The sequence below is a fragment of the Enterobacter sp. DC1 genome (genome assembly GCF_000568075.1).
GTDB classification, from domain to species: domain Bacteria; phylum Pseudomonadota; class Gammaproteobacteria; order Enterobacterales; family Enterobacteriaceae; genus Enterobacter; species Enterobacter asburiae.
This window is the reverse complement of record NZ_AZUA01000002.1, coordinates 806242-863252: the sequence shown is the minus strand read 5'-3', so window position 1 is coordinate 863252 and position 57011 is coordinate 806242. Positions and strand designations below refer to the sequence as shown.

Here is a 57011-nt window from a genome sequence, read left to right as displayed (position 1 = left end):
CTTCGCGAAGCCGAGACAAAACGACGCGCGTCGCTGAGGTGCTCAAGATAAAGCAGGATCGCACTGGTTTTGCCGTCGCGTGCCAGAAAATCCAGCAGCTCATCAACGTCGATATCCAGGCTGTCGCCCAGGGCAATGAAGTAGGAGAATCCCATTTCACGCTGCTGCGCCCAGTCGAGGATGGTGTTCGATACCGCAGCCGACTGCGAGATAAACGCCAGTTTGCCTTTGCGGATCGGAACCGGGGAGAAACTGGCATTCAGCCCCTGCCAGGGGGCGAGCAGGCCCAGACTGTTTGGCCCGAGAATGCGCATTTGATAGCGGCTGGCGCAGGCCAGAAGCTCGGCTTTCTGTTCAGGCGGAGACGAGAGAATTATGCAGGTTTTACACCCTTTCTTGCCGAGTGATTCCAGCAGTTCCGGGTTGCGCTTCGCGTTCGTACAGAGTACGGCAAGATCCGGCACGAAAGGCAGGCTTTGCACATCAGGCCAGGCAAGCACACCCTGAACGGCCTTATAAGACGGCGTGACGGGCATGACGGGGCCATTAAATCCCCCGGCCAGCAGATTGCGCATCATCAGATAGCCAGCACGATCCGGTTTCATTGATGCGCCGATAACGGCAATGGATTTAGGACGAAGTAGCGCTTCTAACCCTCGCTGGCTCATGCAGGCCTCCTGTGAATGCAAGCGACCTGATGATTTTAAACGCTTTCTGGCTCGGGCGCTGTGACGCTGCCCTTATGAACGGTTTTTCCCGCCAGATAGCGCTCCCGGAAGCATGAGAAATGGTTGCCCAGGGCACCAGCCGCAGCCGTATCTCCCGCTAAATCCAGAAGCGCAATCGCCACTTCCGCCGTGCAATATTGCCCGTCAGCATGCGCTTCACGCAGGCGATAGGCGGAGACGCGGGAAAGATCGATAGAAATCACCGGCAGCGCGTCGAGATAGGGGCTTTTGCGAAACATTTTTCGCGCTTCGGTCCAGGTACCGTCCAGCATGATAAACAGCGGTGGTTTACCGGATGGCGGCGTTGAAAGCACCTGGCGCTCCGCACCTGCATAAGACGCGGGGAAAACGACCATAGGCTGATAGTCGGGGCTAGTCACTAAATCGAGCAGGGCCTGAGGCGGCTCCGTACGGGACCACTGAAACGCGGCGGTATCCGGCAGAATATCGGCGATAAGACGCCCCGTATTGCTGGGTTTCATCGGCTCGGTATCGAACATGACCAGACAAAAACGGCTCTCCGCCGTACTCGGAGCCAGCGTCTCGCACAGACAAACCTTCAGCGGCAGCAGGCAGCGCTGACAGCGGCGAATACGGTTGCCTCGGGCGAGGAACGGTCGGGTAGCGCGCGCAAGGCGTTCGGCGCGTAATTTAAGAACGGCGTTATCAGTCATGGGCGAAATGCAGGAAAAACGCTATTTTCGCAGAGGCGGGAGCGGGGCACAAGACGTGCCCCGAGAATGTTACAGCGACTCGTTTAACCAGCTTTCAAAAGGCGCTTTTGGAACCGCGCCGTTGAGCATATCGATCACCTCGCCATTTTTGAAAATCATAATGGTCGGGATGCTGCGAATACGAAAACGTGCGCTCAGTTCGGGTTCGGCTTCGGTATTGACCTTAACGAACCGCATTTTTCCGCTGCGCTCTTCGGCTACATCTTCGAAGATCGGCGCGAAGCTACGGCATGGGCCGCACCATGGCGCCCAGAAATCGATCACGACAGGAAGATCGTCCTTGAGGAGTTTGTCCAGCGTAGCACCCGTCGCGTTAATGACATCGCCATCAAATAATTCATGGCCACAACGTCCGCATTTCGCACCATCTTCCATCCGATCGTCCGGAATGCGATTAAGAGCCTGACAGTTGGCACATACGGTATTCATAACTAACCTCTGATAGAGCCGTGGGACAGCGGCAGAACGCCGATAATGTTTCTAATATGTTACATATTATCAATGAGCCTGTTTGAAACAACAATGCGTTTTATTCAATGAGAACAATAGTCACAGGCTTTTGTACGAAATTATGGCTATGCGCTGGCACATCGGGTAATCTGCGCGCTTCGCGCAGCGCTGGTGGAGAAAAGCATGAACGACGAAATGAAAAACAAAAGCGGCAAGGTCAAAGTGATGTATGTCCGCAGTGATGATGACTCTGATAAACGCACCCAAAATCCGCGTACCGGAAAAGGTGGCGGGCGTCCGGCGTCTTCTCGTGCAGACGGTGGCCGTCGCCCCGCCCGCGATGACAGAAATAACCGCGGTGATGACCGCAAACGTGACGATCGCAAACGCGATGACCGTCCGCGTTCCGACCGCCCACGCAGTGACCGTCCACGCGACGATCGTCCGCGTGATGACTTCTCACGCGATAACGCCTCCCCGTGGCGCACCGTTTCTCGCGCCCCTGGCGATGAGACGCCGGAAAAAGCCGATCACGGCGGTATCAGCGGTAAAAGCTTTATCGACCCGGAAGTGCTGCGCCGTCAGCGTGCGGAAGAGACCCGCGTGTATGGCGAGAACGCCTGCCAGGCGCTGTTCCTGAGCCGTCCTGAGTGTATCGTTCGTGCCTGGTTTATCCAGAGCGTGACCCCGCGCTTTAAAGATGCGCTGCGCTGGATGGCCGCGAACCGTAAAGCCTACCACGTCGTGGATGATGCCGAGCTGACCAAAGCGTCCGGCACTGAACACCACGGCGGCGTCTGCTTCCTGATCAAAAAGCGTAACGGCACGACCGTGCAGCAGTGGGTCAGCCAGGCGGATGCCGATGACTGCGTGCTGGCGCTGGAAGATGTGGGCAACCCGCACAATCTGGGCGCAATGATGCGCAGCTGCGCGCACTTTGGCGTGAAAGGCGTGCTGTTGCAGGATGCCGCGCTGCTGGAATCCGGCGCCGCGATCCGTACTGCGGAAGGCGGAGCCGAGCACGTACAGCCAATCACCGGCGACAGCGTTCTGGATGCCCTTGAGCAGTTCCGTAAAGCGGGCTATTCCATCGTGACTACCTCGAGCCATGCCGGTACGCCGCTGTTTAAAGCGACGCTGCCGCGCAAAATGGTGTTGGTATTAGGTCAGGAACGTGATGGTCTGTCTGACGCGGCGCTCTCCAGTGCGGATCTGAGCGTCTCTATCGACGGAACAGGCAATGTGGAAAGTCTGAACGTATCCGTTGCGACCGGCGTACTGCTGGCCGAATGGTGGCGCCAGAACAAGGCATAAGCCTCTTAATGTGCCGGGCCTGGCCCGGCACATTCAAATCCTACTCGCTCTCTGCCGGTAATACAGGCATCCAGTCAATTGGCGTTTCGCCACGTTTTTCCAGCCATTCATTCGCCAGAACAAAATGATTACTGCCAAAGAAACCGCGATGCGCAGACAGCGGTGACGGGTGCGGTGCTTTCAGCACGTGATGACGCTGACGATCGATAATCGCCCCTTTCTTCTGCGCGTGAGAACCCCAGAGTAAAAACACGACCCCTTCACGATGCTCGTTGATAAGGCTGATGACTTTATCGGTAAAGGTTTCCCACCCAAGGCTGGCGTGCGAGTGCGCCTGGCCCGCCCGTACGGTAAGCACCGTATTCAGTAACAGCACGCCCTGGCGCGCCCAGCTTTCCAGGTAGCCGTGGTTTGGCCGGGTAAAACCGGGCACAGTTGCTTCAAGCTCTTTATACATGTTGAGCAGAGAAGGGGGGATAGCCACGCCCGGACGGACGGAAAACGCCAGCCCATGCGCCTGCCCGGGGCCGTGATAGGGATCCTGGCCCAGGATAACCACTTTTACATCGCTCAGTTCGGTGTAGCGAAAGGCGTTGAACACGTCTTTTTGCGGCGGGTAAATTGTCTGTCCGGACTGACGCTCAGCGGCAACGGTGCTGAGAGTATTGATAAAATAAGGCTGCTGCTTTTCTTCTGCCAGCACGTCATGCCAGGTTAAAGGTGTCGTCATCTCGCTCTCCTGCGAATCTCAATCTCTGACTAGCTTACCTGTTTCACCCCGGTGAGCAAAATTACACGCTGAAATACGTGCTAAGTGGCTAAATTTATTTTGAAAAGATGCAGGGTAAGTTGAATTGGTAAGGCTGTGAAATTGATCTAAAACAATAAATTCAAACCACACTCTTTATGTGGTTGGTGTTTTTGTTGATTTAAATCAATAAATCACCGGGGTGTGAATGATATATATACACACAAGAAACAATGGTTTTACCAATTGGCCGCGAGAGGCCGACATCAGTTAATGTAGCCTAGGGAGGCAACACATGATTACAGGTATCCAGATTACTAAAGCTGCAAATGACGATCTGCTCAATTCTTTCTGGCTGCTGGACAGCGAGAAAAACGAAGCCCGCTGTGTCGTTGCGAAAGCGGGTTTTGCTGAAGATGAAATCGTGCCGGTGAGCAAACTGGGCGAAATCGAGTACCGTGAAATTCCAATGGAAGTGAAACCGGAAGTGCGCGTGGAAGGTGGTCAGCACCTGAACGTAAACGTACTGCGCCGCGAAACGCTGATGGATGCGGTTGAACACCCTGAAAAATACCCGCAGCTGACTATCCGCGTGTCCGGCTATGCGGTTCGCTTTAACTCACTGACTCCAGAACAGCAGCGCGACGTTATCGCCCGTACCTTTACTGAAAGCCTGTAACGGCTTCAGCAGGGGGGGAATAAAAAAGCCGGGGAAATCCCCGGCTTTTTTTTACTCTTCAGTTTTCGTCTCTGGTGCGGCAGAGCTTGGCTTACGGCGCTTACCAATATTTTTGGTATCGCGGTGGCGCTGCTTCACGCGCGGTTTCTCTTTTTCTTTCTCTTTTCTCTCAGCACGTTTCGCGAGCGCTTTCTTGGACGGTTTACCCGTCATCTTTTCACTCGGCGCGCGCGTGGTCGGGCGGAGTTCGTCAATAACGCGCGCTTTCAGCGGCTCATCAACATAGCGGCCAATTTTCTGCAGCAGCAGGTAGTCATGCGCTTCGACCAGTGAAATCGCAATCCCTTTGCGGCCCGCGCGGCCGGTACGACCAATGCGGTGTAGGTAGGTATCTCCGCTGCGCGGCATATCGAAGTTAATGACGTGGCTGACGTCCGGGATGTCGATCCCACGTGCGGCAACGTCAGTCGCAACCAGCACGTTAACGCGGCCGTCGGTCAGGCGCTTGATGCCTTCGGTACGCTTGATCTGCGCCATCTCGCCTTCAAGATAGCAGTTGTTGATCCCGGCGTTACGCAGCATCTCAGCCAGCTCGTGCACGCGCTCGCGCTTGCGCACAAACACGATTGTGCGCAGAGCATCTTCCTGTTTGAGCAGGTGTTTCAGCAATTCGACCTTGTGCTCAAGATTATCCGCGCGGTAGTACCACTGGTGGATCTTCTTACGCTCACGGGTGGACGGCGTCGCCGAGACTTCCACCGGATCTTCCAGCAGACGCTCTGCGAAGTCTTTGATCGCTTCCCCTTCGAGGGTGGCAGAGAACAGCATCGTCTGGTTACGCCAGCGCGTTTCCCCTGCAATGTGCTCGATATCCTGTGCGAAGCCCATGTCCAGCATGCGGTCGGCTTCGTCGAGGATCAGCGTTTCAACCGCACGGCAGTCGAAGTTCTCTTCTTTAATGTACTGCAGCAGGCGGCCCGTCGTCGCAACGACGATGTCCTGGTTTTCGCTGAACACTTCGGCGTGGTTCATATACGCAACGCCGCCGGTGATGGTGGCGATATCCAGATGAGTATTTGCCGCGAGTTCACGCGCGTGATCGGCAACCTGCATTGCCAGTTCGCGCGTAGGCGTCAGGATTAAAATACGCGGCGGGCCAGATTTTTTACGCGGAAAGTCGAGCAGATGCTGCAACACAGGCAGCAAATAGGCTGCTGTCTTCCCCGTGCCGGTTGGCGCAGAACCGAGCACATCGCGGCCCTCAAGCGCAGGCGGAATGGCCGCTGCCTGAATGGCGGTCGGGCGTGTAAAGCCTTTGCTCTCAAGTGCATTGAGCAGGCTTTCATCGAGTTCAAGTTCGGAAAAAGTCGTTACAGTCATGTTCTACCTCTGTGTGGGGCGCTGATTATAGACGTTACGGCTGTAATCTTCATCTGTTTGTATGGATATCGCTTTTCGGCCACTTCGCTTTCCCCTATGCTACTCCAGTTTCACTTAGAAGGTTGCCCTGACATGTCTCAACTCAAAGCGCAGCTGCGCCGCGATGGTTTTACGTTTAAACAATTTTTTGTCGCTCACGATCGCTGTGCCATGAAGGTCGGTACAGACGGTATTTTACTGGGAGCGTGGGCGCCTGTCGCAGGCGTTAAGCGTATTCTTGATATCGGTACCGGCAGCGGGCTGGTGGCGCTAATGCTGGCGCAGCGTACGGAAGAACATGTCATCATTGATGCCGTCGAACTGGACGCGCAGGCCGCAGAGCAGGCGAGTGACAATATGGCCGAATCCCCCTGGGCAGCCCGAATGAAAGTGGAATGCGCAGATGTGCTCGCCTGGGCACCTGAACAAACCGCGCGTTACGATCTGATCGTCAGCAATCCTCCCTACTACGAACCCGGCGTTGAGTGCGGGACACCCGAGCGTGAACAGGCGCGTTATACCGGCTCCCTCGATCATAAAGCGCTGCTCACCAGTGCGGCAGAACTCATCTCCGAAGAAGGTTTTTTCTGTGTGGTCCTGCCTGAGAGTACCGGCAACACGTTCATCGGTATCGCGCAGGAGATCGGCTGGACGTTACGTCTGCGTACCGATATTTCGGATACGGAAGGACGACTGCCGCACCGCGTGCTGCTGGCGCTCTCGCCAAAAGAGGGTGAATGCTTTAATGATCGAATGGTGATCCGTGGGCCAGACCAGCGTTATTCCGAAGATTACACTGCTCTGACCCAGGCGTTTTATCTGTTTATGTAAACCTGCGGGGCGAGTATCGACGGGCCGGACTCAGCAAGCTGATCCGGGTAGTCGAGGGTATAGTGCAGACCGCGGCTCTCTTTACGCATCATCGCGCAGCGAACAATCAGCTCGGCCACCTGCACCAGATTGCGCAGCTCCAGCAGGTTATTGGATACGCGGAAATTGGCATAGTACTCATCAATTTCCTGCTGCAGCATGGTGATGCGGCGCAAGGCGCGTTCCAGGCGTTTCGTGGTGCGCACAATCCCCACGTAGTCCCACATAAACAGCCGTAGCTCATGCCAGTTGTGCTGGATCACGACCAGCTCGTCCGGATTATCCACCCGGCTTTCATCCCAGGCTGGCAGATGATCTTTCTCGCGGGCGTAAGGCATGCGCTTTGTGATGTCTTCCGCCGCCGACCAGCCGTACACCAGACACTCAAGCAGCGAATTGGAGGCCATACGGTTCGCGCCGTGAAGTCCGGTATAGCTGACCTCACCGATAGCATACAGACCATCCACATCGGTACGTCCATGATCGTCAACCATTACGCCACCGCAGGTATAGTGGGCCGCTGGCACAATGGGCACCGGATCGCGCGTTAAATCAATGCCAAGGTTGAGCAGCTTCTCGTAAATCATCGGGAAATGCTGGCGAATGAACTCTGCTGGCTTATGGCTGATATCAAGATACATGCAGTCCACGCCAAGACGCTTCATTTCATGATCGATGGCGCGGGCAACGATATCGCGCGGGGCCAGTTCACCCCGGGCGTCAAAGTCGGGCATAAAGCGCGAGCCGTCAGGGCGTTTCAGATAGGCGCCTTCACCGCGCAGGGCTTCCGTCAGCAGGAAGTTGCGCGCCTGGGGATGGAACAGGGCGGTGGGGTGAAACTGATTAAACTCGAGGTTCGCCACCCGGCAGCCAGCGCGCCAGGCCATAGCGATACCGTCGCCGGAGGCAATGTCCGGGTTCGTGGTGTACTGATACACCTTGGAGGCGCCGCCCGTCGCCAGTACCACAGCCTTCGCCTGACAGGTCTCCACCTTCTCTTTATTACGGTTCCAGACCCAGGCGCCCACCACGCGGCGCGTACCGGGTAGGCCAATCTTGTCAGAGATAATCAGGTCAACGGCATTGCTTCGCTCGAGAACCCGAATATTAGGGTGGTTCAGCGCTTTGCTGACCAGCGTGGTTTCCACTTCCTTTCCGGTGGCATCCGCTGCGTGCAGGATGCGGCGGTGACTATGGCCGCCTTCGCGAGTCAGGTGGTAGCTCTCTTCACCGTTGGGTTGAACCTGAGTATCGAACAAGACGCCCTGGTCGATGAGCCACTGAACGCAGTGACGGGCATTGCTGGCGACAAACTCTGCGGCATGTGCATCCACGATCCCAGCCCCGGCAATGAGCGTATCTTCGACGTGGGAAGCAATGCTGTCTGTCTCATCAAACACGGCGGCAATGCCGCCCTGAGCATAAAACGTGGAACCTTCACTTATCGGTCCTTTACTCAGAACGATAACGTTTTGATGCTCGGCCAAGCGCAGCGCCAGAGAGAGACCGGCAGCGCCGCTGCCGATGATCAGTACATCACAATGGAGTTCAGATGTTGTGTTCATGATTGTTGTTTAATTTACTAAACAGTGTTGGGTCAGAATAGCACCTGAATGCGATTTATCGCACGTATTTTTTTAGAGGCTGTCGCAATGACTAAACGCGTAAGCGGAGGTAAACGGAGGGTAAATGAGTGAAATTATTTTGCGAAGCAGATCGTTAGCGTCAGATTTTGTGGTGAAATAAAGCCTGTGTTGCGTTACTCTTCTGGCGGGAAAAAGATGTTTCTTGTCAGAAAGTGGTGCGTATCGTGAACAGACTTATAATGAGAGAAAATGAACAGTCTGCGGCGCGATGAACAAAAACAAAGGCGTTACGGAACTTATTGAAGATCAGACACTCTAAATGGTGCTTGCTCAAAGTGCGGTATTTTTAGAGTGGCGTTTCGATAACGCGTGGAATTTAGGTTTGGGGAGACATTACCTCGGATGAGCGAGCAGTTAACGGACCAGGTCCTGGTTGAACGGGTCCAGAAGGGAGATCAGAAAGCCTTTAACCTACTGGTGGTCCGCTACCAGCATAAGGTGGCGAGCCTGGTTTCCCGCTATGTACCGTCAGGCGATGTGCCTGATGTGGTGCAAGAGTCTTTTATTAAGGCCTATCGCGCGCTGGATTCTTTCCGGGGAGATAGTGCTTTTTATACCTGGCTGTACCGTATTGCGGTCAATACGGCAAAGAATTATCTGGTCGCTCAGGGCCGTCGTCCTCCTTCAAGTGATGTGGACGCAATCGACGCCGAAAACTTCGAAAGTGGCGGCGCGTTGAAAGAAATTTCGAACCCTGAGAACTTAATGTTGTCAGAAGAACTGAGACAAATCGTTTTTCGCACGATCGAGTCGCTCCCGGAAGATTTACGTATGGCAATTACGTTACGGGAGCTGGATGGTCTGAGCTATGAAGAGATAGCCGCTATCATGGATTGTCCGGTCGGCACGGTACGTTCACGAATTTTCCGTGCGCGAGAAGCTATTGATAATAAAGTTCAACCGCTTATCAGGCGTTGACGATAGCGGGATACTGGAAAAGGTATTAGGCATGCAGAAAGAAAAACTTTCCGCTTTAATGGATGGTGAAACGGTGGATAGTGAGCTGCTCAACGAGCTGTCTCATTCACCCGAAATGCAAGAGACCTGGGAGAGTTACCATCTCATCCGTGACACCCTTCGCGGTGACACCGGCGAGGTTCTCCATTTCGATATCTCAGCCCGCGTCATGGCGGCAATTGAGAATGAGCCTGTTCATCAGACCACTCCGCTGATTCCTGAAGCTCAACCCGCGCCTCACCAGTGGCAGAAAATGCCGTTCTGGCAAAAGGTGCGTCCGTGGGCCAGCCAGCTTACCCAAATGGGTGTGGCTGCATGCGTATCGCTTGCAGTTATTGTTGGCGTCCAGCACTATAATACTCAGTCTGAAACTAATCAGCAGCCAGAAGCGCCAGTGTTTAACACACTGCCGATGATGGGCAAAGCCAGCCCGGTAAGCCTGGGCGTACCGGCTGATGCATCCGCCAGCGGCGGCCAGCAACAGCAGGTTCAGGAGCAGCGCCGTCGCATTAATGCGATGTTGCAGGATTACGAGTTGCAGCGTCGTCTGCACTCCGAACAGCTTCAGTTTGAGCAGGCGCAGACACAGCAAGCTGCTGTGCAGGTGCCCGGAAACCAAACTTTAGGAACGCAATCGCAGTAATGAAGCAACTTTGGTTCGCCATGTCTCTGATGGCGGGTAGCCTGTTCTTCTCTGCCAACGCCTCGGCTGATGTTTCATCCGGGGCGTTGTTGCAGCAAATGAATCTGGCTAGCCAGTCACTCAATTACGAGTTGGCATTTATCAGCATCAATAAGCAGGGCGTCGAGTCGTTACGCTATCGTCATGCCCGTCTTGATAATCAGCCGCTCGCCCAGCTTCTACAGATGGATGGTCCGCGTCGGGAAGTTGTCCAGCGTGGCAACGAAATCAGCTATTTCGAGCCAGGCCTGGAACCTTTCACGCTGAATGGCGACTATATCGTTGATTCTCTACCGTCACTCATTTACACCGACTTCAAACGGCTTGCCCCTTACTACGATTTTATTTCGGTAGGGCGTACCCGCATCGCGGACAGACTGTGCGAGGTAATTCGCGTTGTTGCCCGGGACGGAACGCGCTACAGCTATATCGTCTGGATTGATGCCGAAACCAAACTCCCTATGCGTGTTGACCTGCTCGACCGTGACGGTGAAACGCTGGAACAGTTCCGGGTTATCTCCTTCAGTGTGAACAATCAGGTTGGCAACAGCATGCAGAATCTGGCTAAGGCCAGCCTGCCGCCGCTGCTTTCTGTTCCTGCCGGGGATTCCGTTAATTTCAACTGGGTACCTGCCTGGATCCCGCAAGGATTTAGCGAAGTGTCCAGCAGCCGTCGCCAGCTGCCAACGATTGAAACGCCGGTAGAATCGCGCCTCTATTCGGATGGTTTGTTCAGCTTCTCGGTGAATATTAATCGCGCAACGGCAAACAGCGCCGAACAAATGCTGCGTACAGGGCGCCGTACGGTGAGTACAACGGTACGCGATAACGCAGAGATCACCATTGTGGGAGAACTCCCTCCGCAGACGGCGAAGCGCATCTCCGACAGCATTAAATTCAGGGCTGCACAATGATCAAAGAGTGGGCGACGGTTGTCTCCTGGCAGAACGGCATTGCGCTGGTGAGCTGCGATGTTAAAGCCTCATGTAATAGCTGCGCATCCCGCGCCGGCTGCGGCAGCCGTGTGCTGAATAAGCTTGGGCCACAGACATCGCACACGATTTCTGTGCCAAGCGAACAGCCGCTGATGGCGGGGCAGAAGGTGGAACTGGGCATCGCGGAAGGCAGCCTGCTCAGCTCCGCTATGCTGGTGTATCTCTCTCCGCTGGTCGGCCTGTTTATCATGGGCGGCCTGTTTCAGATGCTGTTTGGTACCGATGCGGCCGCTATGTGCGGTGCCGCATTGGGTGGCGTAGGGGGGTTCTGGCTTGCCAAAGGGCTCTCTCCGAGGCTCGCCGCGCGCGAGGAGTGGCAGCCTGTCATTCTCAGCGTTGGGCTGGCGCCAGACCAGCTTCGTGTTGAAACGCTCTCTTCTGAGGCCCGGTGATCCATCGGGCTTTATCATTTTTTAAACCCTAAAACAGAAAACGGCCTTTCTTCACGCTATACCTGCTTCTAAGTGCATTTCCAGGTAGCGAGGATGTAGTGTAGAATGCTGCGTTTTCGCACTGAAAAACGTCAGGCTAAGAACAGCGGCCTCCAGGAATTCGTAAGGCATAATTATTTAACTATATGAAGAACATACGTAACTTTTCGATCATTGCTCACATTGACCACGGTAAGTCGACGCTGTCTGACCGTATTATCCAGATTTGCGGTGGCCTGTCTGATCGTGAAATGGAAGCCCAGGTTCTGGACTCCATGGACCTGGAACGCGAACGCGGTATCACCATTAAAGCGCAAAGCGTTACGCTTGATTACAAAGCGGCTGATGGTGAAACCTATCAACTGAACTTTATCGACACCCCAGGCCACGTTGACTTCTCCTATGAGGTTTCACGCTCGCTCGCGGCCTGTGAAGGTGCGCTGCTGGTGGTGGATGCCGGGCAGGGCGTTGAAGCCCAGACCCTGGCAAACTGCTACACCGCGATGGAAATGGATCTCGAAGTTGTGCCGGTTCTGAACAAGATCGACCTGCCAGCCGCCGACCCTGAACGCGTAGCGGAAGAGATTGAAGATATTGTCGGCATTGACGCGACCGATGCCGTGCGCTGCTCCGCGAAAACCGGTGTGGGCGTGACCGACGTGCTGGAACGCCTGGTACGTGACATTCCGGCCCCGGAAGGCGATCCGGATGGCCCGCTGCAGGCGCTGATTATCGACTCCTGGTTCGATAACTATCTGGGCGTTGTCTCTCTGGTGCGTATTAAAAACGGCACCATGCGCAAAGGCGACAAAATCAAGGTAATGAGTACCGGACAGGTCTACAACGCCGACCGTCTGGGCATCTTCACGCCAAAACAGGTTGACCGTACCGAGCTGAGATGCGGCGAGGTAGGCTGGCTGGTCTGCGCCATTAAAGACATCCTCGGCGCGCCGGTGGGCGATACCCTGACTGGTGCCCGTAACCCGGCAGATAAAGCGCTGCCAGGCTTTAAAAAGGTGAAACCGCAGGTTTACGCGGGTCTGTTCCCGGTCAGCTCTGATGACTACGAAAACTTCCGTGACGCGCTCGGTAAACTGAGCCTGAACGATGCTTCACTGTTCTACGAGCCAGAAAGCTCAACGGCGCTAGGCTTCGGCTTCCGCTGTGGCTTCCTCGGTCTGCTGCACATGGAGATCATTCAGGAACGTCTGGAGCGTGAATACGATCTGGATCTGATCACCACGGCGCCGACCGTAGTCTATGAAGTTGAAACCACCTCGAAAGAAGTGATCTACGTCGACAGCCCGTCCAAGCTGCCGCCGCTGAACAACATTCAGGAGCTGCGTGAGCCTATCGCAGAGTGTCACATGCTGCTGCCGCAGGAATTCCTCGGTAACGTTATTACGCTGTGTATTGAGAAGCGTGGCGTGCAGACCAACATGGTTTACCACGGTAACCAGGTGGCGCTGACCTATGAAATCCCGATGGCGGAAGTAGTACTCGACTTCTTCGACCGTCTGAAGTCGACCTCCCGTGGCTATGCGTCACTGGATTACAACTTCAAACGCTTCCAGGCCTCCAACATGGTGCGTGTGGACGTGCTGATCAACGGCGAGCGTGTGGATGCGCTGGCGCTGATCACCCACAACGACAATGCGCCGTACCGTGGCCGCGAGCTGGTTGAGAAGATGAAAGATCTGATCCCGCGTCAGCAGTTCGATATCGCGATTCAGGCGGCGATTGGCAACCACATTATCGCGCGTTCAACCGTGAAACAGCTGCGTAAAAACGTTCTGGCGAAGTGCTATGGCGGTGACGTCAGCCGTAAGAAAAAGCTGCTGCAGAAGCAGAAAGAAGGTAAGAAGCGTATGAAGCAGGTCGGTAACGTCGAGCTGCCGCAGGAAGCATTCCTTGCCATCCTTCATGTTGGTAAAGACGGCAAATAACCCTAAGGAGTTGGCATGGCGAACATGTTTGCCCTGATCCTGGTCATTGCTACCCTGGTGACAGGTCTGCTGTGGTGTCTGGATAAGTTTATCTTCGCCCCAAAACGTCGTGAACGTCAGGCTGCCGCACAGGCAGCCACTGGCGATGGGATTGACGCGAAAACCCTGAAGAAAGTCGGCCCGAAACCGGGCTGGCTGGAAACGGGCGCCTCGGTATTTCCGGTGCTGGCAATTGTGCTGGTGGTACGTTCGTTTATTTACGAGCCGTTCCAAATCCCATCAGGTTCAATGATGCCGACGCTGCTGATTGGTGATTTTATTCTGGTAGAGAAGTTTGCCTACGGCATTAAAGATCCTATCTACCAAAAAACGCTGATCGAAACCGGTCATCCGAAACGTGGCGACATCGTGGTGTTTAAATATCCGGAAGATCCGCGCCTGGACTATATCAAGCGTGCGGTAGGTTTGCCGGGTGATAAAGTCACTTACGATCCGGTTGCGAAAGAAGTCACCGTTCAGCCGGGCTGCAGCTCCGGTACCGCATGTGAAAACGCGCTGCCAATCACATACTCAAACGTTGAGCCAAGTGATTTTGTGCAGACCTTTGCCCGTCGTAACGGCGGCGAAGCGACCAGCGGATTCTTCCAGGTACCGAAAGGTGAAACCAAAGAGGACGGCATCCGTCTGGTTGAGCGCAAAGAGACGCTGGGCGATGTGACGCACCGAATCCTCACCGTGCCAATCGCGCAGGATCAGCTGGGTATGTACTATCGCCAGCCTGGCCAGCAGCTGGCGAGCTGGATTGTACCGCCAGGACATTACTTCATGATGGGTGACAACCGCGATAACTCTGCGGACAGCCGTTACTGGGGCTTTGTGCCGGAAGCGAATCTGGTCGGTAAAGCCACCGCCATCTGGATGAGTTTTGAGAAGCAGGAAGGTGAATGGCCGACCGGTGTACGCCTGGATCGTATCGGCGGAATCCATTAATTCTCACTAAATGAACGCGTAGCCGCTTTAATTAGCGGCTACGTGAATTATTTCCACGATAAATCTCTTCGAACTAACGACATCCCCTGTCGTTGTGTATAGAATATTCCCCCGAAGTTTAAGGTTGGCCCTGCAAGGGTGCCACGGCACACGAAACCGCGTTGGTTTTCTCAGGTCGGTTTCGTGTGCTGCATTTTTGACGCATTCATTTATTGGTATCGCATGAACCCCATCGTAATTAATCGGCTTCAACGGAAGCTGGGCTACACTTTTCATCATCAGGAGTTGTTGCAACAGGCATTAACCCACCGCAGTGCCAGCAGCAAACATAATGAGCGTCTCGAGTTTTTAGGCGACTCTATTTTAAGTTTCGTGATTGCGAATGCGCTTTATCACCGTTTCCCGCGCGTGGATGAAGGGGATATGAGCCGCATGCGTGCCACGCTGGTTAGGGGTAATACCCTTGCGGAAATCGCGCGCGAGTTTGAACTGGGCGAATGTCTGCGTCTTGGACCGGGCGAACTGAAAAGCGGCGGCTTCCGTCGTGAATCTATTCTTGCCGATACGGTCGAAGCATTAATTGGTGGTGTGTTCCTGGACAGCGATATCCAGACCGTAGAAAAGCTGATCCTGAACTGGTATCAGACCCGTCTGGACGAAATTAGCCCGGGCGATAAACAAAAAGATCCGAAAACGCGTCTGCAGGAATATTTGCAGGGTCGTCATCTGCCGCTGCCGTCTTATCTGGTGGTGCAGGTACGTGGCGAAGCGCACGATCAGGAATTTACCATCCATTGCCAGGTCAGTGGCCTGAGTGAACCGGTGGTGGGCACAGGTTCAAGCCGTCGTAAGGCTGAACAGGCTGCCGCCGAACAGGCGTTAAAAATGCTGGAGCTGGAATGAGCGAAGAGAAAACCTATTGCGGATTTATTGCCATCGTCGGACGTCCGAACGTTGGCAAATCCACCCTGCTGAATAATCTGCTCGGGCAGAAGATTTCAATCACCTCGCGTAAGGCGCAGACCACGCGTCACCGCATCGTCGGCATCCATACTGAAGGCGCGTATCAGGCGATCTACGTCGATACCCCAGGCCTGCACATGGAAGAGAAGCGCGCCATCAACCGTCTGATGAACAAGGCGGCGAGCAGTTCGATCGGCGACGTAGAGCTGGTGATTTTCGTTGTGGAAGGCACCCGCTGGACGCCGGACGACGAGATGGTGCTGAACAAGCTGCGTGACGGCAAAACGCCGGTCATCCTCGCGGTCAACAAAGTTGATAACGTGCAGGAAAAGGCCGACCTGCTGCCGCATCTGCAGTGGCTTGGTAGCCAGATGAACTTCCTTGATATCGTTCCGCTGTCTGCTGAGACCGGCCTGAACGTGGATACCATCGCGGGCATCGTGCGTAAGCATTTGCCGGAAGCGATTCATCACTTCCCGGAAGACTACATCACCGATCGCTCTCAGCGCTTCATGGCGTCTGAAATCATCCGTGAAAAGCTGATGCGTTTCCTGGGCGCTGAACTGCCGTACTCTGTGACGGTGGAGATCGAGCGTTTCCAGACCAACGAACGCGGCGGCTACGACATCAACGGCCTGATCCTCGTTGAGCGCGAAGGGCAGAAGAAGATGGTGATCGGCAACAAAGGGGCCAAGATCAAAACCATCGGTATCGAAGCCCGTAAGGACATGATGGAGATGTTCGAAGCGCCGGTTCACCTCGAACTGTGGGTGAAAGTGAAATCTGGCTGGGCCGATGATGAGCGTGCTCTGCGCAGCCTCGGTTACGGCGAAGACCAGTAACTTAAGACGACGAGCATATGGATGGATGGCAGCGCGCCTTTGTCCTGCACAGTCGTCCCTGGAGCGAAACCAGCCTCATGCTGGACGTCTTCACGGAAGAGTCGGGTCGCGTGCGCCTTGTTGCGAAAGGCGCACGTTCCAAACGTTCTAATCTGAAAGGCGCACTACAGCCTTTCACGCCGCTGCTGGTACGCTTTGGTGGGCGAGGGGAAGTCAAAACCCTGCGCAGCGCCGAAGCCGTCTCCCTGGCGCTTCCTCTTTCCGGCATCACGCTCTACAGCGGTCTGTATGTCAACGAACTCATCTCACGGGTTCTTGAACATGAGACTCGCTTCTCTGAACTTTTCTTCGATTATCTGCACTGTATCCAGGCGCTGGCTGGCGCAACCGGCACGCCCGAACCCGTCTTGCGCCGTTTCGAACTGGCGCTGCTGGGCCACCTCGGGTACGGCGTAGATTTTCTGCACTGCGCGGGCAGTGGGGACGAGATAGAAGACACCATGACCTACCGCTACCGCGAAGAAAAAGGCTTCATTGCCAGTATCGTGATAGACAACAGCACCTTTACCGGGCGCCAGCTCCGGGCGCTGTATGAGCGCGAGTTTCCCGATCTGGACACCCTGCGCGCAGCAAAACGCTTTACCCGGATTGCCCTCAAGCCGTATCTTGGCGGCAAGCCCTTAAAGAGCCGCGAATTATTCAGGCAGTTTGTGCCGAAACGTTAACGTTTTACCCCTCACCCCAGCCCTCTCCCGGAGGGAGAGGGGGAAGAGAAATGAACCAAAATACCGAGGATTGTCATGGCTGAATTACTGTTAGGCGTCAACATCGACCACATCGCCACGCTGCGTAATGCGCGCGGCACGGCGTATCCCGATCCGGTTCAGGCGGCGTTTATCGCTGAACAGGCTGGCGCCGACGGCATTACCGTTCACCTGCGTGAAGACCGTCGCCACATTACTGACCGCGACGTGCGCATTCTGCGTCAGACGCTGGACACCCGTATGAATCTGGAGATGGCGGTCACCGAAGAGATGCTGGCGATTGCCTGCGAGACCCAGCCGCATTTCTGCTGCCTGGTGCCGGAAAAACGCCAGGAAGTGACCACCGAAGGCGGTCTGGACGTGGCCGGGCAGCTCGACAAAATGCGCGATGCCTGCAAGCGCCTGGCGGATGCCGGTATCCTGGTTTCTCTGTTTATCGACGCCGATTTTGCACAGATTAAAGCGGCGGCCGACGTGGGCGCGCCGTATATCGAAATCCACACCGGCTGCTATGCCGATGCCAAAAATGATGCCGAACAGGCCAAAGAGCTGGAGCGTATTGCCAAAGCGGCCACGTATGCTTCAAGCCTGGGACTGAAGGTTAACGCCGGTCACGGCCTGACCTACCACAACGTGAAGGCCATTGCCGCTCTGCCGGAAATGCACGAGCTGAACATCGGCCACGCCATCATTGGCCGTGCGGTGATGAGCGGCCTGAAAGAGGCGGTTTCAGAAATGAAACGCCTGATGCAGGAAGCGCGTCAGTAATGGCCATTCTGGGCTTAGGCACCGATATCGTTGAAATAGCCCGCATTGAAGCGGTGATCGCCCGTAGCGGCGATCGCCTCGCAAGACGCGTGCTGAGCGATAACGAGTGGGCCATCTGGGAAGCGCATCAGCAGCCGGTGCGCTTTCTGGCAAAGCGCTTTGCGGTAAAAGAGGCGGCGGCCAAAGCCTTCGGGACCGGCATTCGTAACGGCCTGGCGTTTAACCAGTTCGAAGTGTTTAACGATGAGCTCGGTAAGCCAAGCCTGCGTTTATGGGGCGAGGCGCAAAAGATGGCAGAGAAGCTGGGGGTGAACCACATGCATGTGACGATCGCGGATGAACGCCACTATGCCAGCGCGACGGTGATCATCGAAAGCTAAAGCTTGTCCGCGTGGTGCATCAGGACAAACTTATCCCATAGCTGCTCTTCGCTCTCGACGTGGGCCGGATCCTTCAGGATGGTATTCGGGATCGGGCACACTTTCTGACAGGTCGGCGTTTCATAGTGGCCGATGCATTCCGTGCAGCGGTCGCTGTTAATCTCATAAATGCTGTCGCCCATCGAAATCGCCTGGTTTGGGCATTCGGGCTCGCACATATCGCAATTAATGCATTTTTTGGTAATTAACAGCGCCATCAGGAAATTCTCAGAAACAACACAAACTGGGCGGGCATTATACGCGTCAAACCAGTTTCTTTACCAGTTCTTCGCTGTGACGAATGCGCTCGGGTGCGCGCTCCAGATCCTGCTGCACCAGCGCCATAAACAGCAGGTCCGTCAGCATCATCTGCGCACTGGTGGATGAGATAGCCGCGCTGCGCGTGGCCTGCTCTTCGGCAATGGTATATAAACAGCGCGTTGCCCGCTGCTGCAGGGCATTCGGGGTAAAACCGGTGATCGCCAGAATTTTACCGCCGACGCGCAGGGCTTCATCGGTAGCCATATTGATTTCACGGCGCTCGCCGGAGTAGGAGATGGCCAGCAGCAGATCGTCAGGATCCATTGCCTGTACGGTCGCCAGCAGGGCGTGCATATCCTGCTCGACGATGGCGTTAAGCCCAATTTTCGTCAGCTTCCAGCCAAAGTTACGCGCCACAAGTCCGGACGCGCCGATACCGGTCAGGATGATGCGCCGCGCGCCGCGCAGCATCGCCACGCTCTCCAGCAGCTTCTCTTCGGTGTTCACATCGAGTGTCGCATGCATGGCCGCCACGTTCTCTTTGATCAGCTTTTCGCCGACCAGCCGCATCGGGTCATCGCCGCGGATCTGATTATGCACCGGCATGGATTGCGGGTTGGGGTTGCTCACCAGCGCTTCGCTGATCGCCAGCTTGAGGGCGGGGAACCCCTTAAAGCCAATCTTCTGCGCAAATTTCACCACGCTGGACTGGCTCACGCCGGCTTCACTCGCCAGCTGCTGCGAGCTGAGGTGGCGCGCGCGATCGGGTTGAGAAAGCAGAAAATCCGCCAGCTTCTTGTCGCTTTGGGCAAAGCCTGCATAGCGCTGGCGAATGCGAATTAAACAGTTCATACGGTCTCCTGGCGAAAATGTGATTATCTGCGCAAATACGAATTTTGCTCGCCTGAATGAATTTTATATTCCATTATAGTGTGATTATTATGAATTAAAAATTCTTGAGGTACAAAAATGAATCTTGGCTCACTTGTTTCTGAAACGCGTAACCCGCAAACCATGGATCTGGATGCGCTCTCCACCCTGGAGCTGGTTAACCGCTTTAATCAACAGGATACGCTGGTCGCGCAGGCAGTGAAAGAGACATTACCCGAGGTGGCGAAAGCTGTCGATGCGGCGGCGGAAGCCCTCAAGGCTGGCGGCCGTATTATCTACATGGGGGCTGGCACCAGCGGGCGTCTTGGGGTGCTGGATGCGTCAGAATGTCCGCCAACCTTTGGGGTTCCGCATGGTCTGGTCGTTGGGTTGATTGCCGGTGGACCCGGCGCGCTGCTAAAAGCCGTTGAAGGGGCGGAAGATAATAAACAGCTGGGTGAGGATGATCTGAAGGGTCTGAATCTGACCGCGAAGGATCTGGTGGTCGGGCTGGCGGCATCCGGGCGCACCCCGTACGTCATTGGCGGCCTGGAATACGCCAACCAGACCGGCTGCACGACGGTGGCCATCTCCTGTAATCCGGGTTCCCCGATTGCGCAGGTGGCCGCTATCGCTATCTCTCCGGTTGTCGGGCCGGAAGCGCTCACCGGCTCCACGCGCCTGAAATCCGGGACCGCGCAAAAGCTGGTGCTCAATATGATCTCCACCGGCGCGATGGTGAAGTTCGGCAAGGTGTATCAGAACCTGATGGTGGATATGCAGGCCACCAACGTCAAGCTGGTGGACAGAGCCTGCCGCATGGTGATGGAGGCGACAGGCGCAGGCCGTGAAGAGGCAGAAGCGGTACTCAAGCAGACCGATCACGATGTTAAACCGGCCATTTTGATGATCTTAAGCGGGCTGGATGCGGCGACCGCGAGAGCCAAACTCGCTGCGCATAACGGCTTCTTACGGGCGGCATTAGAAAACTAACAGAGGCGTCTATGGACAAAACAGCAGCGCTCGCCAGCGATATCCTGCAGGGGATTGGTGGGGAAAAAAATATTCAGCGTCTCGAAAACTGCATGACGCGCGTGCGCGTCGAGGTGCATAACGACGACCAGCTTGACGTGCCGCGCCTGAAGCAACTCTCCGGCGTCAGCGGCTACGTGAAGCAGGGACAGCAGCACCAGCTGATCGTCGGGCCGGGGAAAGCGGCGCAGGTTGTCGATGCCATGCGCGCGCTGATGGGCGTTAGCGCGAGCGCGTCGATTGACGATGCGGAGCGCACCAAAGCGCAGGCAAAGGCCAAATACAAAGCCCCCATGAGCGATGCGCTGCGTCAGCTGGCAAACGTCTTCATTCCGCTGATCCCGGCGTTTATTGCCTCAGGCCTGATCACCGGGATCATCAATATCCTCAAGCGACCGGATATTGTGGGGGATTTCGCCACGCAGTATCCGAACCTGCTGGGGATTCTCGGGATCTTCGGCAGCGCTGTTTTCGCCATCATGAACATTCTGGTTGGGGTGAATACCGCGAAGGTGTTTGGCGGATCGCTGGCGATGGGCGGGGTCATGGCGGGCATCTTGTCCAGCCCGCAGCTGGCGCAGATAACGCTGTTTGGCGAGGCGCTCCAGCCCGGGCGCGGCGGGGTGATCGCCGTGCTGCTGGTGGTCATCCTGATGAGCTGGATCGAGAAAAGGCTGCGCGCGGTTCTGCCTGGCTCGATCGAGCTGATCCTCAACCCGCTGTTGACCACGCTGATTACCGGTAGCGTAGCGATTGTGGCCCTCCAGCCGCTAGGCGGGTGGATCTCTGAAGCCATCGCTCACGGAGCGTCTCTGGCTATTGACCGCGGCGGGCTGCTGGTTGGCGCTGTGCTTTCTGGTACCTTCCTGCCGCTGGTGCTGACGGGGCTACATCAGGGGCTGGTTCCCATCCACGTCGAGCTGGTGCAGTCGCACGGCTATAACGCGCTGCTGCCTATCCTGTCGATGGCGGGCGTGGGGCAGGTGGGCGCGGCGATTGCCGTACTGATGAAAACCCGCAACGCGCGGCTGAAAAAAATGATTAAAGGCGCGCTCCCGGTTGGACTGCTCGGCATCGGCGAGCCGCTGATTTTCGGCGTTACGCTGCCGCTGGGTAAACCGTTCCTCGCCGCCTGTCTGGGCGGCGCGGTGGGCGGGGCGCTCATTAGCTACTGGAAAGTCGCTACCGTTATCACCTTTGGGCTTTCCGGTTTACCGCTGGCATTAACCATCGTGACCGGAAAAGTGATGCTCTATCTGTTAGGCTATTTAGTAGCGGTGATCGCCGGGTTCCTGTTTACCTGGCTGTTAGGTTTCAACGACCCAGAGGAGTAAGGTTTGGCAAATCACGCGCGTCGCGTTGTCTTTTTCGACCTGGATGGAACGCTGCATCAGCAGGATATGTTTGGTACGTTTATGCGTTACCTGCTGCGGCGTCAGCCTTTGAATGCGCTGCTCGTGCTGCCGCTCTTACCGGTTATCGGTTTCGCGCTGCTGGTGAAAGGCCGTGCAGCGCGATGGCCGATGAGCCTGCTGCTGTGGGGATGTACCTTTGGGCACAGCGAAGCGCGGCTCAAGCAGCTCGAAAAGGATTTTGCGCACTGGTTTCGCGGCCACGTCGCCGCCTTTCCGGTGGTGCAGGCGCGCCTCACCAGCTACCTCGACGCGAACGATGCCGACATCTGGCTGATTACCGGCTCCCCGCAGACGCTGGTGGAGCAGGTCTATTTTGATACCCCCTGGCTTCCGCGCGTGAATCTTATCGCCACGCAAATTGCCCGCGGCTACGGCGGCTGGGTGCTGACCCTGCGCTGCCTGGGGCATGAAAAAGTGGTCCAGCTGGAGAAACGCATCGGGACGCCGCTGCGCCTGTACAGCGGCTACAGCGACAGCAAGCAGGACAATCCGCTGCTCTATTTTTGCCAGCACCGCTGGCGCGTCACGCCATCAGGCGAACTTCAGCAACTCGAATAGACAAATCCATACACAAAATCATTCAAGTTGGATCAAGGCGGCAAGTCTGGGAATCCCCAGGAGCTTACTGAAGTAAGTGACTGGGGTGAGCAGATGCAGCCAACGCAGAGGCGGCTTGAAGGATGACGTGTATATTGAGGGTGTGTATAATGCCGCCCGCTTTTCGACTGGAGTATCAACCGTTGTCCAACCCTGAATACAATCATGAATACTGGATGCGCCATGCGCTGACGCTGGCTCAACGCGCCTGGGAAGAGGGCGAAGTGCCCGTGGGCGCGGTGCTGGTTCATAACAATCAGGTGATTGGCGAAGGGTGGAACCGTCCTATTGGACGCCACGATCCTACAGCCCACGCGGAAATCATGGCGCTTCGCCAGGGCGGTCTGGTGCTGCAAAACTATCGCCTGCTTGATACCACGCTGTATGTGACGCTGGAGCCGTGTGTGATGTGCTCCGGCGCGATGGTCCACAGCCGGATCGGGACTCTGGTTTTCGGCGCGCGGGATGAAAAAACCGGTGCGGCCGGTTCGCTGATGGACGTGCTGGGTCACCCGGGGATGAACCACCAGGTGAAGACTATCGGTGGGGTGCTTGCACCAGAGTGTTCGGGGCTATTAAGCGATTTCTTTCGAATGCGCCGTCAGCAGAAAAAGCAGCAAAAGGCAGAATTGAAGCTGTCGGACGATTAAGCTCGTCCGGCGCCACGACCGGGTAACTTTGAGCCAGCCGTTTGGCCTCCGTCGCCTCTTTCTCTTTCTCCAGCAGATACCCGACCAGGCTAATCTGATATTTACGGATATTTTCCACGTAGGCGTAGGCTTCATGCCCGCGCGCGTAGCCGTATGTTAGCTTGTTATACCATGGCTTCTGGCTCAGCAGCGGCAGGCGCTGCTTAACATCTGACCAGCTGTCCGGATTACCTTTCGTTTTGGCCGTCAACGCTCGCGCATCAAGCATATGCGCGTAGCCCATATTGTAGGCCGCCAGCGCAAACCAGATCCGCTCTTCTTCCGGCACCGTTTCCGGTACTTTGGCCATCATATCCTGCAGATAGCGCGCGCCGCCGCTGATGCTCTGTTCGGCATCGGTACGGTCATTGACGCCCAGGCTCAGCGCGGTATTTTTGGTTAACATCATCAAACCGCGTACGCCCGTGGGCGACGTGGCCTGGGTGTCCCAGTGAGATTCCTGATACGAAATTGCCGCCAGCAGCTTCCAGTCAATCTCCTGGGCGTATTTTTCGAACAGCGGCTGCAGGTCCGGCAGAACGCTGTCTACCGCGCGCAGGAAGCTGCGGGTGTCAACGTAGTCAAAGTCATCGCCGTGCCCGAGGTACTTCTCCTCCAGACGCGCCAGGGTACCGTCTTCATTGATGGTGTTAAAGAAATCAAGCATCGCGGCAGAGAAGGTCTGATCGTCATCAAGCTGGCTAAACCATGTCACGGGCTGCTCGTCGGTGACGTCCAGCGCCACGGCGATTTCAGGATGCACCCGCTGGAACAGGCTGATCGCGACCGAATCGGCGATGGTGTAGGGCACCTTCTGATCTTTTACCTGCTCCAGCAGCTCCGTCGTGCCGAGTTTCGGATCCACCGTCCAGCTCAGGTCGGGATATTTCTTCTCCTTGAGCTCACGCAGATCGTCAATCACCACGTGGCCGGGCGCAATCGTCAGCTGCCGATCGTTAATCGACGCCAGCGAGCGCGGGCGCAGGCTCCCGACGCGGTAAACCAGCTGCTGCGAAACGGAGTAGTAGGTCGGGCCTGGCTGGTAGTTCTTGCTGCGCTCGCTGTTATACACCAGCCCGGCGGCAAGCATATCGGCATCGTCGTTATCGAGGTCGTCAAACAGCTGGTTGATATTCTGGCGGACGGTGATTTTAAGCTTCACGCCAAGATAATCGGCGAACTGTTGTGCCAGTTCATAATCCAGGCCAATGATTTTGCCGTTGATGTCGCTGTAAATCAGCGGAGAGTTGAGGGTACTGACGCGCAATTCCCCCCGCTCCTGAATGGCGGCGATACGGTTTTCGGCTTTGCCGAACCAGGGGATGGAAGGCCAGAGGGCCACTGCCAGCAGCAACGTTACAATGCCGATGAGCAGATAATTAATCTTTAATTTTTTCAATTAGTTAATTCTCTGCGACGCCGGTTGCCTCAGTCTGCTGTAGCCATGTTAATCATAAGGTTTGCCATTGAATGAGCGGCATTTTGCGTAAACTTGCGCCACTTGGCAACCAATTAGAGAGACAGGTCACATCTATTGTTAAATCTCTGTGCAAATTTTATTTCGACGCAAACGGTTTCGTCGGCGCTCAGGATTCTCTATAATGACGCCCGTTTTCCCCCCTTGCGCACACTGTAAGCGCCCCGGCGCTTCGAAGACGAGAGACTTATGATGGAAATTCTGCGTGGTTCGCCTGCACTGTCTGCCTTCCGTATCACTAAACTGCTGGCACGTTTTCAGGCGGCCGACCTTCCGGTAAGCAATATTTACGCTGAGTATGTCCATTTTGCTGACCTGAATGCCCCCCTGAATGCAGAGGAGCGCGTACAGCTGGAACGCCTGCTCAAGTATGGCCCAAGCCTGAGCAGCCATACGCCAACCGGCAAACTGATCCTTGCGACGCCTCGTCCGGGCACCATCTCCCCCTGGTCTTCCAAAGCCACCGACATCGCCCACAACTGTGGCCTGAACCAGATTAACCGTCTGGAACGCGGCGTGGCGTACTACGTGGAAGCCTCTACCCTGAGCGACGCGCAGTGGCACGCGGTTGCGGCTGAACTGCACGATCGCATGATGGAGAGCGTATTTGCCTCTCTCGATGACGCGCAGAAGCTTTTCTCTCACCATCAGCCTGCGCCGGTACAGAGTGTAGACCTGCTGGGGCAGGGCCGTCAGGCGCTGATTGACGCCAACCTGCGTCTCGGCCTGGCGCTGGCAGAAGACGAAATCGACTACCTGCAGGATGCGTTTGTTAAGCTCAACCGTAACCCGAACGACATCGAACTCTACATGTTCGCGCAGGCTAACTCTGAGCACTGCCGCCACAAGATTTTCAACGCCGACTGGATTATTGACGGCGAACAGCAGCCGAAGTCGCTGTTCAAAATGATCAAAAACACCATGGAGCAAACTCCTGACCACGTGCTGTCTGCCTATAAGGACAACGCCGCGGTAATGGAAGGTTCCGAGGTGGGCCGCTTCTTCGCCGATCGCGAAGCAGGGCGCTATGACTTCCATCAGGAGCCCGCGCATATCCTGATGAAAGTGGAAACCCACAACCACCCGACGGCGATCTCCCCGTGGCCGGGTGCGGCGACCGGCTCCGGCGGTGAAATCCGTGACGAAGGCGCGACCGGTCGTGGCGCTAAACCTAAAGCGGGTCTGGTCGGATTCTCCGTCTCCAACCTGCGTATCCCGGGCTTTGAACAGCCGTGGGAAGAGGATTTCGGCAAGCCAGAGCGCATCGTGACCGCCCTGGATATCATGACCGAAGGCCCGCTGGGCGGCGCAGCGTTTAACAACGAATTTGGTCGTCCGGCGCTGAACGGTTACTTCCGTACCTATGAAGAGAAAGTGGACAGCCACAACGGCGAAGAGCTGCGCGGCTACCACAAGCCGATCATGCTGGCGGGCGGGATCGGCAACATCCGTGCCGATCACGTGCAGAAAGGCGAGATCGTCGTCGGCGCGAAGCTGATCGTGCTCGGCGGCCCGGCGATGAACATCGGCCTGGGCGGCGGGGCGGCCTCTTCTATGGCCTCCGGCCAGTCTGACGCGGATCTCGACTTCGCCTCCGTGCAGCGCGACAACCCTGAGATGGAGCGACGCTGCCAGGAAGTGATCGACCGCTGCTGGCAGCTGGGCGACGCTAACCCGATCCTCTTCATTCACGACGTGGGTGCGGGCGGTTTGTCCAACGCCATGCCGGAGCTGGTAAGCGACGGCGGTCGCGGCGGGCGTTTCAACCTGCGCGATATCCTGAGCGATGAGCCGGGCATGAGCCCGCTGGAAATCTGGTGTAACGAATCCCAGGAGCGCTACGTGCTGGCGGTTGCTGCGGATCAGCTGCCGCTGTTTGACGAGCTGTGCCGCCGCGAGCGCGCGCCGTATGCCGTCATCGGTGAAGCGACCGAAGAGCAGCACCTTTCCTTAAGCGACACCCACTTTGACAACCAGCCGATCGATCTGCCGCTCGACGTTCTGCTCGGTAAAACGCCGAAGATGACCCGCGACGTTACCACCCGTAAAGCGGCGGGCAAAGCGCTGGATCGCCAGGGCATTACCGTGGCAGAAGCGGTCAATCGCGTGCTGCACCTGCCTGCTGTGGCAGAGAAAACCTTCCTCGTGACCATCGGCGACCGCACCGTGACCGGTATGGTATCGCGCGACCAGATGGTCGGCCCGTGGCAGATCCCGGTCGCTAACTGCGCCGTGACCACCGCGAGCCTCGACAGCTACTACGGCGAAGCGATGGCTCTCGGCGAACGCACCCCGGTGGCGCTGCTGGACTTCGCGGCCTCTGCCCGTCTGGCGGTCGGTGAAGCGCTGACCAACATCGCCGCGACGCAGATTGGCGATATCAAACGCATTAAGCTCTCCGCAAACTGGATGGCCGCAGCCGGCCACCCTGGCGAAGATGCTGGCCTGTATGAAGCTGTGAAAGCGGTGGGCGAGGAGCTGTGTCCTGCCCTCGGCTTGACCATTCCGGTGGGCAAAGACTCCATGTCGATGAAAACCCGCTGGCAGGAAGGCAACGAGCAGCGCGAGATGACCTCTCCGCTGTCGCTGGTGATCACCGCGTTTGCCCGCGTGGAAGATGTGCGTCACACCGTTACGCCGCAGCTTGCGACCGAAGACAACGCCCTGCTGCTGATTGACCTGGGTAAAGGTCACAACGCGCTGGGTGCTACCGCGCTGGCGCAGGTTTACCGCCAGCTCGGCGATAAGCCAGCCGACGTGCGTGACGTGGCCCAGCTGAAAGGCTTCTACGACGCGATTCAGGCGCTGGTGGCGCAGCGTAAGCTGCTGGCCTACCACGACCGTTCCGACGGCGGCCTGCTGGTGACCCTGGCAGAGATGGCCTTCACCGGCCACTGCGGCGTGGAAGCGAACATTGCGACGCTGGGCGAAGACCGTCTGGCGGCGCTGTTCAACGAAGAGCTGGGCGCCGTGATTCAGGTGCGCGCGGCGGATCGCGACGCGGTTGAAGCGATTCTGGCGAAGCACGGTCTGGCAGACTGCGTGCACTATCTGGGCAAAGCCGTTCAGGGCGACCGCTTCGTCATTGAAGCAGACGGTCACGCGGTGTTCAGCGAAAGCCGCACCACGCTGCGCATGTGGTGGGCGGAAACCACCTGGCAGATGCAGCGCCTGCGTGATAACCCGGAATGTGCCGATCAGGAGCATAACGCGAAAGCGAATGACCAGGATCCAGGCCTGAACGTGAAGCTCTCCTTCGACATTAACGAAGACATCGCTGCGCCGTACATTGCGACCGGCGCGCGTCCAAAAGTGGCCGTGCTGCGCGAGCAGGGCGTTAACTCCCACGTCGAGATGGCGGCTGCCTTCCACCGCGCGGGCTTTGACGCTATCGACGTCCACATGAGCGACCTGCTGGCCGGACGTACCGGTCTGGAAGATTTCCAGGCGCTGGTGGCGTGCGGCGGCTTCTCCTACGGCGACGTGCTGGGCGCTGGCGAAGGCTGGGCGAAGTCCATCCTGTTCAACAGCCGCGTGCGCGACGAGTTCGAAACCTTCTTCCACCGTCCACAGACCCTGGCGCTGGGCGTGTGTAACGGCTGCCAGATGATGTCTAACCTGCGCGAACTGATCCCGGGCAGCGAAGCCTGGCCGCGCTTTGTGCGCAACCAGTCTGACCGCTTCGAGGCGCGCTTCAGCCTGGTGGAAGTGACCCAAAGCCCGTCTCTGCTACTGCAGGGGATGGTCGGTTCTCAGATGCCAATTGCCGTTTCCCACGGTGAAGGTCAGGTAGAAGTGCGCGACGCTGCGCATCTGGCTCAGCTGGAGAGCAAAGGCCTGGTGGCGCTGCGCTTTGTCGATAACTTTGGCAAGGTGACAGAAACCTACCCGGCGAACCCGAACGGCTCCGCAAACGGTATTACGGCGGTGACCAGCGAAAGCGGTCGCGCGACCATCATGATGCCGCACCCGGAGCGCGTGTTCCGTACAGTGAGCAACTCCTGGCACCCGGAAAACTGGGGCGAGGACAGCCCGTGGATGCGTATCTTCCGCAACGCGCGTAAGCAGCTGGGTTAAGTTTTAGCACCCTAACCCTTGTAGGCCCGGTAAGCGTAAGCGCCACCGGGCTTTTTTATGCGTGTCGCAAAACTGCGACAAAGAGGGTATGCGACTGTCTCTAAATGGAGACACTTAACTCATTGATTTATATACGGCAGTAAAGGTTCCCGTTAAGGTGTTGCTTAATAGCGACACTTAGCCTGGAAATCATTCAATCGATAATTAACAGGCTAAACGAGTAAAACCCATATATTTCAAACTGTTAATATTTTGTTTTGCATTATGGCACGGGTGTTGCATAATATTAACCAGTGGCTCATTCACCTTCTTATGTCAGCCCCTTCGGGAAGCGCTACATAAACTTCGAATGACGCACAAAAAGGTGCCTGCCGTCCAACTACTGATCATAGCGATGCTTTATCAGGCCAGGGCGAAACGTCGAGTTAGGCACCGCCTCATTCCATGACAAAGCCGGGTTTTTACCCGGCTTTGTTGTATCTGAAGGGCAGACTCAGTTACGCTCTGCGTAAATCCCCATTAAGAGAGTAATGCGTTGAAACGCTGGCCCGTTTTCCCCCGCTCCCTGCGGCAGCTCGTCATGATGGCCTTCCTGCTGATCCTGCTGCCGCTGCTGATCCTTGCCTGGCAGGCGTGGCAAAGCCTGAACGCGCTGAGCGCGCAGGCGGCTTTGACCAACCGCACGACGCTCATCGACGCCAGACGAAGTGAAGCGATGACCAACGCCGCGCTGGAGATGGAGCGCAGCTATCGTCAGTATTGCGTGCTTGACGATCGGACGCTGGAAAAGGTTTACCAGAGCCAGCGTAAACGCTACAGCGAAATGCTGGACGCTCACGCGGGGGTTTTGCCTGACGACAAGCTCTATCAGGCGTTACGTCAGGATTTGAACGATCTCGCGCAGCTGCAGTGCAGCAACAGCGGTCCGGATGCCGCCGCCGCCGCGCGTCTTGAAGCTTTTGCCAGCGCCAACACCGAGATGGTGCAGTCAACGCGCGCGGTGATTTTTTCTCGCGGCCAGCAGCTCCAGCAGGAGATTGCCGAGCGCGGCCAGTTCTTCGGCTGGCAGGCGCTGGTGCTGTTCCTGGTGAGCCTGGGGCTGGTACTGCTCTTTACCCGCATGATCATCGGCCCGGTGAAGGGCATTCAGCGTATGATAAACCGCCTGGGAGAGGGGAAATCGCTTGGGGATACGGTCGCTTTTAAAGGCCCGCGCGAGCTGCGATCCGTAGGCCAGCGCATTATCTGGCTGTCCGAGCGCCTGGCGTGGCTCGAATCACAGCGCCATCAGTTCCTGCGCCATATCTCTCATGAGCTTAAAACGCCGCTGGCCAGCATGCGTGAAGGAACGGAGCTTCTGGCGGACGAAGTGGCCGGCCCCCTTACGCCAGAACAGAAAGAAATTGTCGAGATTCTCGATAACAGCAGCCGCAATCTGCAAAAGCTGATTGAGCAACTGCTGGACTACAACCGCAAGCTGGCAGACGGGGCGGTTGTACTGGAAAACGTTGAGATTGCGCCGCTGGTGGATATGGTGATCTCCGCCCACAGCTTGCCAGCAAGAGCTAAAATGATGCATACCGGCGTCGAGCTGAATGCGCCTGCGTGCCTGGCTGAACCCATGCTGCTGATGAGCGTTCTGGATAATCTTTACTCCAATGCGGTGCACTATGGTACTGAATCCGGTAACATTTATATCCGAAGTAATACGAATGGTTCACGGGTGTTTATTGACGTCGCAAACACCGGCACCCCGATCCCCGATGACGAAAAAACCATGATCTTCGAACCCTTTTTCCAGGGGAGTCATCAGCGGAAAGGCGCGGTTAAAGGAAGCGGTCTGGGCTTGAGCATCGCCCGGGACTGCATACGACGCATGCAGGGTGAGCTAAACATAGCCGCGGACGAACGTTCAGATGTTTGCTTCCGTATCGAACTGCCCGTGAGCCGGAAAAATCAATAAAATGAATCTATGTCTGGTGAGTATGTCACACGTCTTTTTCCGCGCCGTACGCGCGGTGTTTTCCAGCAAAATGCTTCGCCTGAGCCTGCCCTGTTTATTTCTGGCAGGGTGTGTTTCCCATGCTCCAAAAAGTGCCATTAGCGATAAACAGGAAGATAAATGGCCCGATAACCAGCTGGCAGATTTCCTCTCAACCCGCTGCGACGATATCTGGAACCTGTCAGGACATGACGTTGAAAGCAACCCGCTGTTCTGGCTGCGCGGAATAGATTGCGCCCAGCGTCTTGCACCGGTAGACGCCCGCTCGAAGGCGGCGATGCTGGATGACGACACCTGGCAGGACGCTTTCAAGCGTGGGATTTTACTCGCAGATGCGAAAATCACTCCCGTTGAACGCCGAGTCAATGTGACCCGACTGGACACGTACGTGGTCAATCTTCCCGTGCAGGTACGCCCGGTATACCAGCTCTGGCGCGATGGCCAGACATTACAGCTTCAGCTGTCTGAAGAGCGCTCCCGCTACAGCAAGCTGCAGCAGTCAACCGACAGCGAGCTTGATACGCTGCGTCAACAGCAGCAACATTTACGCACGCAGCTGGATACCACGACGCGCAAGCTGGAAAACCTGACCGATATCGAAAGGCAGCTCTCGTCGCGTAAATATCAGCCGGGGAGTTCATCCGCGGCACCGGACAGCGATACGCCGAAACAAGAGGATGTGAAGCATGACGAGCCGTAAACCTGCCCATCTTTTACTGGTGGATGACGATCCCGGGCTGTTAAAGCTGCTGGGGATGCGTCTGGTGAGTGAAGGCTACAGCGTCGTCACCGCTGAAAGCGGGCTGGAAGGACTGAAGATCCTCAGCCGCGAGAAAATCGATCTGGTGATAAGCGACCTGCGGATGGACGAAATGGATGGCCTGCAGCTGTTCGCGGAGATCCAGAAGCAGCAGCCGGGTATGCCCGTGATTATCCTGACGGCGCACGGGTCGATCCCGGATGCGGTTGCCGCGACGCAGCAGGGGGTCTTCAGCTTCCTGACCAAGCCGGTGGACAAAGACGCGCTCTATAAGGCTATCGACAGCGCGCTGGAACATGCCGCCCCGGCGGGGGATGAAGCGTGGCGGGAGTCCATCGTCACCCGCAGTCCCATTATGCTGCGTCTGCTTGAACAGGCCCGGATGGTGGCGCAGTCCGACGTCAGCGTGCTTATCAACGGCCAGAGCGGAACCGGGAAAGAGATCCTGGCGCAGGCGATCCATAACGCCAGCCCGCGCAGTAAAAATGCTTTTATCGCCATTAACTGCGGCGCGCTTCCGGAACAGCTGCTCGAATCTGAACTGTTTGGTCACGCCCGCGGCGCATTCACCGGCGCGGTGAGCAGCCGGGAAGGGCTGTTCCAGGCTGCGGAAGGTGGCACGCTGTTCCTGGACGAAATTGGCGATATGCCCGCGCCGCTGCAGGTCAAACTGCTCCGCGTGCTGCAGGAGCGAAAAGTTCGCCCGCTGGGCAGCAACCGCGACATTGATATTAATGTGCGAATTATTTCCGCTACCCACCGCGATCTGCCAAAAGTGATGGCCCGCAACGAGTTTCGCGAAGATCTCTACTACCGCCTGAACGTGGTGAACCTGAAGATCCCGGCGCTGGCGGAACGGGCGGAAGACATTCCGCTGCTGGCGAACCACCTTTTGCGCCAGGCGGCCGATCGCCATAAACCGTTCGTGCGCGCGTTTTCCACCGATGCGATGAAGCGGCTGATGGCCGCAGGCTGGCCGGGCAACGTGCGCCAGCTGGTGAACGTGATTGAGCAGTGCGTGGCGCTGACCTCCTCACCGGTGATCAGCGATGCGCTGGTGGAGCAGGCGCTGGAAGGGGAAAACACGGCTCTGCCGACGTTTGCGGAAGCGCGGAATCAGTTTGAGCTGAACTATCTGCGCAAGCTATTGCAGATTACCAAAGGCAACGTGACCCACGCGGCGCGCATGGCCGGACGCAACCGCACCGAGTTCTACAAGCTGCTGTCGCGCCACGAGCTGGAAGCAAACGATTTTAAAGAGTAATGCCGTATGGTACTGTGAGCAATCGATTACGAGGCAGCTTACAGGCAAGAGTTTAAGGACCCACCATGAAAAAGATTGATGCGATTATTAAACCTTTCAAACTGGATGATGTGCGTGAAGCGCTGGCGGAAGTCGGCATCACCGGGATGACCGTGACGGAAGTGAAAGGTTTTGGTCGTCAGAAGGGCCACACCGAGCTTTACCGTGGCGCAGAGTACATGGTCGACTTTCTGCCGAAAGTAAAAATTGAAATCGTGGTCAGCGACGATATCGTCGATACCTGCGTGGATACCATTATCCGCACGGCGCAGACGGGCAAAATCGGCGACGGTAAAATCTTCGTCTTTGACGTGGCGCGCGTGATCCGTATCCGTACCGGCGAAGAAGACGACGCCGCGATTTAACATTGCCAACGGTTTTGTAGGCCGGGTAAGGCGCAGCCGCCACCCGGCGAAAAAAAGCCCCTCGAACGAGGGGCTTTTTCATTACAGCACCTTATGCGGCCCGAAGCATTCGTAATGAATGTTGCCCTTGTCCACACCAAGCTCCACCAGCTGCTTCGCGGCATATTGCATAAACGCCACCGGCCCGCAGACGTAGAACTGCATGTCCGGCGCGCTAAACGCCCCTTCCATCTGGCTTAAATTCATCAGACCTTCGCTGTCAAACCGTGCGTCTGCGCGGTCTGCATCCGTCGGCAGGCGATACCAGGTGTGCGCGGTGAAGCGCGGCAGGGACGCCCCGAGCGTTTTCACTTCATCCGCAAAGGCGTGCACGTCACCGTTTTCCGCAGCGTGGAACCAGTTGACCTGGGCACCGTGGTTGGCTTTCGCCAGGGTATCAAGCATCGCCAGCATTGGCGTTTGGCCGACGCCCGCAGAGATCAGCGTAACCGGGGTATTCGCTTCAACGGCCATGAAGAAATCGCCCGCCGGCGCGGCCAGATGAACCACGTCGCCCACGTTAGCTTCGTTGTGGAGCCAGTTGGAGACCTGACCGCCGTCCTCACGCTTCACGGCAATGCGGTAGCCTTTGCCGTTTGGCTTGCGGGTAAGAGAATACTGGCGGATCTCCTGATGCGGGAAGCCTTCAGGCTTCAGCCACACGCCCAGATACTGGCCTGGCTGGTAATCGGCAACCGGCTGTCCGTCCACCGGCTCAAATTCAAAGCTGGTAATTAATGCGCTGCGCGGGGTTTTCTCGACGATGCGAAACGCGCGCGTGCCTTCCCAGCCGCCGTTCTTGCTGGCGTTTTCGCTGTAGATCTGTGCTTCACGGTTGATAAACACGTTTGCCAGCACGCCGTAGGCTTTACCCCACGCGTCCAGCACCTCCTGACCCGGGCTGAACATCTCGTCCAGCGTTGCCAGCAGGTGGCCACCCACAATGTTGTACTGCTCGGGTTGGATCTGGAAGCTGGTGTGCTTCTGCGCGATTTTTTCCACAGCGGGCAGCAGTGCCGCAAGGTTTTCAATATTGCTGGCGTAGGCCGCGATGGCGTTGAACAGTGCTTCGCGCTGATCGCCGTTACGCTGGTTGCTCATGTTGAAAATTTCTTTGAGCTCCGGGTTGTGCGTGAACATGCGATCGTAGAAATGGGCGGTGAGTTTAGGGCCGGTTTCCACCAGCAGGGGAATGGTGGCTTTAACGGTAGCGATGGTTTGAGCGTCGAGCATGAGCGCATCCTTCTGATGTGACTTTAATGATGTATTTTAAATGCATCTTATAAAAAATACCCATGCTTTGTAAATGGTTCTTTGCAAGATGAAAAATATGCATCACAAACCTGAAAAGAAATCCGCTGGAAAGAGCGAGAGCTTTATTCCTCAAACCCTTGCGTGGCGCGTAGGAAAACGTTTGCGTAAAATCGTTTGTCAAGACCTGTTATCACAGAACTAATCAGTTATACTGTTGCCCGTCGTCCAACAGGACTGCCTTTTCAGGCCAAAATTTACTTGTTAGCTGAGTCAGGAGATGCGGATGTTAAAGCGTGAAATGAACATTGCCGATTATGATGCCGAACTGTGGCAGGCTATGGAGCAGGAAAAAGTACGTCAGGAAGAGCACATCGAACTGATCGCCTCCGAAAACTACACCAGCCCGCGCGTCATGCAGGCGCAGGGTTCTCAGCTGACTAACAAATATGCTGAAGGTTACCCGGGCAAACGCTACTACGGCGGTTGCGAGTACGTTGATATCGTTGAGCAGCTGGCTATCGACCGTGCGAAAGAACTCTTTGGCGCTGACTACGCGAACGTGCAGCCGCACTCTGGCTCTCAGGCTAACTTCGCGGTCTACACCGCGCTGCTGCAGCCGGGCGATACCGTTCTGGGTATGAACCTGGCGCAGGGCGGCCACCTGACTCACGGCTCCCCGGTTAACTTCTCCGGCAAACTTTACAACATCATCCCTTACGGTATTGATGAGTCCGGTAAAATTGACTACGAAGACATGGCGAAGCAGGCTAAAGAGCACAAGCCGAAGATGATCATCGGTGGCTTCTCTGCTTACTCCGGTATCGTTGACTGGGCAAAAATGCGTGAAATCGCGGACAGCATCGGTGCTTACCTGTTCGTCGACATGGCGCACGTTGCGGGCCTGATTGCCGCTGGCGTTTACCCGAACCCGGTTCCACACGCTCACGTTGTGACCACCACCACCCACAAAACCCTGGCGGGTCCACGCGGTGGCCTGATCCTGGCGAAGGGCGGTGACGAAGAGCTGTACAAAAAACTGAACTCCGCTGTATTCCCAAGCGCCCAGGGCGGCCCGCTGATGCACGTTATCGCGGCTAAAGCCGTTGCGCTGAAAGAAGCGATGGAGCCAGAGTTCAAGGTTTATCAGCAGCAGGTTGCTAAGAACGCCAAAGCGATGGTGGAAGTGTTCCTGAACCGTGGCTACAAAGTGGTTTCCGGCGGGACTGAAAACCACCTGTTCTTGCTGGATCTGGTTGATAAGAACCTGACCGGTAAAGAAGCTGACGCAGCCCTGGGCCGCGCCAACATCACCGTGAACAAAAACAGCGTGCCAAACGATCCGAAGAGCCCGTTCGTGACCTCCGGTATCCGTATCGGTTCTCCGGCCGTGACTCGCCGCGGCTTCAAAGAAGCGGAAGTGAAAGAGCTGGCTGGCTGGATGTGTGACGTTCTGGACAACATCAATGACGAAGCGGTTATCGAGCGCGTCAAAGGTAAAGTTCTGGATATCTGCGCACGCTTCCCGGTATACGCATAATTCCTCTGCTTGCAGAAATAAAAAAGGCCGCGCTTGCGGCCTTTTTTTATGGCTTAACGCCGGTCGAGGGAAATAGCCCCCGGACCAACAATGGCCAGCAAAATAAAGGCGCCAGCAATACTGACGTTCTTATAGAAATTAATCATATTCGGCACGACCGCATCACCGGTCATATCCCAGTAGTGGTGTCCAATCACCGCCGTTCCGAGGGTATAGAATACAAACAGTACCGCGAGCGGTCGGGTGAAAAAGCCCAGCACAATCAGGATAGCAGCAGGCACTTCCATCACCACCGCAATAATGGCCGCCAGCATGGGCATCGGCGCACCCAGCGAGGTCATATATTGCACGGTGCCGCTAAACCCCGTCAGTTTTGGATAGCCAAAGATAATAAACAGCACGACAAGCGCGATGCGGCCAATCAGCAGCAGCAGGTGACGTGACTGACCGAAATCGAAATAACGTAGTGAGTTCATGGCAGAAAAACCTCTGCAAGTGGAGTAATTTAAACGTAATACATATTTTCATTCCCTGCCATAAGCCAGGCGACTGCACAAGATGTTAATTTTTCGTTAATTTATAGCAGGCTATCTACTTGCTTAATTTTTATATTCTCGCCAGACTATGGCCTCGATTTCGGGAGGGATTCATGGTCTTGCATTCCACGCGCTGGCTGGCGCTCAGTTATTTCACCTATTTCTTTAGCTACGGTATTTTTCTGCCATTCTGGAGCGTCTGGCTCAAGGGTATCGGCCTGACTCCTGAGACCATCGGTGTCCTGCTGGGGGCCGGGCTGGTGGCGCGTTTCCTCGGCAGCCTGCTGATTGCCCCGCGCGTCAGCGATCCCTCCTTACTGATCAAGGCCGTGCGCATTCTTGCTCTGCTGACGCTGGTCTTTGTTGCCTGCTTCTGGGTCAGCCACCAGTTTGCCTGGCTGATGGTGGTAATGGTCGGATTTAACCTGTTCTTCTCACCGCTGGTACCGCTGACGGATGCTCTGGCGAACACCTGGCAAAAGCAGATCACCATGGACTATGGCCGCGTGCGCCTGTGGGGTTCTATTGCCTTTGTGATTGGCTCCGCGCTGGTGGGCAAACTGGTCAGCCTTTACGATTACCGCGCCATTCTCGCCCTGCTGAGTATCGGTATTGCCTCGATGCTGCTGGGCATGCTGCTGCGTCCGTCGGTGATGCCGCAAGGGGAAAGCCGCCATCTGGAGAGCGCAGGCTGGCCCGCCTGGCGGAGCCTGGTGGCCCAGAGCTGGCGTTTTCTGGCGTGTGTCTGTCTGCTTCAGGGGGCGCATGCGGCGTACTATGGCTTCAGCGCCATCTACTGGCAGGGGGCGGGATATTCTGCTTCCGCAGTGGGCTATCTGTGGTCGCTGGGGGTAGTGGCCGAAGTCATTATTTTCGCCCTGAGCAAAAAGCTGTTCCGTCGCTTTGGCGCGCGTGACCTGCTGCTGCTTTCCGCCGTGTGCGGCGTGGCGCGCTGGAGCATTATGGGCTGGACGACCGATCTGCCGTGGCTGATCGTGGCGCAAATTCTTCACTGCGGCACCTTTACCGTGTGTCATCTGGCGGCGATGCGCTATATCGCTGCGCGCGAGGGTGGGGACGTTATTCGCCTGCAGGCCGTCTATTCGGCGGTTGCAATGGGGGGCAGTATCGCGATCATGACGGTCTTTGCGGGGTTCCTCTACCAGCATCTGGGGCATGGCGTCTTCTGGGTGATGGCGCTGGTCGCCTTACCCGCAATCGTTGTTCGCCCTAAAGTGGCCGCTCGCGCGTCGCTATGATTCCAGCATGGCGCGAATATGTTCTTGCTGCTGCGCGTTCAATGTCTCAACGGCATGGATCAGCGGCGGCGAGAACAGCGGCAGGACTGTAGGGTAGGGGGTGATGACCAGCGCGGCTTCGCGCGGTGCCCCCTCTTTCTGGAAAGCCTGCAGCGTTAGATAGCGAATGTTGAGCGGCAGCAGCGTCAGCTCGCGAAGCTGCTGTTCAATCAGATCCTCGCAGGCTTTATCGTCTCCCGTCAGCAGGATCACCTGTTTTTCGTGCAGATCGGTCTCCTGCATCAGCCAGGCACCGAAAATCACCGCGACAAGGCTCATCTCTTCATCAGAAAAACGCAGCCCAAACTCCGCTTCCAGCTCAAACAGCGCTTCCTTTGTGGTGCGTAACAGCCGGGGATAGAGACGATGGATCTCCTCCGGCAGGCTATTGTCGATGCCGATCTCAAACAGCGAGCGGTCCAGCGCCTGAGCAAGATGGATATACAGCTGGTCGGTCAGCCCTTGCTCATCGCTGAAGTTCATCCCGGTCTGCGAGCGAAAACGGGCGACCATGCGCACGATGGCCCGACGCAAGCGCTGATCCTGCTGGTGTTTATCAAGCACCGGATCGGGCGTGCGGAGCATCATAAACAGCAGGGCCAGAAACAGCTGTTCATCCCCGTGCGCACCCTGCGGCACGCGACGTCTCCAGTGACGCACGATCTCCTGGGCCGTAAAATACTCCCCTCTCGACTGGGTCCAGCTGCGCTGAACGTGAGAAAACTGCGGCGTATTCCCGAGCTGGTGCTGAATAAGACAGTATTGCAGGTAGAGCTGTAAAAACTGGACGTCGCGGCATTCAAACTGGCGCTGCAGCTTGCGGGAACAGAAGCCGATCAGCGCCCGCAGGTTCGCATCGTCGTAAAGCGGCCGCGCAATGCCGTGTTGTTTAAGCGCGGTTTTTAATGCGGGGGTAAACTGGTGCGAGACAAACTGCGGGCAAAGCCGCAGGGCCCGGCGCAGCCAGTGCAGCAGGCATAAACGCTGATTCAGGGCTGTGCCTTCAATCCGGTAGCTGCCGTCGTGGTGCGTGACGATGTCCAGCCGGTGATAGCGCTGGATTTCATCGCGCGTCTCGGCTATATCTTGCCGTGCCATCGCGTCGTCAACCCCGTTGGCAGCAATTATGCTCTGTGCGGTGACGGCAGCATCGGGCAGGTAAAGCATCAAGAGCACCTGGCAGCGGCGCTGCGAACTGGAAAGCACAGATGGAATTTCAAGCGTCGTCATCATCTGTCGGGTATCCAGTGTGAATGTTTGATAAGAATAGCTAAAGGATGAGCGCTGAAAAGCGCGCCGGCAGGCCTTTCACTCAGGATTGCTGGGGAACATCACAGAATTTTTGACGTGAGGAATTGATGCAAACAGTTAAACAAAGTGCGATGGCGTTATTTTTGGCGGCTATCAGCTTCACCGCCAGCGCACACCCTCACAGTTTTATTGACCTACAGACGGAGCTGGTCACCGACGGCACGCAGCTGAGCGGCCTGAAGATGCGCTGGACGATGGATGAAATCACCTCGGCCGATCTGCTCTACGATGCGGGAAACGCGAAGCCCGGTGACGAAATCTGGAAAAAGCTGGCGGCGGAAGTGATGGCCAACGTGCTTGGCCAGCATTACTTCACGGAATTCTGGCACAACGGGCAGAAGGTCAAATTTCTTAACCGGCCAACGGAATACGGTATGACGCGTGACGGGCATCAGGCGGTGCTGACGTTCGTGCTTCCTCTGGCGCATCCGCAGCCGCTGGCGGGGCAAACGTACCGTTTTTCCACCTTTGATCCTACCTACTATGTCGACATGCGCTATGACAAAGACAGCGACGTACGGCTGCCGGACGCTCTGCAAAAAAACTGCAAAATTGGCGTGCATACCCCGAAACCCAGCGAGGAGACGCTGAACTTTGCGGTCTCGCTTGATAAAGAAGATGCACCGCCTGAAGACATGGAGTTGGGTAAACAGTTCGCGCAGGAGGTGACGTTACAATGTCAGTGATCTCCTCTCCGGTTCGGAAACCGCGCCGCTGGCTTCACCTCTGGCCGCTGGCGCTCTTTTCGCTGTTCGCCGTTTGCGGCGCGCTGTGGCTGTGGCAGGCCTGGCCGCAGGTCATGATGAAAAGCATCGTCTGGCAGCGTGAGGTCAACCAGCAGATGAGCGGTCTGCTGAAGGCGGTGGCGGAGAACCCGACCAAAGCGGGAGGTTCCCTGCTGGCGTTCAGCTTTATCTATGGCGTTCTGCACGCGCTGGGGCCGGGGCATGGCAAAATTGTCATCACAACCTGGCTTGCCACCCATCCGTCGAAGCTCAAATCGAGTATCGGCCTGACGCTGGCCTCCTCCCTGCTTCAGGGCAGCGTGGCGATTGCGCTCGTCGTGGTCGTGCTTTCGCTGTTACAGCTTCCCGCGCGCCAGCTGCACCTGAGCAGCTTCTGGCTGGAGAAGGGGAGCTACGCGCTGGTGGGCGTGCTGGGGCTGATACTCTGCTGGCGGGCGCTGAAAAAGCTGCGCGTGCTGTTGCAAAAACCAAAATTCAAAACCTTTACCCCGCACCACGTTCATGATGAAAACTGCGGCTGCGGGCATCAGCATTTGCCCACGCAGGAACAGTTGCAGAACGGCGACGACTGGCGCGCGCGGCTGATGATTGTTCTCTCAATGGGTATGCGCCCGTGTTCGGGGGCAATCATGGTGCTGCTGTTCAGTAAGGTGATTGGCGTGTTTGGCTGGGGCATGCTTTCCGCGCTGACGATGGCGGCAGGGACGTCTCTCACCATTTCGTCGTTAGCGCTGCTGGTTCACAGCTTCCGTCAGCTGGCGGTCAAACTGAGCGGCAATAAAACGCCGGTGCTGTGGCGGCAGGTAGGGTGGACAACGCTCGCGCTGGCGGGCGGGGTGATTCTGCTGGTAGCGGCGGTGACGATGTGGATGAGCGCGGTGCCTGTGGGAAGGGGATTACGACCTTTCTAACGTACTGAGGGGTTTTGTAGGCCCGGTAAGCGTAGCGCCACCGGGCTTAACTAACTGGATTAACGCTTCAGCGCATCGCTCAGTTCATCACGCATGTTTGCCAGCATGGCTTTAACAACGCGTGGGTTACCCGCAACGATGTTGCCGGTAGACATATAGTTATGGCCGCCGGTGAAATCACACACGATGGCGCCTGCTTCACGTGCGATCAGCTCGCCCGCAGCAAAGTCCCACGGCTTCAGTGACAGCTCGAAGTAACCGTCAACGCGGCCGGTCGCCACGTAGGCCAGATCCAGCGCAGCAGAACCGGTGCGGCGGAAGTCCGCGCATTCGGTAAACAGTTTGCCCAGGATATTCATATAGGTGGTCGCGTGCTGTTTCGCCTTGAACGGGAAACCGGTCGCCAGGATGGTGCCGTCCAGATCGCGTGCGTTGCTGCAGCGCAGACGGTAGCCGTTCAGCTGTGCGCCCTGACCGCGGGTAGCGGTGAACAGTTCGTTACGCATTGGATCGTAAACAACGGCGACTTCAGTACGGCCTTTAATGCGTACTGCGATAGACACAGAGAAGTGTGGCAGGCGTTTGACGAAGTTGGTGGTGCCATCCAGTGGATCGATAACCCATTGAACATCCTGATCGGTACCTTCATGTTCACCGCTTTCTTCGGTGATGATGGTGTGCTGCGGGTAAGATTTGCGGATCGTTTCGATAATAATCGCTTCTGCGGCTTTATCGACGTTAGTCACGAAATCATTGCTGCCTTTCTGGCTGGTTTCTACGGAGTCTGGCGTTTCGTAGTGTTTGGCAATTACATTACCCGCCTTGCGCGCTGCGCGCACGGCGATGGTCAGCATCGGATGCATCGGTCTCTCTCACTGGATGTTAAAGAACAGGAAAATCGGCGCAGAGTATAGCAGTGGGATCGGATTATGTCTCCCGTTTATGATAATATGCCGGAATATTCTTCAGACGCTGAATTCAGACATTAAAAATTATGCTGCAAAACATTCGAATCGTGCTGGTCGAAACATCGCACACCGGCAACATGGGCTCCGTTGCCCGCGCTATGAAAACCATGGGCTTAACGAACCTGTGGCTGGTTAACCCGCTGGTGAAACCTGACTCGCAGGCTATCGCCCTGGCGGCCGGTGCCAGCGACGTGATCGGCAACGCCCAGATCGTCGATACCCTTGACGAAGCGCTGGCCGGCTGCAGCCTCGTTGTTGGCACCAGCGCACGTTCACGCACGCTGCCGTGGCCGATGCTGGATCCGCGCGAATGCGGCCTGAAAAGCGTCTCAGAAGCGGAACAGGCCCCGGTTGCGCTGGTGTTTGGCCGCGAGCGCGTTGGCCTGACCAACGATGAGCTGCAGAAGTGCCACTATCACGTCGCCATCGCGGCGAACCCGGAATACAGCTCGCTGAACCTGGCGATGGCGGTGCAGGTTATCGCCTATGAGGTGCGTATGGCGTGGCTGGCGACGCAGGAGAAACCGGTCGAACCGAAAGAAGAGACGGCCTACCCGCTGGTGGACGATCTTGAGCGCTTCTACGGTCACCTGGAGCAGACGCTGCTCTCAACCGGCTTTATCCGTGAAGGTCACCCGGGCCAGGTAATGAACAAGCTGCGCCGTATGTTTACCCGCGCGCGCCCGGAAAGCCAGGAGCTGAACATCCTGCGCGGAATTCTGGCGTCGATTGAGCAGAAGAATAAGGAATAGTGTCGTCTGTTCGCCGGGTGGCGCTTCGCTTTCCCGGCCTACAAAACCGTAGGTCGGGTAAGCGAAGCGTCACCCGATAAAAAACGGCACGGAAGGTTAAATACCTGACTAAAACAGTCAAGTAAATAGTTGACCATTTTAGTCAGGAATGTCAGACTTGGCCCTGCTATGCAATACCCCCATTTTACAATAAAAAACCCCGGGCAGGGGCGAGTTTGAGGTTAAGTAAGACATGAGACTGACATCTAAAGGGCGTTATGCCGTGACCGCGATGCTGGACGTTGCGCTCAACTCCGAAGCGGGCCCGGTTCCGTTGGCTGATATTTCTGAACGACAAGGGATCTCCCTCTCTTACCTGGAACAGCTGTTCTCCAGACTGCGTAAAAATGGACTGGTTTCCAGCGTTCGTGGCCCAGGCGGCGGTTATCTGCTGGGTAAAGACGCGGGCAGTATTGCAGTTGGTGAAGTGATTAGCGCAGTTGACGAATCCGTTGACGCGACCCGTTGCCAGGGTAAAGGCGGCTGCCAGGGCGGCGATAAATGCCTGACCCACGCGCTGTGGCGCGATCTGAGCGACCGTCTCACCGGCTTCCTGAACAACATCACCCTGGGTGAACTGGTCAATAACCAGGAAGTTCTGGATGTCTCTGGTCGTCAGCACGGTCAGGATTCCCAACGCAGCACCCGCGCGCAGGACGCTATCGACGTCAAACTGCGCGCGTAATAAAACGATAAAGATTTCAGAATCAGGCCGGGGCGGTCACGCCCCGCGTACTCGGTCGTACATCCAGCCGGTTGCCTGATTCCTTGCATTGAAGCGATGTACGGAGTTTAAAGAGCAATGAAATTACCGATTTATCTCGATTACTCCGCAACCACGCCGGTGGACCCGCGTGTTGCCGAGAAAATGATGCAGTGTCTGACCCTGGACGGAAACTTTGGTAACCCAGCTTCCCGTTCACACCGTTTTGGCTGGCATGCTGAAGAGGCGGTTGATATCGCCCGTAATCAGATTGCCGACCTGGTGGGTGCCGACCCGCGTGAGATTGTTTTCACCTCCGGTGCGACCGAATCCGACAACCTGGCGATCAAAGGTGCAGCCAACTTTTATCAGAAAAAAGGCAAGCACATCATCACCAGCAAAACCGAACACAAAGCCGTGCTGGATACCTGCCGCCAGCTGGAGCGTGAAGGGTACGAAGTGACTTACCTGGCGCCACAGAGCAACGGGATCATCGACCTGAAAGAGCTCGAAGCGGCCATGCGTGATGACACCATTCTGGTTTCCATCATGCACGTCAATAACGAAATCGGCGTGGTACAGGACATCGCGACCATCGGCGAAATGTGCCGCGCGCGCGGTATCATCTATCACGTGGACGCGACCCAGAGCGTGGGCAAACTGCCTATCGACCTGAGCCAGCTGAAAGTGGACCTGATGTCCTTCTCCGGCCACAAAATCTATGGCCCGAAAGGGATCGGCGCGCTGTACGTTCGTCGTAAACCACGTATCCGCATCGAAGCACAGATGCACGGCGGCGGTCACGAGCGCGGTATGCGTTCCGGCACGCTGCCTGTTCACCAGATCGTGGGCATGGGCGAAGCGTACCGCATTGCAAAAGAAGAGATGGAAACCGAGATGGCACGCCTGCGCACGCTGCGTAACCGTCTGTGGGACGGCGTGAAGGATATGGAAGAAGTGTATCTGAACGGCGATCTCGAGCAGGGCGCACCGAACATCCTCAACGTCAGCTTCAACTATGTTGAAGGCGAATCGCTAATCATGGCGCTGAAAGACCTGGCCGTTTCTTCCGGTTCTGCCTGTACGTCTGCAAGCCTGGAGCCATCCTACGTGCTGCGCGCTCTGGGTATGACCGACGAGCTGGCACACAGCTCTATCCGTTTCTCTTTAGGTCGTTTCACTACCGAAGAAGAGATTGACTACACCATCAAGCTGGTTCGCAACTCCATCGGCCGTCTGCGCGACCTTTCTCCACTGTGGGAAATGTTCAAGCAGGGCGTGGATCTGAATAGCATTGAATGGTCACATCACTAATCGGTACATAAGGAGAATTCAATCATGGCATACAGCGAAAAAGTCATCGATCATTACGAGAACCCGCGCAACGTTGGCTCTTTTGACAACAGCGACGAATCTGTCGGTAGCGGCATGGTTGGCGCACCGGCGTGTGGCGACGTGATGAAGTTGCAGATTAAAGTCAACAATGAAGGTATCATTGAAGACGCGCGCTTCAAGACCTACGGCTGCGGTTCTGCTATCGCGTCCAGCTCCCTGGTCACCGAATGGGTGAAGGGCAAGTCTCTGGACGAAGCACAGGCAATCAAGAACACCGATATTGCTGAAGAACTCGAACTGCCACCGGTGAAAATTCACTGTTCAATTCTGGCAGAAGACGCGATCAAAGCCGCCATTGCGGACTATAAAAGCAAACGTGAAGCAAAATAATTGAGGTTTGAGTATGTCGATTACCCTTAGCGACAGCGCTGCCGCGCGAGTAAGCTCTTTTCTGGCGAACCGTGGTAAAGGCTTTGGCCTGCGACTGGGCGTACGTACCTCCGGCTGTTCTGGTATGGCTTACGTACTGGAGTTTGTTGATGAACCGGCGTCTGACGACACCGTGTTTGAAGACAAGGGCGTGAAGGTGGTGGTCGATGGCAAAAGCCTGCAATTCCTCAACGGCACTCAGCTGGACTTCGTTAAAGAAGGCCTGAACGAAGGGTTCAAATTCACGAACCCGAACGTCAAAGACGAGTGTGGTTGCGGCGAAAGCTTCCACGTTTAACCGCGTTCCGCTGTTATACCGATTAATTCGTATTGCAGAAAGGCGGCAAGCGAGTGCATCCCCAGGAGCTTACTAAGTAAGTGACTGGGGGGAACGAGCGCAGACAACGCATCTGCAGCGCGAAGTAAGAAGGTATAACCCCACCGTGGCTCTGCTGCGCGTGGGGTTTCTTCTAACAGGCTACCCCTGAGATTGTTATGGATTACTTCACTCTCTTCGGACTACCCGCTCAATACCCGATTGATCTCCAGGCGCTGACGATCCGCTTTCAGGATCTGCAGCGTCAGTACCACCCGGATAAATTCGCCAGTGGTACTCAGTCAGAGCAACTGGCTGCGGTATCGCACTCTGCGACCATCAACCAGGCCTGGCAGACCCTGCGCCATCCGCTGGCGCGTGCAGAATATCTGCTCTCGCTCCACGGTTTCGATCTGGCGAGCGAACAGCATACCGTGCGCGACACCGCGTTTCTGATGGAACAGCTGGAGCTTCGCGAAGAGCTGGATGAGATTGAACAGGCCAAAGACGAAGCGCGTCTGGAAAGCTTCATCACGCGCGTGAAGGGCATGTTCGATACCCGCCATCAGCAGATGGTGGAGCAACTGAACAACGAGACCTGGGACGTGGCGGCAGACACTGTGCGCAAACTCCGTTTTCTCGATAAACTGCGAAGCAGTGCTGAACAACTCGAAGAAAAGCTGCTCGATTTTTAATTTCGGAAGCAATTATGGCCTTATTACAAATTAGTGAGCCTGGCTTAAGTGCCGCACCGCACCAGCGTCGTCTGGCGGTGGGTATTGACCTGGGCACCACCAATTCCCTCGTGGCGACCGTGCGCAGCGGCCAGGCGGAAACGCTGGCCGACGAGCAGGGCCGCCATCTGCTGCCTTCCGTAGTCCACTACCAGCAGCAGGGTCACACGGTCGGCTATGACGCCCGCGCCAACGCCGCGCGCGATCCGGCCAACACCATCAGCTCCGTAAAGCGCATGATGGGCCGCTCGCTGACCGATATTCAGACCCGCTATCCGCATCTGCCGTATCAGCTGCAGGCCAGTGAAAACGGCCTGCCGATGATCGCAACCGCGGCCGGTCTGCTGAACCCGATTCGCGTTTCCTCCGACATCCTCAAAGCGCTGGCCGCGCGCGCGACGGCGACGCTCGGCGGCGATCTGGACGGCGTAGTCATTACCGTTCCGGCCTATTTTGACGACGCACAGCGTCAGGGCACCAAAGACGCCGCGCGTCTGGCGGGCCTGCACGTGCTGCGCCTGCTGAACGAACCGACGGCGGCGGCGATTGCCTACGGCCTCGACTCCGGTCAGGAAGGGGTCATTGCGGTTTACGATCTCGGCGGCGGTACCTTTGATATCTCGATCCTGCGCTTAAGCCGCGGGGTATTTGAAGTGCTGGCGACCGGCGGGGATTCCGCGCTCGGCGGCGATGACTTCGATCATCTGCTGGCAGATTATATTCGCGAGCAGGCAGGCACCAGCGATCGCAGCGATGCGCGCGTGCAGCGTGAGCTGCTGGATGCGGCCATCGACGCTAAAATTGCCCTGAGCGATGCGCAGACGGTTACCGTAAACGTTGCGGGCTGGCAGGGTGAGATCACCCGCGACCAGTTCAGCGACCTGATTGCCCCGCTGGTGAAGCGCACCCTGCTGGCCTGCCGTCGCGCACTGAAAGATGCGGGCGTTGAGGCGAACGAGGTGCTGGAAGTGGTCATGGTGGGCGGTTCGACCCGCGTGCCGCTGGTGCGCGAGCGCGTGGGCGAATTCTTTGGCCGCACGCCGCTGACCTCCATCGACCCGGACAAAGTGGTTGCCGTGGGCGCCGCAATCCAGGCCGATATTCTGGTCGGCAACAAGCCGGACAGCGAAATGCTGCTGCTGGACGTCATCCCACTGTCTCTGGGTTTAGAAACCATGGGCGGCCTGGTGGAGAAAGTGATCCCGCGTAACACCACCATTCCGGTGGCGCGCGCGCAGGAGTTCACCACCTTCAAAGACGGCCAGACCGCGATGTCCATCCACGTAATGCAGGGCGAGCGCGAGCTGGTGCAGGACTGCCGCTCTCTGGCGCGCTTTGCGCTGCGCGGCATCCCGGCGCTGCCTGCGGGCGGGGCGCATATTCGCGTCACCTTCCAGGTGGATGCGGACGGTCTGCTGAGCGTGACGGCGATGGAAAAATCCACCGGCGTGGAATCGTCCATCCAGGTGAAGCCGTCCTACGGCCTGACCGATGGCGAAATCGCCTCCATGATTCAGGACTCAATGAGCTACGCCGAGCAGGATGTGAAGGCGCGTATGCTGGCTGAACAAAAAGTTGAAGCCGCACGCGTGCTGGAAAGCCTGAACGGCGCGCTCGCTGCCGATGCCGCGCTGTTAAGCGCCGCTGAGCGCCAGGTGATTGACGACGCTGCCGCGCGCTTAAGCGCAGTAGCAGAAGGCAATGACGCTGACGCAATAGAAGAAGCCATTAAAAACGTTGATAAACAAACCCAGGACTTTGCTGCTCGCCGCATGGACAAATCTGTCCGCGTCGCGCTGAAAGGCCAGTCCGTGGACGAGGTTTAATATGCCAAAGATTGTTATTTTGCCTCATGCGGACCTCTGTCCGGATGGCGCTGTTCTGGAAGCGAAGACCGGTGAAACCATTCTCGATGTTGCCCTGCGTGCAGGTATCGAAGTGGAACACGCCTGTGAAAAATCCTGTGCCTGCACCACCTGCCACTGCATCGTGCGTGAAGGTTTCGACTCTCTCGCCGAGAGCACCGAAGACGAAGACGACATGCTGGATAAAGCATGGGGTCTGGAGCCAGACAGCCGCCTGAGCTGCCAGGCCACGGTGACCGATGAAGATCTGGTCGTGGAATTCCCACGCTACACCATCAACCACGCACGCGAGCATTGATATGGGACTGAAGTGGACAGACAGCCGTGAAATCGGCGAAGCGCTTTACGACGCGAACCCGGATCTCGATCCGAAGACCGTACGATTCACCGACATGCATCAGTGGATCTGCGATTTAGAGGAATTCGACGACGATCCAAACGCATCCAATGAAAAAATTCTGGAGGCGATTCTGTTAGTCTGGTTAGATGAAGCAGAATAATTTCCACGTCATGCTTCACGTTGCCGATGCGTTGGCTGCGCTTGTTCGCCCCGGTCACAGAGTTATCTCTGCTCCCGGGGATTCACTCGCTCGCCGCCTTCCTGCAACGCGAATCATTTAGTGGAAAGAGACTCTATGGGCTGCCTTCAGGCGGCCCGTTTGCTAATAAGGATAAATAAAATGACCGAAGCGATGAAGATTACGCTCTCCACGCAGCCAGCCGATGCGCGCTGGGGCGAGAAAGCCACCTACAGCATCAACAACGACGGCATTACCCTGCACCTGACGGGCAAAGATGATCTGGGCCTGATCCAGCGCGCTGCCCGCAAAATTGACGGCCTGGGCATTAAGCATGTCTCACTGGAAGGCGAAGGCTGGGATACCGACCGGAGCTGGGCATTCTGGGCGGGCTACAAAGGCCCGAAAGGCACCCGCAAAATTGAGTGGGCAAACCTCGATGCCGCCGGTCAGAAAGAGCTGGAAAGCCGCCTGCAAATTATCGACTGGGTGCGCGATACCATCAACGCCCCGGCGGAAGAGCTTGGTCCGGAGCAGCTGGCGCAGCGCGCGGTTGACCTGCTGTGCGGCGTGGCGGGCGACAAAATGTCCTACCGCATTACTAAAGGTGAAGACCTGCGCGAGCAGAATTACATGGGCATCCACACCGTGGGCCGGGGTTCTGAGCGTCCTCCGGTCCTGCTGGCGCTGGATTACAACCCAACCGGCGATAAAGCGGCGCCAGTATTTGCCTGCCTGGTGGGTAAAGGCATCACCTTCGATACCGGCGGCTACAGCCTGAAGCAGAGCGCGTTCATGGACTCCATGAAGTCCGACATGGGCGGCGCGGCAACTATCACCGGCGCGCTGGCGTTCGCCATCACTCGCGGTCTGAACAAGCGCGTGAAGCTGTATCTGTGCTGCGCGGACAACATGGTCAGCGGTAACGCCTTCAAGCTGGGCGACATCATTCGCTATCGCAACGGCAAAAACGTCGAAGTGATGAACACCGACGCCGAAGGCCGTCTGGTGCTGGCCGATGGCCTGATCGACGCCTCTGCCCAGAAGCCGGAGCTGATTATTGACATGGCGACCCTAACCGGCGCGGCAAAAACCGCCCTGGGCAACGACTACCACGCGCTGTTTAGCTTCGATGACAAGCTGGCCGCTCGCCTGCTGGCAAGCGCCGCTGCGGAAAACGAACCGTTCTGGCGTCTGCCGCTGGCCGAGTTCCACCGCAGCCAGCTGCCGTCCAACTTTGCCGAGCTGAACAACACCGCAAGCGCGGCGTACCCGGCGGGTGCAAGCACCGCTGCAGGCTTCCTGTCCCACTTCGTTGAGAACTACCACGAAGGCTGGCTGCACATCGACTGCTCCGCAACCTACCGTAAAGCGGCGGTTGAGCAGTGGTCCGCGGGCGCGACCGGTCTGGGCGTGCGTACCGTGGCGAACCTGCTGACGGCTGAGTAATCTTTTTTGCCGGGTGGCGCTACGCTTACCCGGCCTACAAAACCCGTAGGCCCGTGCAAGCGAAGCGCCGCCGGGCAATTGTGAAGTAGCCAAACTATGTCCGAAACCAAAAACGAATTAGAAACCCTGCTGGAGCAGGCGGCGACCGAGCCCGCCCACCGTCCGGCATTTTTCCGCACGCTGCTGGAATCCACCGTCTGGGTGCCGGGCACCGCGGCGGAAGGTGAGCAGGTTGTCGAAGACAGCGCGCTGGATCTGCTGCACTGGGAAAAAGACGACGGCACGTCGGTGATCCCGTTCTTCACCTCGCTGGAAGCCCTGCAGGAAGCGGTAGAAGACGAACAGGCGTTCGTGGTGATGCCGGTGCGTACCCTGTTCGAAATGACGCTGGGCCAGACGCTGTTCCTTAACGCGAAGCTGCCGACCGGGAAAGAGTTTACGCCGCGTGAAATCAGCCATCTGATAGGTGAAGAGGGCAACCCGCTCAGCACCCAGGAAGTGCTGGAAGGGGGCGAAACGCTGCTGCTGTCTGAAGTAGCTGAGCCGCCCGCGCAGATGATTGATTCCCTGACGACGCTGTTCAAAACCCTGAAACCAGTTAGACGCGCGTTTCTCTGCTCCATTAAAGAGCGCGCGGACGAGCATCCGGTTCTGCTGATTGGTATTGAGGCGGATGGCGATATCGACGAAATCATTCAGGCGGCGGGAAGCGTGGCGACCGACACGCTGCCGGGCGATGAGCCGATTGATATCTGCCAGGTGAAGAACGGTGAGAAGGGCATCAGCCACTTTATCACCGAGCACATCACCCCGTTCTACGAGCGTCGCTGGGGCGGCTTCCTGCGCGATCTCAAAACTAACCGCATCATCTGATTACGGCGGGGTGAATATCACCCCGTTGCTTCCAGCAGCAGTAAATCCATCAGCAGCACCAGATTCGACTCAAACGACGTCACCCCCGCGGCTTCGGCGGCGAAGTGTACCGCTTCGTCATAGAGGGCAAAGTGCACGTCCGCCATCCCCGCCAGCGTGTTGGCCGAGGCGCGGGTAAACGCGACGATCGTCATGCCGACGTTTTTGGCAATCCGCGCTTTATCCAGTACCTGCTCCGTTTCGCCGCTGCGCGAGACGGCAATAAACACCTGATAGCGTGAGGCGTTGCTAAGGAAAATATTCCGGCTGTCCCCCGGCCCGGAGACAAACGCCGTTTTGCCCAGCACCTGCAGCTTCTTGGTCAGGTACTCCGCAAAGAGATAGGAAAACCCGGCCCCGTAGAGAAAAAAGCTCTCTTTCTGGCGCAGCAGGTCGGCAAACTGCTGGCGCTTCTCCTGCGTGACCCACTGGAAGGTGTGCTGGTAGTTGGCGATAAACTGATTAAACAGCGCCGGGAGTTCAGGAAGCGACTGCCCCTGGGCGGCTATGTGCGGCGTGTCGGAGAGCAGCTGCTTGCAGTGCCAGATAAACTCGCTAAAGCCGCTGAATCCCAGCTTCTGGCACAGCCGCATGATGGTGGCGGTCGAAACAAACGTCGCCTGAGCCAGCTCTCGCACCGTGATGTTGCCCACCAGCAGCGGGTGCTCCGTGAAGTGGGCGAGGACGCGATACTCCGCGCGGGTCAGCGATGCCCCGCGCGTTAACAGCGTGGCCAGGCGGTTATCCATTATTTCGCGGGTTCGACAGGCAGATCGTCTCGCGCACCCCATTCGCTCCAGGCGCCGTCGTAAAGCGTGACGTCGTTCGCGCCGAGCGTGGCGAGCGCCAGGATCACCACGCAGGCCGTGACGCCAGAGCCGCAGCTGGCAATAATCGGACGATGTAAATCCACGCCTGCACGGTCAAAAATGGCGCGCAGCTCGTCGGTGGTCTTCAGCTCGCCCTCAAACACCAGGTCGCCCCACGGCACGTTCAGCGCACCCGGAATATGTCCGCGCTTCAGCCCCGGACGCGGTTCATCCGCTTCTGCATTGAAGCGCGGAGCAGGACGGGCATCGACGATTTGCGCTGTTTTTTCATGGCTCACGACCAGTACGTCGGTCAGGCGTTTCACCACGTGCGCGTCGAACGTGGCATCGAATTCGCCTTCCGGCAGCGTCACGTCGCCCTGCTGAAGCGGCAGCTCATCGCGCTTCCAGCCCGCCAGCCCGCCCGCCAGAATCGATACTTTTTCCACGCCGAAGTTTTTCAGCATCCACCACGCGCGCGGCGCGGAGAAGAGGTTACCTTCATCATAGACAACGAGGTGTTTGTCTTTGCTGACGCCCAGCTCGCGCATCGCCACGGAAAATGCTTCCGGGCGCGGCAGCATGTGCGGCAGGGGAGAGTTGTGATCGGAGAGGGCTTCGATATCAAAAAATACCGCGCCAGGAAGATGTCCGGCACGGTATTCCGCGACCATATCGCGAAGGTGTTCCTGCCCGGCAGGGGCCATACGCGCGTCAATAATCTGAACTTCCGGATCGTCACCGTGCTCAATCAGCCAGTCGGCGGCGACAAAATATGAGGTGGACATGGGTTGCCTCCATTCTTTTCCGTAAAAAAGGATTGTCGGTGTTTTTTCTGACACCGACAAGCAAACCACGTTCAACTCGCGAGCAAGCCCCTATTTTTTCACCGTTTCGCCGTCCTGCCAGGCTTTTTGCAGCGCGGGCCAGTAGTCGCGGTTGGCTTCGATCATCTCATCCAGAATCGCCTTCGCGTGTTCCATGGTCGGCACGGTGCGGTTGAGGGTAAACGCCTGCAGGGCTTTCTCATAGCTGCCCTCGATGGTCGCTTCCACCAGCAGCTGTTCAGAGGCGAGCTGCTGGTGCAAAAGGGTCTGATAGAACAGCGGCACCTGACCGATGCGAATCGGTTCAGGGCCTTCGGAGGTGATATAAGCGGGCACTTCCACCACGGCATCATAAGGCAGGTTGGTAATCGCCCCACGGTTTTCCACCATCACCAGGTGGCGGCTCCGCAGGTTAAAGGCCAGCGAGCAGGCGACATCGACGATAAACTCGCCGTGCACGCCCACGTGGAAGGCATCCGGCAGGATCCCGGTGCGCTTGTATTCTTCGGCGGCGGCGAACAGCTTTTTCTCGCGCCCGTCCATGACTTCATTGGCGCGGGTATAGTCCGGGTTCTGATGCTCCACAATCTGGTTCGGCATCAGGTAGTACTGCAGATACGGGTTCGGCAGATACTCCGGGAAGTTGTCCATGATTGGCTTAATGTTGCGCCAGGTTTTTACCCACGAAGGATCCGAGTGCTGCGGGTCGGTTTTGGCCGCATCTTCCGTCAGCAGGCCAAACTTCGCGATATGTTTACGCAGCTCGGGAAGCTTGTCTTCGCCGTCCACCAGGACGCGGGTAAACCAGCCGAAGTGGTTCAGGCCGAAGTAGTCAACTTCAAGCTTGCGGCGATCGACACCCAGAATGGCGCCCATATTGCGCATCGCAGCCACTGGCATATCGCAGATGTTCAGCACCCGCGCATTTGGCCGCAGGCGGCGCACGCCCTCCGCGACGATCGCCGCCGGGTTGGAGTAGTTCACGATCCAGGCTTTTTCATGCGCGTAGCGATCCACCAGATCGATAAGCTCCACCATCGGCAGGATCGTGCGCAGGCCGTAGGCCAGGCCGCCGGGTCCGCACGTTTCCTGGCCGACCACGCCGTGGCGCAGCGGGATCTTCTCATCCTGCTCGCGCATTTTATACTGGCCGACGCGCATCTGGGCGAAGACGAAATGCGCGCCGCTGAAGGCCACTTCCGGGTCACTGGTGACGGTAAATTTGATGCTCTGGCTGTGGTCGCGAATAACCTTCTCGACGACGGGCGCAATGGTGTTCTGACGCGCCTCGTCGATGTCATAAAGGCGAATTTCGGCCAGCGGGAAATCCTGCAGGCGCACCATCAGGCTTTTCACAATACCCGGCGTGTAGGTGCTACCGCCGCCGGCGATCGACAGAATGAATGGGGGTGTAAACATCTTTAGCTCCTTTCAGAGAAACGTCTCAACGGCTTCTCGCATTTTTTTGACGTGCAGCCCGTAGACCACCTGAACGTTATTACCTTGTTTGATAATTCCTTTCGCGCCGGTCGCCTTGAGCTGCGGCTCGTCGATGATGGCGACGTCCTTCACCGTGACGCGTAAGCGGGTGTAGCAGTTGTCCACCACTTCAATGTTTTCCCGGCCGCCCAGCCCCACCACGATGGATTCGCCCAGCCCGTCGTTATTGCCCTTCGCCTGGTACTCCTGCTTGCTGTAGAGGCGCGTCTCCCGATCGTCATCCTCACGGCCCGGCGTTTTCATGTTGAAGCGCAGGATCAGGAAGCGGAACACCACGAAGTAGAGGGTGAACATGATCAGCCCGACCACGATGTACATCGGCCAGTTGGACTTCTCCGTGCCGAGCGGCAGGTTGTAAAGGATGAAGTCGATAACCCCGTTGGCGCCGATGGCGTGAACGCCCAGCAGTGAGAACAGCATCATGCCGATGCCGGTCAGCACCGCGTGCACCACGAACAGCAGCGGGGCGACGAACAGGAAGGAGAACTCAATCGGCTCGGTTACGCCGACCAGCAGCGAGGTCAGCGCCGCCGGGATCAGAATGGCTTTCGCAATGGCTTTACGCTCCGGCTTTGCGGTCATATACATCGCCAGGGCTGCGGCTGGCAGGCCGAACATCTTGCTGATGCCGCGCGCGTCCCACACCACGGTGCTGCTGAGCTGCTTCACGTCCGGGCAGGCCATCTCGGCGAAATAGATATTGCGCGCGCCCTGATAGGTTGCGCCGCACACCTCCTGCGTGCCGCCCAGCTCGGTATAGAGGAACGGCGTATAAACCAGATGGTGCAGGCCGGTGGGGACCAGAATACGTTCCAGGAAACCGTAGATTGCCACGCCAAACGGCCCGGAGCCTTTGATGGCCAGCGCCAGGGCGCTAATGCCGTGCTGGGCAAACGGCCACAGTTCACTCATCACCACGCCGAGCAGCATGGAGACGGGAAGCGTGACGATGGCGACAAAACAGTGGCCGGAGTAAATCGCCATCGCACCGTTAAACTGTACGCCGGAGTATTTGTTGTACAGATATCCGGAGAGCGCCCCGGTCAGGATCCCGGCAAAAACGCCCATCTCCAGCACCTGCACGCCCAGCACCATGGTCTGCCCGGCTGCTTTCATCTGGGCCGCTGGCGCCAGCGCGCCCTGCAGCTGTAGCGTGACGTTCATGGCGTTGATGAACACGACGAAGGTCACCAGACCAATCAGCGCGGCATAGCCTTTATCACGCGTCGCCAGACCAATCGGGATCCCGACGGCAAACACCAGCGCCAGGTTGACCAGCACCGACACGGCAGATTTCGCGATAAGCTGACCAATATGCTGAATCAGCGGATGGCCAAGAAACGGCAGGTATTCAGCGAGATTACCGTTACCCAGCACGTTACCAAAGGCGATAAACAGACCGACGATTGGTAAGATAAGTACCGGTCCGTACAATGATTTTCCGAAATTTTGTAGGGCGTTCACGGCTCGTTTCATGGCTTTCTCTCTTTTTGAACCGCGCACTCGGGGTGCGTCATGGTCATAAAACTAGCAGTCTTAAGGCGAGTTTAGCCAGCTATCTTCTTGTTTTAAAAACAAATGACTTGAAAGGTAACATGTGACGTTATGTGCTGTGATCGCGGTTCCATCACGATGTAGTGACGTGATTCCATTCTGCGAGGCGCTTTCCAGATTTTAAAATTGGCCTTTTTGAATTAATGAAACTTGCGGATAATACTTATCCGGACGACGACCAACAGGCTCCATGGGCCAGGGATAAAGGATGAAACCGTTTCGCTTAGCCGCGCTCTCTCTTGCGCTGCTTACCACGTTTACGCTTGTCGGCTGTGATAACAGCGACGATAAATCTCAGGCTGCGGCTCCCGCGGCATCCACCGCATCAACACCGAAAGCCGCGGAAAAGCCCAATGCTGAAACGCTGGCTAAACTGGCCGCCCAAAGTCAGGGAAAAGCGCTGACGCTGCTGGATACCTCGGAGGTTCAGCTCGACGGTGCCGCCACGCTGGTGCTGACCTTTTCTGTTCCGCTAAATCCCGATCAGGATTTCGCCAAAACGGTGCATGTCGTGGATAAGAAAAGCGGCAAGGTAGACGGGGCGTGGGAACTTGCGCCTAACCTGAAAGAGCTTCGACTGCGCCATCTGGAGCCTAACCGCAATCTGGTCGTCACCGTTGAACGCGATCTGCAGGCGCTGAACAAGGCGACCTTTGGCATCGATTATGAAAAAGCCTTAACCACCCGGGACGTTGAACCCACCGTTGGTTTTGCCAGCCGCGGCTCGCTGCTGCCGGGCAAAGTGGTGGAAGGTCTGCCGGTGATGGCGCTCAACGTCAACAATGTCGATGTTAACTTTTACCGCGTGAAGCCGGAATCGCTGGCCTCCCTTGTCAGCCAGTGGGAGTACCGTAACTCGCTGACCAACTGGGAATCCGATAACCTGCTGAAGATGGCGGAGCTGGTTTATACCGGTCGATTCGATCTTAATCCGGCGCGCAATACGCGCGAAAAATTGCTGCTGCCCCTGAAGGATATTAAACCGCTCCAGCAGTCTGGCGTTTATATCGCGGTAATGAACCAGGCAGGGCACTACAACTACAGCAACGCCGCAACGCTCTTTACCTTAAGCGATATTGGTCTGTCCGCTCACCGTTACCATAACCGCCTGGATATTTTCACTCAGAGTCTGGAAAACGGTGCGGCGCAGTCCGGCGTGACCGTCACGCTGCTGAACGACAAAGGCCAGACTCTCGCCGAGGCAAATAGCGACGCTGACGGTCATGCGAAGCTTGAAACGGACAAAGAAGCCGCGCTGATTCTGGCGAGCAAAGACGGCCAGACCACGCTGCTTGATCTTAAGCTTCCGGCGCTGGATCTGGCGGAGTTCGATATTGCCGGTAGCCCCGGCTACAGCAAGCAATTCTTTATGTTTGGCCCGCGCGATCTCTATCGTCCGGGTGAAACGGTGATCCTCAACGGCTTACTGCGCGACAGTGACGGTAAGCCGCTTCCGGATCAGCCCGTGAAGCTTGA

57 protein-coding genes (2 of these 57 only partly in view) are annotated in these 57011 nt (G+C 56.9%); 40 read left to right on the top strand and 17 right to left on the bottom strand.

Annotated features, from left to right (window positions below; genetic code table 11):
* From P346_RS11760 to trxC, 3 genes are all read right to left on the bottom strand, one after another.
* Window positions 1–668, bottom strand: partial view of a bifunctional acetate--CoA ligase family protein/GNAT family N-acetyltransferase gene (locus P346_RS11760; RefSeq protein ID WP_032659511.1) — the beginning only. Its footprint begins 1996 nt before the window's first position; the window shows 668 of its 2664 coding nt (coding positions 1–668); its start codon is at window positions 666–668; the stop codon falls past the left edge of the window.
* 35 nt (window positions 669–703) lie between these two features.
* Window positions 704–1402, bottom strand: a complete 699-nt coding sequence (locus tag P346_RS11765; RefSeq protein WP_032659508.1) for a tRNA-uridine aminocarboxypropyltransferase — start codon at window positions 1400–1402, stop codon at window positions 704–706.
* Between the two features lie 69 nt (window positions 1403–1471).
* A complete protein-coding gene (gene trxC, locus P346_RS11770) occupies window positions 1472–1891 on the bottom strand; it encodes a thioredoxin TrxC (protein ID WP_023308858.1) in 420 nt (139 codons plus the stop codon).
* 204 nt (window positions 1892–2095) lie between these two features.
* On the opposite strand from trxC, the gene P346_RS11775 reads away from it, so the two are divergent.
* Window positions 2096–3226, top strand: coding sequence for a tRNA/rRNA methyltransferase (locus P346_RS11775; RefSeq protein WP_032659505.1), 1131 nt, complete (start codon window positions 2096–2098; stop codon window positions 3224–3226).
* Window positions 3227–3266: 40 nt separating this feature from the next.
* On the opposite strand, the gene ung is transcribed toward P346_RS11775, so the two are convergent.
* A complete protein-coding gene (ung, locus tag P346_RS11780) occupies window positions 3267–3956 on the bottom strand; it encodes a uracil-DNA glycosylase (RefSeq protein ID WP_029741126.1) in 690 nt (229 codons plus the stop codon).
* Window positions 3957–4269: 313 nt separating this feature from the next.
* On the opposite strand from ung, the gene grcA reads away from it, so the two are divergent.
* Window positions 4270–4653, top strand: coding sequence for an autonomous glycyl radical cofactor GrcA (grcA, locus tag P346_RS11785; RefSeq protein ID WP_008502190.1), 384 nt, complete (start codon window positions 4270–4272; stop codon window positions 4651–4653).
* Window positions 4654–4704: 51 nt separating this feature from the next.
* Here grcA and srmB read toward each other — a convergent pair whose 3' ends face one another.
* On the bottom strand, window positions 4705–6033 hold the full coding sequence (gene srmB, locus P346_RS11790) for an ATP-dependent RNA helicase SrmB (RefSeq protein WP_023308854.1): 1329 nt from the start codon (window positions 6031–6033) through the stop codon (window positions 4705–4707).
* A 132-nt stretch (window positions 6034–6165) separates the two neighbouring features.
* On the opposite strand from srmB, the gene trmN reads away from it, so the two are divergent.
* Window positions 6166–6903, top strand: coding sequence for a tRNA(1)(Val) (adenine(37)-N(6))-methyltransferase TrmN (trmN, locus tag P346_RS11795; protein WP_023308853.1), 738 nt, complete (start codon window positions 6166–6168; stop codon window positions 6901–6903).
* On the opposite strand, the gene nadB is transcribed toward trmN, so the two are convergent.
* On the bottom strand, window positions 6888–8507 hold the full coding sequence (nadB, locus tag P346_RS11800) for an L-aspartate oxidase (RefSeq protein ID WP_032659502.1): 1620 nt from the start codon (window positions 8505–8507) through the stop codon (window positions 6888–6890). The genes trmN and nadB overlap by 16 nt on opposite strands.
* Before the next feature lie 340 nt (window positions 8508–8847).
* Between nadB and rseD the strand changes: the two genes are divergently transcribed.
* The 12 genes from rseD (at window position 8848) to acpS (ending at window position 18306) form a co-directional block, all read left to right on the top strand.
* Window positions 8848–8934 carry a rpoE leader peptide RseD gene (rseD, locus tag P346_RS23735; RefSeq protein ID WP_223862639.1) on the top strand — a complete coding sequence of 29 codons (87 nt, stop codon included), beginning with the start codon at window positions 8848–8850 and terminating at the stop codon, window positions 8932–8934.
* Window positions 8931–9506, top strand: a complete 576-nt coding sequence (gene rpoE, locus P346_RS11805) for an RNA polymerase sigma factor RpoE (protein WP_006176728.1) — start codon at window positions 8931–8933, stop codon at window positions 9504–9506. The genes rseD and rpoE overlap by 4 nt, the downstream gene beginning before the upstream one ends.
* A gap of 31 nt (window positions 9507–9537) precedes the next feature.
* On the top strand, window positions 9538–10188 hold the full coding sequence (gene rseA, locus P346_RS11810; protein WP_008502186.1) for an anti-sigma-E factor RseA: 651 nt from the start codon (window positions 9538–9540) through the stop codon (window positions 10186–10188).
* Window positions 10188–11141, top strand: coding sequence for a sigma-E factor regulatory protein RseB (gene rseB, locus P346_RS11815; RefSeq protein WP_023308851.1), 954 nt, complete (start codon window positions 10188–10190; stop codon window positions 11139–11141). The genes rseA and rseB overlap by 1 nt, the downstream gene beginning before the upstream one ends.
* Window positions 11138–11614 (top strand): SoxR-reducing system protein RseC, encoded by a 477-nt coding sequence (rseC, locus tag P346_RS11820; protein ID WP_032659500.1) that lies wholly within the window; start codon window positions 11138–11140, stop codon window positions 11612–11614. Before rseB ends, rseC begins: the two co-directional genes overlap by 4 nt.
* Window positions 11615–11799: 185 nt before the next feature.
* A complete protein-coding gene (gene lepA / locus P346_RS11825) occupies window positions 11800–13599 on the top strand; it encodes a translation elongation factor 4 (protein ID WP_032659499.1) in 1800 nt (599 codons plus the stop codon).
* A gap of 15 nt (window positions 13600–13614) precedes the next feature.
* Window positions 13615–14589 (top strand): signal peptidase I, encoded by a 975-nt coding sequence (gene lepB / locus P346_RS11830; protein WP_032659496.1) that lies wholly within the window; start codon window positions 13615–13617, stop codon window positions 14587–14589.
* 222 nt (window positions 14590–14811) lie between these two features.
* Window positions 14812–15492 carry a ribonuclease III gene (gene rnc / locus P346_RS11835; RefSeq protein ID WP_003860711.1) on the top strand — a complete coding sequence of 227 codons (681 nt, stop codon included), beginning with the start codon at window positions 14812–14814 and terminating at the stop codon, window positions 15490–15492.
* Window positions 15489–16394 (top strand): GTPase Era, encoded by a 906-nt coding sequence (gene era / locus P346_RS11840; RefSeq protein WP_006176722.1) that lies wholly within the window; start codon window positions 15489–15491, stop codon window positions 16392–16394. Before rnc ends, era begins: the two co-directional genes overlap by 4 nt.
* Window positions 16395–16411: 17 nt before the next feature.
* A complete protein-coding gene (recO, locus tag P346_RS11845) occupies window positions 16412–17119 on the top strand; it encodes a DNA repair protein RecO (RefSeq protein WP_032659493.1) in 708 nt (235 codons plus the stop codon).
* A 75-nt stretch (window positions 17120–17194) separates the two neighbouring features.
* Window positions 17195–17926, top strand: a complete 732-nt coding sequence (gene pdxJ / locus P346_RS11850; RefSeq protein WP_032659491.1) for a pyridoxine 5'-phosphate synthase — start codon at window positions 17195–17197, stop codon at window positions 17924–17926.
* Window positions 17926–18306: a holo-ACP synthase gene (gene acpS, locus P346_RS11855; RefSeq protein ID WP_032659488.1), complete on the top strand. Its 381-nt coding sequence runs from the start codon at window positions 17926–17928 to the stop codon at window positions 18304–18306. The genes pdxJ and acpS overlap by 1 nt, the downstream gene beginning before the upstream one ends.
* On the opposite strand, the gene P346_RS11860 is transcribed toward acpS, so the two are convergent.
* Entirely contained in the window at window positions 18303–18563 is a 261-nt protein-coding gene (locus P346_RS11860; RefSeq protein WP_008502177.1) for a YfhL family 4Fe-4S dicluster ferredoxin, read from the bottom strand. The two genes, acpS and P346_RS11860, sit on opposite strands and share 4 nt — an antisense overlap.
* Before the next feature lie 46 nt (window positions 18564–18609).
* Window positions 18610–19458, bottom strand: a complete 849-nt coding sequence (locus P346_RS11865; RefSeq protein ID WP_023333056.1) for a MurR/RpiR family transcriptional regulator — start codon at window positions 19456–19458, stop codon at window positions 18610–18612.
* Window positions 19459–19575: 117 nt separating this feature from the next.
* Between P346_RS11865 and murQ the strand changes: the two genes are divergently transcribed.
* The 4 genes from murQ to tadA all read left to right on the top strand — a co-directional run bounded on the left by murQ (window position 19576) and on the right by tadA (window position 23170).
* Entirely contained in the window at window positions 19576–20469 is an 894-nt protein-coding gene (gene murQ, locus P346_RS11870) for an N-acetylmuramic acid 6-phosphate etherase (RefSeq protein WP_032659486.1), read from the top strand.
* Between the two features lie 11 nt (window positions 20470–20480).
* Entirely contained in the window at window positions 20481–21842 is a 1362-nt protein-coding gene (locus P346_RS11875; RefSeq protein WP_032659483.1) for a PTS transporter subunit EIIC, read from the top strand.
* Window positions 21843–21845: 3 nt separating this feature from the next.
* On the top strand, window positions 21846–22481 hold the full coding sequence (yfhb, locus tag P346_RS11880; RefSeq protein WP_032659481.1) for a phosphatidylglycerophosphatase C: 636 nt from the start codon (window positions 21846–21848) through the stop codon (window positions 22479–22481).
* 149 nt (window positions 22482–22630) lie between these two features.
* Window positions 22631–23170, top strand: a complete 540-nt coding sequence (gene tadA, locus P346_RS11885) for a tRNA adenosine(34) deaminase TadA (protein ID WP_032659480.1) — start codon at window positions 22631–22633, stop codon at window positions 23168–23170.
* Here tadA and mltF read toward each other — a convergent pair.
* Window positions 23058–24608: a membrane-bound lytic murein transglycosylase MltF gene (gene mltF, locus P346_RS11890; protein WP_032659476.1), complete on the bottom strand. Its 1551-nt coding sequence runs from the start codon at window positions 24606–24608 to the stop codon at window positions 23058–23060. The genes tadA and mltF overlap by 113 nt on opposite strands.
* A 267-nt stretch (window positions 24609–24875) precedes the next feature.
* Here mltF and purL point away from each other — a divergent pair, with 267 nt between their 5' ends.
* From purL to glnB, 5 genes are all read left to right on the top strand, one after another.
* Window positions 24876–28763 (top strand): phosphoribosylformylglycinamidine synthase, encoded by a 3888-nt coding sequence (gene purL / locus P346_RS11895; protein WP_032659474.1) that lies wholly within the window; start codon window positions 24876–24878, stop codon window positions 28761–28763.
* A 535-nt stretch (window positions 28764–29298) separates the two neighbouring features.
* Complete coding sequence (gene qseE, locus P346_RS11900) at window positions 29299–30726, top strand: two component system sensor histidine kinase QseE/GlrK (protein ID WP_032659471.1); 1428 nt, start codon at window positions 29299–29301, stop codon at window positions 30724–30726.
* Window position 30727: 1 nt separating this feature from the next.
* Window positions 30728–31465: a two-component system QseEF-associated lipoprotein QseG gene (gene qseG, locus P346_RS11905; RefSeq protein WP_032659469.1), complete on the top strand. Its 738-nt coding sequence runs from the start codon at window positions 30728–30730 to the stop codon at window positions 31463–31465.
* Window positions 31452–32789 (top strand): two-component system response regulator GlrR, encoded by a 1338-nt coding sequence (gene glrR / locus P346_RS11910; RefSeq protein WP_023308835.1) that lies wholly within the window; start codon window positions 31452–31454, stop codon window positions 32787–32789. The genes qseG and glrR overlap by 14 nt, the downstream gene beginning before the upstream one ends.
* Before the next feature lie 65 nt (window positions 32790–32854).
* On the top strand, window positions 32855–33193 hold the full coding sequence (gene glnB, locus P346_RS11915) for a nitrogen regulatory protein P-II (protein ID WP_003860685.1): 339 nt from the start codon (window positions 32855–32857) through the stop codon (window positions 33191–33193).
* A gap of 81 nt (window positions 33194–33274) precedes the next feature.
* On the opposite strand, the gene hmpA is transcribed toward glnB, so the two are convergent.
* Window positions 33275–34465 (bottom strand): NO-inducible flavohemoprotein, encoded by a 1191-nt coding sequence (gene hmpA / locus P346_RS11920; protein ID WP_032659466.1) that lies wholly within the window; start codon window positions 34463–34465, stop codon window positions 33275–33277.
* 304 nt (window positions 34466–34769) lie between these two features.
* Between hmpA and glyA the strand changes: the two genes are divergently transcribed.
* Window positions 34770–36023 carry a serine hydroxymethyltransferase gene (gene glyA, locus P346_RS11925; RefSeq protein WP_008502165.1) on the top strand — a complete coding sequence of 418 codons (1254 nt, stop codon included), beginning with the start codon at window positions 34770–34772 and terminating at the stop codon, window positions 36021–36023.
* Between the two features lie 53 nt (window positions 36024–36076).
* Here the strand turns inward: glyA and P346_RS11930 are convergent, their stop codons facing one another.
* Window positions 36077–36499: a DoxX family protein gene (locus tag P346_RS11930; RefSeq protein WP_032659464.1), complete on the bottom strand. Its 423-nt coding sequence runs from the start codon at window positions 36497–36499 to the stop codon at window positions 36077–36079.
* 173 nt (window positions 36500–36672) lie between these two features.
* On the opposite strand from P346_RS11930, the gene P346_RS11935 reads away from it, so the two are divergent.
* A complete protein-coding gene (locus P346_RS11935) occupies window positions 36673–37818 on the top strand; it encodes a 3-phenylpropionate MFS transporter (protein ID WP_032659461.1) in 1146 nt (381 codons plus the stop codon).
* Here the strand turns inward: P346_RS11935 and csiE are convergent.
* Window positions 37813–39090 carry a stationary phase inducible protein CsiE gene (gene csiE, locus P346_RS11940; protein WP_032659460.1) on the bottom strand — a complete coding sequence of 426 codons (1278 nt, stop codon included), beginning with the start codon at window positions 39088–39090 and terminating at the stop codon, window positions 37813–37815. The genes P346_RS11935 and csiE overlap by 6 nt on opposite strands.
* A gap of 125 nt (window positions 39091–39215) precedes the next feature.
* Here csiE and P346_RS11945 point away from each other — a divergent pair, with 125 nt between their 5' ends.
* Both P346_RS11945 and P346_RS11950 read left to right on the top strand, forming a co-directional pair.
* Window positions 39216–39854: a DUF1007 family protein gene (locus P346_RS11945; protein WP_032659456.1), complete on the top strand. Its 639-nt coding sequence runs from the start codon at window positions 39216–39218 to the stop codon at window positions 39852–39854.
* The gene (locus tag P346_RS11950) at window positions 39845–40825 is read left to right on the top strand and encodes a nickel/cobalt transporter (protein WP_032659454.1); all 981 of its coding nucleotides are present in this window, start codon (window positions 39845–39847) and stop codon (window positions 40823–40825) included. The genes P346_RS11945 and P346_RS11950 overlap by 10 nt, the downstream gene beginning before the upstream one ends.
* A gap of 59 nt (window positions 40826–40884) precedes the next feature.
* On the opposite strand, the gene suhB is transcribed toward P346_RS11950, so the two are convergent.
* Window positions 40885–41688 (bottom strand): inositol-1-monophosphatase, encoded by an 804-nt coding sequence (gene suhB, locus P346_RS11955; RefSeq protein ID WP_003860668.1) that lies wholly within the window; start codon window positions 41686–41688, stop codon window positions 40885–40887.
* 131 nt (window positions 41689–41819) lie between these two features.
* Here suhB and trmJ point away from each other — a divergent pair, with 131 nt between their 5' ends.
* The 11 genes from trmJ to sseB all read left to right on the top strand — a co-directional run bounded on the left by trmJ (window position 41820) and on the right by sseB (window position 50806).
* The gene (gene trmJ / locus P346_RS11960; protein WP_023333041.1) at window positions 41820–42545 is read left to right on the top strand and encodes a tRNA (cytosine(32)/uridine(32)-2'-O)-methyltransferase TrmJ; all 726 of its coding nucleotides are present in this window, start codon (window positions 41820–41822) and stop codon (window positions 42543–42545) included.
* 232 nt (window positions 42546–42777) lie between these two features.
* Window positions 42778–43269: a Fe-S cluster assembly transcriptional regulator IscR gene (gene iscR / locus P346_RS11965; protein ID WP_023308826.1), complete on the top strand. Its 492-nt coding sequence runs from the start codon at window positions 42778–42780 to the stop codon at window positions 43267–43269.
* 117 nt (window positions 43270–43386) lie between these two features.
* Window positions 43387–44601 carry a cysteine desulfurase gene (iscS, locus tag P346_RS11970; RefSeq protein ID WP_008502157.1) on the top strand — a complete coding sequence of 405 codons (1215 nt, stop codon included), beginning with the start codon at window positions 43387–43389 and terminating at the stop codon, window positions 44599–44601.
* A gap of 24 nt (window positions 44602–44625) precedes the next feature.
* Window positions 44626–45012: a Fe-S cluster assembly scaffold IscU gene (iscU, locus tag P346_RS11975; RefSeq protein ID WP_003860661.1), complete on the top strand. Its 387-nt coding sequence runs from the start codon at window positions 44626–44628 to the stop codon at window positions 45010–45012.
* A 13-nt stretch (window positions 45013–45025) separates the two neighbouring features.
* The gene (iscA, locus tag P346_RS11980) at window positions 45026–45349 is read left to right on the top strand and encodes an iron-sulfur cluster assembly protein IscA (protein WP_003860659.1); all 324 of its coding nucleotides are present in this window, start codon (window positions 45026–45028) and stop codon (window positions 45347–45349) included.
* 197 nt (window positions 45350–45546) lie between these two features.
* The gene (gene hscB / locus P346_RS11985; protein WP_023333039.1) at window positions 45547–46062 is read left to right on the top strand and encodes a co-chaperone HscB; all 516 of its coding nucleotides are present in this window, start codon (window positions 45547–45549) and stop codon (window positions 46060–46062) included.
* A gap of 14 nt (window positions 46063–46076) precedes the next feature.
* The gene (gene hscA, locus P346_RS11990) at window positions 46077–47927 is read left to right on the top strand and encodes a Fe-S protein assembly chaperone HscA (RefSeq protein WP_032659451.1); all 1851 of its coding nucleotides are present in this window, start codon (window positions 46077–46079) and stop codon (window positions 47925–47927) included.
* 1 nt (window position 47928) lies between these two features.
* Entirely contained in the window at window positions 47929–48264 is a 336-nt protein-coding gene (gene fdx / locus P346_RS11995) for an ISC system 2Fe-2S type ferredoxin (protein WP_032659448.1), read from the top strand.
* Between the two features lies 1 nt (window position 48265).
* Complete coding sequence (iscX, locus tag P346_RS12000; RefSeq protein WP_032613119.1) at window positions 48266–48466, top strand: Fe-S cluster assembly protein IscX; 201 nt, start codon at window positions 48266–48268, stop codon at window positions 48464–48466.
* Window positions 48467–48646: 180 nt separating this feature from the next.
* Window positions 48647–49933: an aminopeptidase PepB gene (gene pepB, locus P346_RS12005; protein WP_032659444.1), complete on the top strand. Its 1287-nt coding sequence runs from the start codon at window positions 48647–48649 to the stop codon at window positions 49931–49933.
* 96 nt (window positions 49934–50029) lie between these two features.
* The gene (gene sseB, locus P346_RS12010) at window positions 50030–50806 is read left to right on the top strand and encodes an enhanced serine sensitivity protein SseB (protein ID WP_029741156.1); all 777 of its coding nucleotides are present in this window, start codon (window positions 50030–50032) and stop codon (window positions 50804–50806) included.
* Window positions 50807–50823: 17 nt separating this feature from the next.
* Here sseB and P346_RS12015 read toward each other — a convergent pair whose 3' ends face one another.
* The 4 genes from P346_RS12015 to P346_RS12030 all read right to left on the bottom strand — a co-directional run bounded on the left by P346_RS12015 (window position 50824) and on the right by P346_RS12030 (window position 55457).
* A complete protein-coding gene (locus tag P346_RS12015; protein ID WP_032659441.1) occupies window positions 50824–51594 on the bottom strand; it encodes a MurR/RpiR family transcriptional regulator in 771 nt (256 codons plus the stop codon).
* On the bottom strand, window positions 51594–52442 hold the full coding sequence (gene sseA, locus P346_RS12020) for a 3-mercaptopyruvate sulfurtransferase (protein ID WP_032659439.1): 849 nt from the start codon (window positions 52440–52442) through the stop codon (window positions 51594–51596). Before sseA ends, P346_RS12015 begins: the two co-directional genes overlap by 1 nt.
* 90 nt (window positions 52443–52532) lie before the next feature.
* Complete coding sequence (locus P346_RS12025; RefSeq protein ID WP_032659436.1) at window positions 52533–53900, bottom strand: 6-phospho-alpha-glucosidase; 1368 nt, start codon at window positions 53898–53900, stop codon at window positions 52533–52535.
* A 12-nt stretch (window positions 53901–53912) separates the two neighbouring features.
* Window positions 53913–55457, bottom strand: a complete 1545-nt coding sequence (locus P346_RS12030) for a PTS transporter subunit EIIC (protein WP_032659433.1) — start codon at window positions 55455–55457, stop codon at window positions 53913–53915.
* Window positions 55458–55743: 286 nt separating this feature from the next.
* On the opposite strand from P346_RS12030, the gene P346_RS12035 reads away from it, so the two are divergent.
* On the top strand, window positions 55744–57011 hold the beginning of the coding sequence (locus tag P346_RS12035; RefSeq protein WP_032659431.1) for an alpha-2-macroglobulin family protein. It continues 3685 nt past the right edge of the window; only the first 1268 of its 4953 coding nucleotides appear in the window; it begins with the start codon at window positions 55744–55746; the stop codon falls past the right edge of the window.

Coding starts and splice junctions, on each gene's coding strand:
- P346_RS11765 (WP_032659508.1), bottom strand. CDS start 1,402: ATGACTGATAACGCCGTTCTTAAATTACGCGCCGAACGCCTTGCGCGC.
- trxC (WP_023308858.1), bottom strand. CDS start 1,891: ATGAATACCGTATGTGCCAACTGTCAGGCTCTTAATCGCATTCCGGAC.
- P346_RS11775 (WP_032659505.1), top strand. CDS start 2,096: ATGAACGACGAAATGAAAAACAAAAGCGGCAAGGTCAAAGTGATGTAT.
- ung (WP_029741126.1), bottom strand. CDS start 3,956: ATGACGACACCTTTAACCTGGCATGACGTGCTGGCAGAAGAAAAGCAG.
- grcA (WP_008502190.1), top strand. CDS start 4,270: ATGATTACAGGTATCCAGATTACTAAAGCTGCAAATGACGATCTGCTC.
- srmB (WP_023308854.1), bottom strand. CDS start 6,033: ATGACTGTAACGACTTTTTCCGAACTTGAACTCGATGAAAGCCTGCTC.
- trmN (WP_023308853.1), top strand. CDS start 6,166: ATGTCTCAACTCAAAGCGCAGCTGCGCCGCGATGGTTTTACGTTTAAA.
- nadB (WP_032659502.1), bottom strand. CDS start 8,507: ATGAACACAACATCTGAACTCCATTGTGATGTACTGATCATCGGCAGC.
- rseD (WP_223862639.1), top strand. CDS start 8,848: ATGGTGCTTGCTCAAAGTGCGGTATTTTTAGAGTGGCGTTTCGATAAC.
- rpoE (WP_006176728.1), top strand. CDS start 8,931: ATGAGCGAGCAGTTAACGGACCAGGTCCTGGTTGAACGGGTCCAGAAG.
- rseA (WP_008502186.1), top strand. CDS start 9,538: ATGCAGAAAGAAAAACTTTCCGCTTTAATGGATGGTGAAACGGTGGAT.
- rseB (WP_023308851.1), top strand. CDS start 10,188: ATGAAGCAACTTTGGTTCGCCATGTCTCTGATGGCGGGTAGCCTGTTC.
- rseC (WP_032659500.1), top strand. CDS start 11,138: ATGATCAAAGAGTGGGCGACGGTTGTCTCCTGGCAGAACGGCATTGCG.
- lepA (WP_032659499.1), top strand. CDS start 11,800: ATGAAGAACATACGTAACTTTTCGATCATTGCTCACATTGACCACGGT.
- lepB (WP_032659496.1), top strand. CDS start 13,615: ATGGCGAACATGTTTGCCCTGATCCTGGTCATTGCTACCCTGGTGACA.
- rnc (WP_003860711.1), top strand. CDS start 14,812: ATGAACCCCATCGTAATTAATCGGCTTCAACGGAAGCTGGGCTACACT.
- era (WP_006176722.1), top strand. CDS start 15,489: ATGAGCGAAGAGAAAACCTATTGCGGATTTATTGCCATCGTCGGACGT.
- recO (WP_032659493.1), top strand. CDS start 16,412: ATGGATGGATGGCAGCGCGCCTTTGTCCTGCACAGTCGTCCCTGGAGC.
- pdxJ (WP_032659491.1), top strand. CDS start 17,195: ATGGCTGAATTACTGTTAGGCGTCAACATCGACCACATCGCCACGCTG.
- acpS (WP_032659488.1), top strand. CDS start 17,926: ATGGCCATTCTGGGCTTAGGCACCGATATCGTTGAAATAGCCCGCATT.
- P346_RS11860 (WP_008502177.1), bottom strand. CDS start 18,563: ATGGCGCTGTTAATTACCAAAAAATGCATTAATTGCGATATGTGCGAG.
- P346_RS11865 (WP_023333056.1), bottom strand. CDS start 19,458: ATGAACTGTTTAATTCGCATTCGCCAGCGCTATGCAGGCTTTGCCCAA.
- murQ (WP_032659486.1), top strand. CDS start 19,576: ATGAATCTTGGCTCACTTGTTTCTGAAACGCGTAACCCGCAAACCATG.
- P346_RS11875 (WP_032659483.1), top strand. CDS start 20,481: ATGGACAAAACAGCAGCGCTCGCCAGCGATATCCTGCAGGGGATTGGT.
- tadA (WP_032659480.1), top strand. CDS start 22,631: ATGCCGCCCGCTTTTCGACTGGAGTATCAACCGTTGTCCAACCCTGAA.
- purL (WP_032659474.1), top strand. CDS start 24,876: ATGATGGAAATTCTGCGTGGTTCGCCTGCACTGTCTGCCTTCCGTATC.
- qseG (WP_032659469.1), top strand. CDS start 30,728: ATGAATCTATGTCTGGTGAGTATGTCACACGTCTTTTTCCGCGCCGTA.
- glrR (WP_023308835.1), top strand. CDS start 31,452: ATGACGAGCCGTAAACCTGCCCATCTTTTACTGGTGGATGACGATCCC.
- glnB (WP_003860685.1), top strand. CDS start 32,855: ATGAAAAAGATTGATGCGATTATTAAACCTTTCAAACTGGATGATGTG.
- hmpA (WP_032659466.1), bottom strand. CDS start 34,465: ATGCTCGACGCTCAAACCATCGCTACCGTTAAAGCCACCATTCCCCTG.
- glyA (WP_008502165.1), top strand. CDS start 34,770: ATGTTAAAGCGTGAAATGAACATTGCCGATTATGATGCCGAACTGTGG.
- P346_RS11930 (WP_032659464.1), bottom strand. CDS start 36,499: ATGAACTCACTACGTTATTTCGATTTCGGTCAGTCACGTCACCTGCTG.
- P346_RS11935 (WP_032659461.1), top strand. CDS start 36,673: ATGGTCTTGCATTCCACGCGCTGGCTGGCGCTCAGTTATTTCACCTAT.
- csiE (WP_032659460.1), bottom strand. CDS start 39,090: ATGATGACGACGCTTGAAATTCCATCTGTGCTTTCCAGTTCGCAGCGC.
- P346_RS11945 (WP_032659456.1), top strand. CDS start 39,216: ATGCAAACAGTTAAACAAAGTGCGATGGCGTTATTTTTGGCGGCTATC.
- P346_RS11950 (WP_032659454.1), top strand. CDS start 39,845: ATGTCAGTGATCTCCTCTCCGGTTCGGAAACCGCGCCGCTGGCTTCAC.
- suhB (WP_003860668.1), bottom strand. CDS start 41,688: ATGCATCCGATGCTGACCATCGCCGTGCGCGCAGCGCGCAAGGCGGGT.
- trmJ (WP_023333041.1), top strand. CDS start 41,820: ATGCTGCAAAACATTCGAATCGTGCTGGTCGAAACATCGCACACCGGC.
- iscR (WP_023308826.1), top strand. CDS start 42,778: ATGAGACTGACATCTAAAGGGCGTTATGCCGTGACCGCGATGCTGGAC.
- iscS (WP_008502157.1), top strand. CDS start 43,387: ATGAAATTACCGATTTATCTCGATTACTCCGCAACCACGCCGGTGGAC.
- iscU (WP_003860661.1), top strand. CDS start 44,626: ATGGCATACAGCGAAAAAGTCATCGATCATTACGAGAACCCGCGCAAC.
- iscA (WP_003860659.1), top strand. CDS start 45,026: ATGTCGATTACCCTTAGCGACAGCGCTGCCGCGCGAGTAAGCTCTTTT.
- hscB (WP_023333039.1), top strand. CDS start 45,547: ATGGATTACTTCACTCTCTTCGGACTACCCGCTCAATACCCGATTGAT.
- hscA (WP_032659451.1), top strand. CDS start 46,077: ATGGCCTTATTACAAATTAGTGAGCCTGGCTTAAGTGCCGCACCGCAC.
- fdx (WP_032659448.1), top strand. CDS start 47,929: ATGCCAAAGATTGTTATTTTGCCTCATGCGGACCTCTGTCCGGATGGC.
- iscX (WP_032613119.1), top strand. CDS start 48,266: ATGGGACTGAAGTGGACAGACAGCCGTGAAATCGGCGAAGCGCTTTAC.
- pepB (WP_032659444.1), top strand. CDS start 48,647: ATGACCGAAGCGATGAAGATTACGCTCTCCACGCAGCCAGCCGATGCG.
- sseB (WP_029741156.1), top strand. CDS start 50,030: ATGTCCGAAACCAAAAACGAATTAGAAACCCTGCTGGAGCAGGCGGCG.
- P346_RS12015 (WP_032659441.1), bottom strand. CDS start 51,594: ATGGATAACCGCCTGGCCACGCTGTTAACGCGCGGGGCATCGCTGACC.
- sseA (WP_032659439.1), bottom strand. CDS start 52,442: ATGTCCACCTCATATTTTGTCGCCGCCGACTGGCTGATTGAGCACGGT.
- P346_RS12025 (WP_032659436.1), bottom strand. CDS start 53,900: ATGTTTACACCCCCATTCATTCTGTCGATCGCCGGCGGCGGTAGCACC.
- P346_RS12030 (WP_032659433.1), bottom strand. CDS start 55,457: ATGAAACGAGCCGTGAACGCCCTACAAAATTTCGGAAAATCATTGTAC.